This window comes from Lysobacter sp. ISL-50 (assembly GCF_018612875.1).
GTDB lineage: Bacteria > Pseudomonadota > Gammaproteobacteria > Xanthomonadales > Xanthomonadaceae > Lysobacter.
The window spans coordinates 1-54,234 of record NZ_JAGGRI010000059.1; the positions used below are offsets into that span (position 1 = coordinate 1).

Here is a 54,234-nt window from a genome sequence, read left to right on the forward strand (position 1 = left end):
CAGCGCCGCTTCGCGCGCCTGGGCCAGACGCTGCAGCCGCTCCGGCGGCAGGGTCTTGATCCGGCGGTGGACCTGTTCGCGCAGTTGCTGCCAGGCCTGCGGATCGGCGCGGCCGTCGGCGTGCCGCGGCAGCGCGCGCTGCAGGGCCAGCCGGTAGGTCGGCGGGGCCACGCCGAGCACCGCCGCGGCCTCGTTTTCGTTGAGCCCGGCGGCCAGCCGCAGCAGCAGCGCCGCGCGCGGCCCGCTGCCCAGTTCGGCCAGACGGTCGGTGACCTCGACCGGGATCGCGACCGGGGTGCGCTGGCGCAGGCCGGGCTGGGTCAGCAGCAGCGACCAGAACCGGCTGGGCCATTCGCTCAGCGCCGCCTGCGCCGCGAGCGCGCGGAAACCGGTCATCGCCGCGGCCAGCGCGGCATCGCCGGCGGCGGCGTCGCCAGCCTGCAATTCGGCCAGTACCGCGCCGCGCCGTTCGACGCCGCGCAGGAAGGCCGAGAGGGCGGCGGGGGCGTTCGGTCGGGGGGCGGACGAGCCTGGGGCGGGGGCTTCGGAACTCATCGGGACGGCTTCACCATACGGTGCATCATAGCGATGCACGCGGCGTGGAAAACCGCTTGACAAACCGCGCAGACGCGTCAGCGCGAAGCAGGACGCGGCTTGCAGCGAAATCCGGTTGTGCACAGCAGTAACGGAACCGTCATCGGGCCTCGTTTCGCCGTCGCGAAAGCCTTCATTACAACGATGTTTCACGGTCAAAGCCTTGATGCGCAAGGCATTTGGCGTGTTGGCGATTTTTTCACCAACCTAACCCGAGGGCTTATTTCAACGCTCTCGCGCATTGCTGCCGACCCGCCATGCACAGATTTATCCACAGCCCATGTGGATAAGGAGATTTCTCTTTCCGATCCCGTTAGTTACGTGACTTTCGTCAGATAAACGGAAGCAATGACCTGCAACTGCCTCGTCTGCCGCCGGTCCGCGCCGCTCGCTAGACTGAAGCCATGTTCGAGGCCCTCCCCCTGCCGCCGCCGACCGTCTGGCGCGTCGCTTTGCCGCTGCCGCTGCCGCGCCTGTTCGACTATCTGCCGCCGCCCGGCGACGCCGGTTCCGACCCGGTCGGCGCGCGCGTGCAGGTGCCGTTCGGGCGCCGCGAACTGGTCGGCGTGGTGGCCGAGACCGGCGCCCCCGAATACGACACCGACCCGGCCGCTCTGAAGGCCGCGATCGCCCGGCTCGATCCGGACCCGCTGCTGGACGGCGAGCTGCTGGCCTCGCTGCGCTGGCTGGCCCGCTACACCCACGCCCCGCTCGGCGAAGTCCTGGCGACCGCCCTGCCCGGCCCGCTGCGCCACGGCGAGCCGCTGCCCGACACCCACGCCTGGGCCTGGCGCCTGAGCGAGGCCGGGGCGACCGCGCGCGAAGGCCTGCGCGCCGGCAAGCCGCGGCGGCTGGCCGACCTGCTGGCCGAACACGGCGCGCTCGACGAAGACCGCCTCGACGATCTGCTCGAGGACTGGCGCAGCGCCGCCCGCGCCCTGGCCAAGCGCGAACAGGCCGAGCGCATCGCGATCCCGGCCGTCCACCACGCCCCGGCGCCGCGCCCCGGGCCGGCGCTCAACGACGAACAGCAGGCCGCGGTCGATGCGTTGCTGGCCGCGCGCGGCTTCACCGGTTTCCTGCTCGACGGCGTCACCGGCAGCGGCAAGACCGAGGTCTATCTGCACGCCATCGCCGACTGCCTGGCGCGCGGCAAGCAAGCGCTGATCCTGGTGCCGGAGATCGGCCTCACCCCGCAGACCCTGGCGCGCTTCCGCGCCCGCCTGGGCGTGCCGGTGCACGCGCTGCACTCGGGCCTGAGCGACGGCGAGCGCGCCCGCACCTGGGCCGCGTTCGCGCGCGGGCAGGCGCGGGTCGCGGTCGGCACCCGCTCGGCGGTGTTCCTGCCGCTGCGCGAGCCGGGCCTGATCGTCATCGACGAAGAACACGACGGCAGCTTCAAGCAGCTCGACGGTATCCGCTATCACGCCCGCGACTTCGCCCTGGTCCGGGCCAAGGCCCTGGACGTGCCGGTGCTGCTGGGCAGCGCCACGCCGTCGCTGGAATCGCTGCGCAACGCCCAGGCCGGGCGTTACGGCCATCTGCACCTCAAGCGCCGCGCCGGCCAGGCGCAGCCGCCGCGGGTGCGCGTGCTCGACGTGCGCAAGCGGCCGCTGCAGGCCGGGCTGTCGCCGGAACTGATCGAACGCATCCACGCCGAGCTGCGCGCCGGCGGCCAGATGCTGGTGTTCAAGAATCGGCGCGGCTATGCCCCGGTGCTGCTGTGCCACGACTGCGGCTGGACCGCGCACTGCCCGCGCTGCAGCACCCCGCTCAAGGGCACGCCGATGACCGTGCACGCCGGCGGCCGCCGCCTGCAATGCCATCACTGCGGCACGCGCCGGCCGGCGCCCGACGCCTGTCCGGATTGCGGCGGCCTGGCGCTGCAATCGCAAGGCGCCGGCACCGAGCGGATCGAGGAATCGCTGGCGGCGCGCTTCCCGGAGTTTCCGGTGCTGCGCATCGACCGCGGCAGCACGCAAAAGCGCGACGCGCTGGAACATCTGCTGAAGGAATTCGGCACCACGCCGGGCGTGTTGGTCGGCACCCAGATGCTCGCCAAGGGCCACGACCTGCCGAACCTGACCCTGGTCGCGGTGGTCGGCATCGACGAAGGCTTGTTCAGCGCCGACTTCCGCGCCCGCGAAAAACTCGCGCAGTTGCTGATCCAGGTCGCCGGCCGCGCCGGCCGCGCGGACAAACTCGGCGAAGTGATTCTGCAAACGCATCACCCCGAACACGAACTGCTGCACACGCTGCTGTCGGGCGGCTACCCGGCGTTCGCCGAAGTCGAGCTGGCGCAGCGCGAAGCCGCGGGGTTTCCGCCGTTCGCGCACATGGCGCTGATCCGCGCCGAGGCGCAGCAGGTGGAAACGGCCAATGCCTTCCTGGCGCTGGCGCGGCGCGAATTCGAAGCCGTCGCCGCGCAGCGCGCGGGCGCCGCGCGCACCACGCTGGAGGTCAACGGCCCGGTGCCCGCGCCGATGCCGCGACGCGCCGGTTATCTGCGCGCGCAGTTGATCCTGTCGGCGCCGCAGCGGCCGGAATTGCACGCCGCGCTCGATGCGGCCTTGCCGGCGATCTACGCCGCGCCGCAAGCGCGCAAGGTGCGCTGGTCGCTGGATGTGGACCCCGCCGACCTGTACTGAGCCGCGCCATGCGCGGCGCGCCGATGCGGGATAGCGCGGCCTGCTTCGTCTTCAATGAAGCACCCGCGCCCACCTTCAAAGGACTGTATGACGACCCTGCGTATTCGCGCCGCACTGAGCCTGGCCCTCGCCTCGATCGCCGCCCCCGCCGCGCACGCCGCCGATTTCGCCGCCTGCTTCAGCCTCAAGCCGGGCGCGGCTTATGAAATGGACGACAGCAAGATCCGCGTCGTGCGCGAGCGTTTCGGCGACCGCGACGCGATCGCGCTGGTCTCCAGCGGCAGCGGCGTCAAGACTTCGACCTATTACGATCCCAGCGGACGCGCTCTGCTGGGCAGCGTGCAATACGGCATCGCCGCGTTCGGCGGCGACGCCTCGGCGCCGGTCATTACCGAGCGCTACACCCAGACGCCGCAATTCCCGGCCAAGGCCAAGCCCGGCGACAAGTTCAAGCTGCACGGCGCCGGCAAGCGCACGCTGCACAACGACGACGCCATCGAAGACTTGAACTATCCAGGTTTCAGCGACTACACCTTCGTCGGTTTCGAAGACCTGGAACTGCCAGTGGACTTCACCCCGCGCACGTTCTCCGCCACCTGCCATCTGAAGGCCGGCGATGCGCAGAGCTCGGCCGAATTCTGGTACGCGCCGGGCTTGGGCCTGATCAAGTTCGTCCGCTATCAGGGCAAGGAAGCGTTCTTCTCGCAGCAGTTGGAAAGCATCGGCGCCGAGTGAGTTCGCGCGCTTCGATGCGCAAGCGGTCGCGTGGACGCGGCCGCTTGCACACGCGCGGCCGCTAGCCCTTCGGCTTGACCTTGGGCTTGCTCGCGCCGGCCGGCGTCGCCGACGGCGCGGCCGCCGCCGGTTTCGCGCCGCCCTTGGGCTTATCGCGAATCCACACGATCTGATTTTCGCGCCGCGTCTCGAACAAGCCGATCGCCTCGATCAGATCGCTGAGCTTGCGATAGCCGTAGTTGCGCGAATCGAACGAGGCCTGATTGGCGATCTGATGCCCGACCGCGCCCAGGTGCGACCAGCCGTCGTCGCCGCTGACCGCTTCCACCGCGCGCCGCAGCATCAGCACCAGGCGGGTGTCGCTGCGCAGTTCCTTGGCGCTGCGCGGCTGGGTGGTCGCGCTCGCCGCTTCGTCGGCGCCGGCGTCCTCGCTGGGCGGCTGGCCCAGGCCTTCGACGTAGGTGAATTTCGAACAGGCGTTGACGAAGGGCTCGGGCGTTTTCTTCTCGCCGAAGCCGTACACCTTCACCCCTTCGGTCAGCAGCCGCATCACCAGCGGGGTGAAGTCGGCATCGCTGGAGACGATGGCGAAACCGTCGAGGTTGCGCGCGTACATCAGGTCCATCGCATCGATGACCATCGCCATGTCCGATGCGTTCTTGCCCTTGCTGTAGGCGAACTGCTGGATCGGCCGGATCGCGTATTCGTGCAGCAGCGCTTCCCAGCTCTTGAGCCCGGGGCTTTTCCAGTTGCCGTAGGCGCGGCGCACGTTGGCCACGCCGAAGCGCGCGACCTCGGCCAGGATCACATCGATCTTCGCCGCCGGCGCGTTATCGGCGTCGATCAGCAGGGCGATGCGTTTTTCTTCTGCGGCGGCGGCCATGCGATCGCTCCGTGCCGGCCGTCCGGGCTCGGAGCGGCCTTGTCGCGGCCAGCCTAGCGCAACCGCGGGCGCGGCGCGTGGCAGAAGATAGGACGGCTTCATGACGGGCTAACCCCGATGCGGGACAATGGCCGCGAATCCAACGACGACACGACACTCTCCCCCATGAGCCAACTCGAACAACTGCGCGAACTGTCCGCCGTGGTCGCCGATACCGGCGACATCGAAGCCATCGCCCGCTTCCGCCCGCTGGACGCGACCACCAATCCCTCGCTGCTGCTCAAGGCCGCCGGCCTGCCGGCCTATGCGCCGCTGATCGACGCCGCCATCGCCGGCGCCCAGGGCGTTGATGAAGCCGCCCGCGTCGGTGACGCCGGCCTGCGCCTGGCGGTCGCCATCGGCGGCGAAATCCTCAAGCTGATTCCTGGCCGCGTCTCCACCGAAGTCGATGCGCGCCTGAGTTTCGACACCCAGGCCTCGCTGGCCCAGGCCCATCGCATCGTCGAACTCTACGAACGCGCCGGCATCGGCCGCGAGCGCCTGCTGATCAAGGTCGCCTCGACCTGGGAAGGCATCCGCGCCGCCGAGCAACTGGAGCGCGAAGGCATCCACTGCAATCTCACCCTGCTGTTCTCCTTCGCCCAGGCGGTGGCCTGCGCAGAAGCCGGCGTGTACCTGATCTCGCCCTTCGTCGGCCGCATCCTCGACTGGCATCTGGCCAACGGCATGGCCAAGCCGGCGACGCCGCAGGACGATCCTGGCGTGCAGTCGGTCACCCGCATCTGGCAGTACTACAAGCGCCACCGCTACGGCACCGTGGTCATGGGCGCCAGCTTCCGCAACACCGGGCAAGTGCTGGCGCTGGCCGGTTGCGACCGTCTGACGATTTCGCCCGAACTGCTCGGCGAACTCGAAGCCAACTCCGGCGACGTGCCGCGCGCGCTCAACGACGACGGTCAGCGCGGCAAGCCCGACGCGGCGCTGAGCGAAGCCGCGTTCCGCTGGCAGCACAACGAAGACGCGATGGCCACCGACAAGCTCGCCGACGGCATCCGCCGCTTCGCCGCCGATCAACGCAAGCTGGAAGATCAGCTTGCGCAACGCATGCGCGGCTGAGGACACGGCGATGAACGATTCGCGCAAGCACGTCGTCATCGTAGGCGGCGGGTTCGGCGGTTTGTGGGCGACGCGCGCGCTGGCTTCGGCCGATGTGCGCATCACCCTGATCGACCGCCGCAACCACCATCTGTTCCAACCGCTGCTGTATCAGGTCGCCACCGCCGGATTGTCGGCGCCGGACATCGCCGCGCCGCTGCGCCACATCCTGCGCAATCAGGCCAACGTGGAAGTGCGCCTGGGCGAGGTGACCGGCATCGACGCCGGCGCGCGCAACGTGTCGCTCGCCGACGGCGACGTGGTGGGCTACGACTATCTGCTGCTCGCCAGCGGCGCCACCCACGCCTACTTCGGCCATGACGAATGGGCCGACGACGCGCCGGGCCTGAAGACCCTCGACGACGCGCTGCACATCCGTCGCCGCGTGCTGCTCGCCTTCGAACGCGCGGAAGCGGCCGAGAGCGAGGAAGAGCGCGCGGCGTGGCTGCATTTCGCCGTGGTCGGCGGCGGCCCGACCGGGGTCGAACTGGCCGGCACGCTCGCGGAGATTTCGCGCAAGACCTTGCGCCGCGAATTCCGCCGCATCGATCCGGCGCAGGCGCGGGTGCGCCTGATCGAAGCCGGCCCGCGCGTTCTGTCGAGTTTTCCCGAGTCGCTGTCGGACAAAGCGCGCGCGCAGTTGCAGCGGCTCGGCGTGGAAGTCTCCACCGGCACGCCGGTGGCTTCGATCAATGGCGAGGGCTACATGCTCGGGGCCGAATTCGTGCCCGCGCGCACGGTGCTATGGGCCGCCGGCGTGGCCGCATCCAAGCTCGGCGCCCTGCTCGACGCGCCGCGCGACCGCGCCGGCCGCGTGCAGGTCGCGCCCGACCTCAGCGTGCCCGGGCATCCGGAGATTTTCGTCGCCGGCGATCTGGCCGCGATCCAGCAGGCCAACGGCCAACCGGTGCCCGGCGTCGCGCCCGGCGCCAAGCAGATGGGCGCCTACGTCGCCCGCGCGATCCGCGCGCGTCTGGCCGGGCGCACGCTGGAGCCGTTTCGCTACATCGACTACGGCAATCTGGCGACGATCGGCCGGCGCGCGGCGGTGGTGGATCTGCGCGGGCTGAAATTCTCCGGCTTCCTGGCCTGGGCGTTCTGGCTGGCCGCGCACGTGTTCTTCCTGATCGGCTTCCGCAACCGCCTGATCGTGATGCTCAACTGGTCGTGGGCGTATTTCACCTATCAACGCCACGCGCGGATCATTTTCGGCGGCCGCGCCGAGGCCGACGACGCGGCTTCGCACTGAGCGGCGGGATCGATCGGGAAGCGCCGCGGCGTCGCTGAAAACAGCGGGGCGCTACGCGGCGCCCCGACGGTGCGCGGCAACGCCGCGAAGATCGCTCAGGCGCGTGAGATCGCGCACAGGAAGCAGCCGGTGCGCGCGTTGTGCGCATGCACCGTCGCCACGGCCGGATCGGCCATCACCTCGGCCAGCGCGGCATCGGCGTCGGTGCCGTCCAGCGTGCGCGCCGCGAGCATCCAGCCGTCGCGGTCGTAAGCGCGCAGCGACAGATAGCGGGTGCGCAGCATCGGCGGCAGTTCGTCCTCGAAGTGCGTCGCGCGCGCCGCGGCTTCGCGCACATAGATCGGGCCGCTGGCGCGATACGGGCCGTCGGTGTGATGCTCGTAGGTCAGCAGCAGCAGGGTTTCGCCGAGGGCGGCGTTGTCCAGCGACACCCGGCACGGATAACCGGTCGGGCTGTCGGCGACGACCCGACGCATGCCGTGTGCATGCAGGCTGGCGTCGTCGAGCGCGAACAGCGGGGCGAAGGGTTCCGGCGCGAGGCCGTCGATGCGATAGGCGTTCATGGCGACTCCGAAGGGGGATTCGCCTGCACGATAGGCCTGCGCAGGCCCGGGCGATATCCGCGTCTTGCGCTCGATCGCGGGAGTTATTCGCTGCCGTGAAGGCGGGCCGGGCATGGGCCGGGAGCGCGGGTACGGCGCGATGGGCGCGGGGTTCGCGCGGTGCGATCGCGTCGGGCGGATAGATTCGCGCGCGGAAAAACAAACGGCCCGGTTTCCCGGGCCGTTGGGTCGCATCGCGTTTTACGCGGCTTCGTTAGGCCGCGAACAACCCGCGCATCTTCTTCAGCGCGTTGGCCTCGATCTGGCGGATGCGCTCGGCGCTGACGCCGTACTCATCGGCCAATTCCTGCAGCGTGATCTTGCTGTCGGCATCGAGCCAGCGGCGCTTGATGATGTCGCGCGAACGCGCATCCAGGCCGGCCAGACCTTCGCGCAGCAGGCCGAGCTGGTTGTCTTCCTCGTCCTCGCGCTCGTAGCTCTGCGAGGGGTCTTCCTCGGCGGCGCGCAGGTACGCGGCCGGCGACGGCGGCGCGTGGTCGTCGTCCTCGTCGGCCGGGGCATCGAAACCGATGTCGCGGCCGGACAGGCGCGATTCCATTTCCAGCACTTCGCGCTCGGAAACGTTGAGGTCCTTCGCGACCTGGCTGACTTCCTCCGCGTTCATCCAACCCAGGCGCTTCTTGCTCTTGCGCAGGTTGAAGAACAGCTTGCGCTGGGCCTTGGTCGTGGCAACCTTGACGATGCGCCAGTTCTTGAGGATGAACTCATGCATCTCGGCGCGGATCCAGTGGACCGCGAAGGACACCAGGCGCACGCCCTGTTCCGGGTCGAAGCGCTTGACCGCCTTCATCAGGCCGATGTTGCCTTCCTGGATGAGGTCGCCGATCTGCAGGCCGTAGCCGTTGTAGCCGCGGGCCACGTGGACCACGAAGCGCAGATGCGAGTGAACGAGTTCACGGGCCGCGTCGAGGTCTTCCCCGTCGCGGAAACGGCGCGCCAGCGCCTGCTCGTCTTCGGCCGTAAGCACCGGGATCTGGTGCACGGCGCCGATGTACGCGTCCAGCGAACCGAGCGCGCTGGGCACAGGCAGGTTGTTGGCGACTAGAGCAGTGGATTGGGCAGTAGAGGTCATGGCAGCGATCTTAGCAGTCGGCCTATAGGAGTGCTAAAGCGAGGGGAAGTTCACTGTGTTGCGGCATTAGAACGTCGGAGCCGCGGAGCCGTGACGGCGGGTAGAGTCTTTGCGCGTCGGCGCCGCGGGAACCGGATGCTTCAAGGCTTTGCATCCTGCTCCGTCCGGATGAATTTAAAATTATTCCGCGAAAACAATGAGTTATTGCAGCGATGACGGAGCAGCCGAATCACGGCCCGCCTCCGTCCGAGTGGCTACAAACGCGGATTCGCACCGCATCCGGCCGCCGGCTTCATCGCAAGCCCATCTGAGACCGATCTTCGGGGCGCAAAGTTCCGGTCGCGCCCGGGCTTCCGTTCAGGTCGCGCGGCCGGTCGCGGGCCGACCGCGGTGGACGCGGTCGCGGGCTCGCGTTGAACCGATGCCCACGACTTGCGAATCGGCCAGCCCGATCCGTGCGAGTCGTTGGCCCGCAGTCGTCAAAACCGCCTATGCCGTCCGGGCGTTCTCGCAGAATCAGCAAGATAGAGATGTCTATCACACACTTTTAATGTTTCCCGGCACCCAGACCGGTTGCGAGTCGGCCCCGGACTGCGCGTAGTGGACGGGCCGGCCGCCTCGGGCCGGCGTACGACGGGGAACGACATGACCACCACCTCCAACGGGAGGGCGCTGCGGCGCCGTCCCTTACTCATCGCTATCGCCTTCGCCATGGCGGCGCCGGGCTTCGCGGTCGCGGGGCCCCAGGACGCGCAGACGTCCACGGCTCCCGCCGCCGCGCCGGCCGAACGCGCCACCACCGAACTGGAAGGCATCCAGGTCACCGCCTCGCGCATTCCGCGCACCGGCTTCGATTCGCTGGAACCGGCCACGGTGATCAACGGCGACGCCGTGCGCGAGCGCGGCGTGACCAACATCGCCGACGCGCTCAACCAGACGGTCGGCTTCGGCGTCGGCCAGACGCCCGAAGGCGGCCAGGGCAGCTTCGCCGGCGGCGTCAACTTCGTGAACCGGTTCGGCCTGGGCAGCAACCGCACGCTGACCCTGATCAACGGCCGCCGCGTGGTGACCTCGCGCGCGCTGACCAACTTCGGCTTCTCCGCCGGCGCCCAGGTCGATCTCAACGCGATCCCGGTGCAGATGATCGACCGGGTCGAGAACGTCGCCATCGGCGGCGCGCCGACCTACGGCTCCGACGCCATCGCCGGCGTGGTCAACGTCATCCTCAAAGACCGCTTCCAGGGCGCCGAAGTCAATTTCAACTACGGCATCAGCGATCAAAGCGACAACCAGACGATGGGCTACAACTTCGTCGCCGGTTCGGATTTCGCCGACGGTCGCGGCAATGTGATCGTCAGCGGCTCCTACGACGAATCCGAAGGCCTGGTGCGTTCGGACCGCACCGATTTCGCCCGCGCCTACGCCTTCCCGGCCAATCCCAACGCCGCGCAGATGGCGACCAACCAACCCGGCCGCACGCCCGGCAACGACGGCCGCGTCAATCCGGACATTCCCTTCGACACCGGACCGGAAGACGGCATCCCCGGCACCGTGCTGATCCGCAACGCGCGCACCTTCACCACCACCTTCGGCGGCCTGCTGCTGCCGGCCGGCGGCGCGATCACCTCTCCCGGCGGCGCCCTGGTCGGTTTCGGCGCGAACAAGCGCACCTATCTGCAGTTCGCGCCGAACGGCGACATCGTGCCCTACGATCCGGGCATCAACTTCGGCACCAGCACCGCCTCGGGCGGACAGGGGCTCAACACCGCCGACATCACCGCGCTGCTGACCAGCCTGCAGCGGCAGTCGGTCAACGTGATCGCGCACTACGACGTCGCCGACAACGTGCGCCTGTTCGTCGAAGCCATGCACTATCACTCCGAAGCCGATCCGCCGGTGGATATCGCCAGCACCGGCAACACCACCGCCGGTACCCGCCTCAACAGCGCGCTGCTGGTGAAGTCCGATCATCCGCTGCTCAATGCGCAGGCGCGGCAGCAACTGGCCGGACTGGGCGTCAGCTCGTTCCGCCTCGCCCGCACCTCGGCCGACCTCGGGCTGACGCCGGACCATGTGGAAAGCGACATCGACCGCATCGTGGTCGGCGCCCGCGGCGATTTCGATCTGTGGACGCGCCAGTTCGACTGGGAAGTGTCGGCCAACTACGGCCGCATGCAGGCCAGCACCTCGTCGGTGTCGTTGAACCAGCAGAACTTCATCAACGCCATCAACGTGCGCAACGTCGGCGGCAAGCTGGTGTGCGACCCCACGGCGCGCAACGCCGTCTATCTGGCCTCGGCCGGCGCCAATTCCGAACCGATCGCCGATCCCAACTGCGTGCCGCTGGATCTGTTCGGTCAGGGCCGCCCGTCCAAGGAAGCGATCAACTACGTCACCGGCCGCGCCGTCACCGATTTCGAACAGAAGCAGAAGGTGTTCAGCGCCTTCATGCACGGCAACCTCGTCGATCTGTGGAGCGGCCCGCTCAACGTCGCGGTGGGCTATGAGCACCGGATCGAGGAAGGCGGATTCACCCCGAACGATTTCACCCGGCGCGGGCTCGGCCGCTCGGTGGCGATCCCGGCGCTCAACGGCAAGTTCCACACCAACGAGTACTACGCCGAAGCGCTGCTGCCGCTGGTGTCGGAGGACGCGGACATTCCCGGCCTGCATCGCCTGGACATCACCGGCAAGTTCCGCCGCGTCGATAACAGCGTCAACGGCGGCTTCAACGCTTACACCTACGGTTTGCAGTGGGAGCCGATTCCCGGCCTGCTGGTGCGCGGCAACAAGACCCGCTCGCTGCGCGCGCCGGTGATCACCGAGTTGTTCCTGCCGCAGGTGGAGTTGTTCCAGAGCACGTCCGATCCCTGCGATCGCCGCAACGTGACCGGCGGCCCGGCGCCGGCGGTGCGCGCGCGCAACTGCGCGGCGTTCTACCAGCAGTACGGCCTGAACCCGGTGGACTTCCAGCAGAACGCGTCCACCGCGCGCGGCGCGCGCCAGGGCGAGCCGAACCTGGACAACGAATCGGCCGATTCGTGGACCGCCGGCGTGGTCTGGCAGCCCGACTTCATCCGCGGCCTGCGCATGGCCGTGGATTACAACGAGGTCAAGCTGAAGGACCAGATCTTCGCCCAGAGCATCAACGACGTGCTGTCGGCCTGCTACGACAATCCCGACTTCAACGCCGGCAACGTCAACACCGCCAACTACTACTGCCAGCAGGTGCAGCGCCGCGCCGACGGCCAGTTCGACATCGTCGGCGTGCGTTATCGCAACGGCGACTTCATCCACTTCCAGGGCATCACCGGCGAGCTGACTTATCGCTGGGACGCCGGCGATTGGGGCCAGTTCGACTTCAGCGCCAATGCGCTGATCGTCAAGCGCTTCGAAAGCTCGACCACCGGCGTGTCGGTGGACGACGATCGCGGCGAGATCGGCATGGCCGAGCGGCAGTTCCAGTTCGGCGTGGATTACCAGAAGGGGCCGGTCGGGCTGAACCTGCAGGGGCGCTATCTGAGTGCGTCGGTGTTCGACAACGAAAACACCGTGGAAAGCTCCGACATCCTGCGCGCCCCCGCCTACTGGCTGTTCAGCGCCGGCGCCAACTACCGCTTCGGCGACAACGTGGTGTTGCGCTTCAACGTGCAGAACCTGCTGGACAAGGACCCGCCGCTGGGCACCACGCCGGGCGAGTTGGGTATCGGTACGTATGACGTCCTGGGGCGGCGTTATAACTTCAGCGTGACGTATCGTTTCAACTGAGACTCGCAACCTCGTCCCAACCCCTCTCCCGCGCGGGAGAGGGGTTGGCGAGCCGGGCATTCGGGCGAATTCCACGAAACGTTTTTTGTCGATTGTGCGATGTGCGATGAGCGCTAGCGGCTTGGCGCTCGAACCTGTGACGTTTAAGCCAGGCGCTGCTGATGCGTGCTTCGAAGTCGATGCCTTGAATGATCCTGCCCTGGCGATTGCCTGGGCCATGGCTGGTCTGCGGACGGCGCCGATTCCATTTCGACAGCGACCTGTGCGCTCAGGTCGCGTCGATGCGCTCAGCCCTCGTCCATTGCTTTACGTTTGCGGGCAATGGTGGCGTACGCGTCAGCTCGTTATAGCTTCGGTCCTTTCGGCGTCGGATCGTCCTGCGTCTGCGCGGATGGCTGTTGCGCCACGCCCTGCGCTTGCTGTTGGGCCAGCGTGGATTGAATCTGCTGCGAGGCTTGCGCCAAGGTCGTGGCGCTGTCCTGCGCGGCCGGCAGAAGGGCCAGTTTCGCTGTCGGATTGCCCAGTTCGCCCTGACCGGCGATCAGGCTGCTGCGGTCGTTGTTGAAGACGACAAAATCGATTCGGTCCAGCCGCTCGTTCTGACCGCCCTGCGGCCGTTGCGCGGCCGCGAGGCTGGCGTAAGCCAGATTGGCGGCGGTTTGCTGCAGGCGTTCGCCCGAGAATGTGCCGGCGGGGATATTCGGTGAGCGCTCGATCGCGTCTATCGCTTGCTGGAAGCGTTCGTGGCCGGGGTGATTGCGCTCGGCGATGCTGGCCGCACCGGATGAAGGCGAAGAGGCCGGCGCCTGCGGCACAGGCTGAGCCGGTTGCGTAGGCGCGCCCTGCTCGGGCGCGGGCGCGCCGGGTTGCTGTGTCTGCACGCGCGGCGCCGGGCCGATATTGAACTCGGCAAAACTGCCGTCGCGCACCAGCCGATTGAGGTTGACCGTGATCTCCGGGTTGTCCGCGTTCCAGCCCGCGCCGATGTTCTGATTGCCTTCTTTTGCACGGTCGTTAGTCCCGTAGGGGTTGCGCAGCATCACCCGAGCCTCGTTGGTCTGCGGATCGCGCGATACGCCCATCACCATATAGGCATGGCTTTCCTCAAGGCCATCGCGAACGTCCCGGCCCTGCGTCGCCATCGACACCGGCCGATTGGTCGCCAGCGCCTGCTCCACTTCGGCATAGACCGCATCCAGCTCCAACTTGGCGCCGTGTAAAGGCGCCCGGTACGGCGGTGGTTCAGAGGGTTTGACATGGTCGGGGCCGGTGGGCCGCATCGGCGGGGCATCGGGATTCACGATCTGGAGATTGCGGCCTGATTCACCGGTCAAGGCATACATGCCGTCGGCCAGACCGCCGCCCCCCGTCACCGAGCCGATCATCCGATAGCCTCGGTCCAAATCGACTTGCCCCTGCGCATCGCGGCCATAGAGTTCGGCGAACCCGGCTTCAATCACGGTCGGCCACAAGGGGCCATTACCCTCGCCATTGTTGTCGGCCGTGCCGCCACCTCTCTTGCCGATGTTTCGGCGAATATCCTCTTGCGACACGGCGATCGATTCCCGGATCGGGTCGGTCTGTCCCTGACCACGCTCCTGCGTGTTCGGCGGGCGGTATAGCATTACCGTGAACTCGCCGGACTTATCATTGAAGCCGATTGCATCGCGAATGCGATCGGGCTGCTGCTCGCCGAGCGAACCCATCGGCGCAAGGAAATAACAGTTGTAAAGACGGTCCTGACCAATATCCGAAGCGCGTGGCCGGCCGTCCGCACCAAATAAATCCGCCGCTGTGTATTGCCGATCCTTTGCCATACTGCTGCCTTCCTGAGTCGTACGTGTCAATGTTTCGCAGAGGGCACAAGTTCAAAATAGCCGACCAAAGCGCGCTCGCGTGTACCAGGCAAGAAATCATTGGTGATGGCAAACGCGGCATAGCGCGGTGAGCCATCGCCGAACCTCCACAGAAACATCATGTAATTGTCATCGTCAAACCAACCATCAGTCTGCATCGCGCCGCCCAAGGTCTGCGTCACATAGTGGTGCGCCTTGGAGCCCATCCAAGCAAAGTTGGTGTCTCCGGACGCGGCCAATACGAAACGTTGATCGACCACCCGATATTCATGCTTTAGATACCGCTCGACCCATCGCACCATCGCCGCTTTCGCGCGCCGCTGTTCGTGCGGGGGCGACAGGCTGTCCAGCGGTTCCGGCGTCGCTGCTTCTTGCAAGTCTTTCAGCATACTGTTCGCTGGCTCGATAGTTTTGCAACTCATCAATGCGCAGCACACCAGGACGAGCAAAGCAGCGAGAGGGCGGAATTTCATGGCGAATCTCCTTTTGCCAGAGGCGGTCAGTGTAGATCGGGTCTGTTGCTAGCGCGCATGCCTTCTGGCTCTGATGTTCGGCCCACATTCGGGCTGGCAAATATTCGTGTAAAAAAGCGCAACCTTCGGCACAAGAAAGTGGCAATTTCACAGATCATTCTGACGAAGATCCCCGACATAAGGATGGCCATCGGCTCCATATGAGTCTGTGACTATGTACGGCCGTTCTCCCCTGGCCATAACGACTCCCTGTTGTGATGCGCTCGTCAATTTTTCGCCGCGGGCTCAAGTTCTAGATAACCGACCATACGGCGCTCGCGCGTATCGGGCAAAAAATCATTGGCCCACACAAAAGCAACATAGCGCGGCGAACTATCGCCAAATGCCCACAGAAAAATCCGGTAGTTATCATCGTCATACCAGCCCTCAATCTTCATCGTGCCGCCCAAATTCTGCGTAGCGAATTGGTGCGCCTTGGAGCCGATCGACGCCCCTGCGGTGAACCCGGGCTGAGTCAAGACGAAACGTTGACCGATCACTCGATATTCATGCTTCAGATACTGTTCGACCCATTGCACCATCGCCGCTTTGGCGCGCGGTTGTTCGTGTACGGGCGACAAGCGATCCAGCGGCTCAGGCGTCGTCCACTCTTGCATGTCTTTGAGCATGCTGTTAGCTGGCTCGATAGTTTTGCAACCCACCAGCGCGCAGCACACTAGAACGAGCAAGACCGCGAGAGCGCGGAATTTCATGGCGAGTCTCCTTCTGCCGTAGGCGATCAGTGTAGGCCGAGCCTGTTATCGGCACCCATGGCTTCTGGTTATGATGTGCCGAGCTCCGTCTATTCCCCGCCCCAAACTCACACCGCTTACTCAGTGACGCGCCCTCCATCGGCACCGCTGCTAAGCTCACGTTTCGCGCCTCGCCGACGCCTCCAACCTCGCCATGATCCGACGCCAACTCCAGCAAGATCGCAGCGGCTGCGGACTGGCCTGCGTGGCGATGCTGGCCGGCATCGGCTATGCGCAGGCGCGGACTCTGGCGCGCGGGCTCGGCATCGGCCCCAAGCCGTATCGCTATCGCGCCGGCGCCGGTCTGCACACCGCGCGCGAGGGTTATCTCACCGACGCCTCGCAACTGCGGCGCATGCTCAAGCTGCTCGGCGTGACCAGCGGCGCGCAACGCGAGGTCTCGGGCTGGGACGAATGCGACGGCGACGGCATCGCCGCGATCAACTACGACCCGGTCAATCGCAGTTGGCATTGGGTGGTGCGCCTGCACGACGCCGCCGGCGCCTGCGTGCTCGACCCGAACGCGCGCGTGCGTCGCGAACGCCGCACCGACTTCGGCCGGATGAGGCCGGTGCGCTTCATTCCGGTGACGATCGCATCGCGCTGACTCAGCGCGCGTCCAGCTCGGCCAGCGACACCGCGTAACGGCGCAGCGCCAGGCGGATTTCGTCCGCGTCGATCACGCCGTAACCGAAGGTGATCGCCGGCTGCGCGGGCGCGCTCATCGCGTACTCGGCGATCGACTGCGCGCCGGGCGCGTAGCGCGGCAGGCGCGACAGGATCGCCGGCGCCAGCGCGGGGTCGCGGATGCGCGCGGCCAGATGCAGGCCGGCTTCGGACGGAATCGGCTCCAGCCACGGCGCCAGCGGACCGCGCAAACCGTCCAGCAAGGCGTCGCGGCGTTCCTCGTAGATCGCGCGCATGCGCCGCACGTGCCGGGCCAGATGACCGTCGCGGATGAACGCCGCCAGCACCGACTGGGTGATGGTGTCGCAGTGCGAATCGGCGCAGTGCTTGACCGTGATCAACGCGTCGCGCGACCACGCCGGGGCGACGATGAACCCCTTGCGCAAGGATGGAAACAGGCTCTTGGAAAACGTGCCGACGTAGAACACCAGCGCATCGCGATCCAGCGTCTGCAACGCGTCCAGCGGACGGCCGCCGAAACGGAATTCGCCGTCGTAGTCGTCCTCGATCACGATCGCGTTGCGCTGACGGGCGAAATCCAGCAGCGCGCGGCGACGGCGCATCGACAGCGCCACGCCGGTCGGCGACTGATGCGACGGCGTCACGCTGATCACCCGCACGTCCTCGGGCAATTGCTCCACGCACAGGCCTTCTTCATCGACCGGCATCGGCACCAGCCGCGCGCCGGCGGCGGCGAAGGCGGCGCGCACCGGCGGGTAGCCGGGTTCCTCGACCGCGACCCGGGTCTGGCCCGGCGTCACCAGCAGGCGCGCCAACAAGTCGAAGGCCTGCTGCGCGCCGGAAGTGACGATCACATCGTCGGCCACGCACGCCACCGCGCGCGCGAACGCGACGTGCTGGGCGATGGCGTCGCGCAATTCGGCGATGCCTTCCGACGGCGGATAACTGAAACGCGTCTTCGACCACGTGCGCAAGGTCTGCGCCGACAAGCGGCGCCAGACGTCGTGGGGGAAATGCCGGTGATCGGGAATGCCCAGGCGGAAGCAGCGCTCGGGCAGTTGCCGCGGCGGGTCCGGGCGCAGGAACGGCGTGCGCCATAGCGGATTCAGGCGCGGGTCTTCCAGGCCGGCGTCCAGGCGTTGCGGGCCGCGGCGGTCGCGGCGCGCGGCGACGTCGGCGACCACGGCCTTGGCGCCCGGACGCGGGGTCACGTAGCCCTCCGCGATCAACAGGTCGTAGGCGCTGACCACGGTGTTGCGGGCGATGCCCAGGGCGCTGGCGACCTGACGCGTGGCCGGCAGCGCCGAGCCGGCGATAAGGCGTCCGTCGAGAATCGCCGAGCGCAGCTGTTGGTGCAGTTCCTGGCTCAGGTTGCCGTGGCCGCGGTCGGGCAGGGCCAGCGGAAACTGGAAAACTGGTTCCATCGAATCTCTCGGCTCTGGCCCAATCAGGGCGCCAGGGTACTCCTAAGCTGTGCTCATGGAAGCGGCCCGGTGCCGCACGGAGCACACGCATGATCGACCTGTATCTCGCCGCCACTCCCAACGGCCTCAAGCTCAAGCTGTATCTGGCCGAGAGCGGGCTGGAGCACCGCGCGATCCCGGTGCGGCTGTCGGCCGGCGAGCAATTCCAGCCGCAGTTCCTGGCGATTTCGCCCAACAACAAGATCCCGGCGATCGTGGACCACGCGCCCGCCGACGGCGGCGCGCCGCTGAGCGTGTTCGAGTCCGGCGCGATCTTGCTCTATCTCGCGCGCAAGACCGGCCAGCTGTGGCCGCGCGAAGAACGCGCGCAGCTGGAAGCGACGCAGTGGCTGTTCTGGCAGATGGCGGGCCTGGGGCCGATGGCCGGGCAGGCCGGGCATTTCCGCGCGCATGCGCCCGAGCCGGTGCCGTATGCGATCGAGCGTTACACCCGCGAGGTCAAGCGATTGTTCGGCGTGCTCGACCGGCAGTTGCAGGGCCGCGACTTCATCGCCGGCGATGCGTATTCCATCGCCGATATCGCCTGTTATCCGTGGATCGTGCCGCATGCGGGGCTGGGCCAGAACCTGGCCGATACGCCGGACCTGCAACGCTGGTTCGAGAGCATCCGCGCGCGGCCGGCGACGCGGCATGCGTATGAAGGTGTCGATGATCCGTATGCGAAGACGGCGAATTTTACTGAGGAAGAGCGGCGGGTGTTGTTTGGCTCGGGTGCTGAATCCTAGGCGGCGTTCGCCGACATCTGATCGAAAAGCATCGGGCCTGAAGGCCCTCCCACAAAAACCGAAAAGCATCGGGCCTGAAGGCCCTCCCACAAAAGCGAAAAGCTTTGGGGCTGTAGGCCCTCCCACAAAAGCGAAAAGCTTTGGGGCTGTAGGCCCTCCCACAAAAGATTCCGACGCGTTCTTCGCGCACAGCCAACCTCCATGAGGCCCGCCATGCCCTGCCCCATCTGCGAAACCTGCGGCACCCAGTTCGCCGAATCCTCCGCGCCGCCGGCGCAATGCCCGATCTGCGAGGACGAGCGCCAGTACGTCGGCTGGAGCGGCCAGCGCTGGACCACTCACGAGTCGCTGGCGCAGCGCTATACGCTGAAATTCGAAGACGACGCCGGCGTGCTCGGCATCGGCCTGAGCCCGGACTTCGCGATCAACCAGCGCATGGTCTATCTGCAGACCGGCGCCGGCAACATCCTGTGGGAGAGCCTGGCCCTGGTCACCGAGCAAGCCGTGGCCGCATTGCAGGCGCGCGGCGGCGTGGACCTGATCGCGATCTCGCATCCGCACTTCTACGCCTCGATGGTCGAATGGAGCCAGGCGCTCGGCGGCGTGCCGATCTACGTGCACGAAGCCGACCGCGAATGGGTGCAACGCCCTTCGCCGCTGATCCGTTATTGGAGCGGCGACGAACTGGCGCTGTCCGACGACGTCAGCCTGATCCGCTGCGGCGGCCATTTTACCGGCAGCACCGCGCTGCACTGGCGCCGCGGCGGCGAGCGCGGCGACGCGCTGTTCCCGGGCGATGCGCTGCAGGTGGTGTCCGACCGCCGCCACGTGACCTTCATGTACAGCTATCCCAACTACATCCCGATGAAGCCCGCCGACGTGCGCGCGATGCGCGAGCGAGTGGCGCGCTACGCCTTCGAGGACGTGTACGGCTACACCTGGGGCCGCAACATCCTCGGCGGCGGCCGCGACGCGGTCGATGCCTCGTTCGATCGTTACTTCAAGGCGATCGCGGACTGAGCGACCGCGCCGCCCTCCCTCTACAGGAACCGCGACCATGCAAAGCATTCCGGACGCCATGCACGCCTATCTGCCCGCGCGCATCAGCGCCAGCGCCGATCTGCCGTGGATTCCTTCCTCCACGCCGGGCAAATACGCCAAGCCGCTGCGCTTTTTCGCCGACGACCGCGGCTTCGTCGAACTGTTGCGCATGGAGCCGGGCGTGACCATGCCGCTGCATCGCCACACCGGCGAGATCCATGCCTACAACCTCAGCGGCACCCGCCAGTTGTGCACCGGCGAGTTGATCGGCCCGGGCGATTACGTGTTCGAACCGCCGGGCAACGTGGACTGGTGGAAGATCGTCGGCGCCGAACCGATGATCGCGCTGGTGATCGTGATGGGCGCGGTCGAATTCCTCGGCCCCGGCGACACCGTGCGGCTGCGCGCGTCGGCGCAGACCCAGCGCGCGGAGTACGAGCGCTATTGCCGCGACCATCGCCGCCCGATCCTGGACCTCAGCGACCGCTGAGCCGCTTCAGTCTTCGACGAAGGCCTGCAAGCGCAGCAACGCCTGATCCCAGTGCTGGGCGATGCGATCGAGCGACTGCCGCGCCTGATCGAGCTGCGAGGGCTCGAACTCCCACAAGCGCTCGCGTCCGCTTTTCAGATCGCGCACCAGACCGGCCTCGGCCAACACCTGCAGATGCTTGGTCACCGCCTGGCGGCTGATCTGGGTGCCCGCGGTCAGCTGCGCGATCGACAGCGCGCCGCCCGCGCACAAGGCCACCACCAGGCGCAGGCGGGTTTCGTCGCCGAGCGCGCCGAACACCCGCGCCGACTTGCGCAGCGCGGGGGCCTTGAGCGGCGTGGACGCCGGCCTGGATGGGTCGCTCTTATTCGACATAGCGCTGGATGTTCCCGACCTGCTCGTCCCAGCCGCCGGAATTCATCCGGAACGCCTCTTCGCGCCGCGCCGCCGGAACCTTGTCGAACCCCGATTCGATCACCCGCAGCAAGGTGCCGCCTTCGGCCTCGTCGAGGATGAACTCGACCAGGGTCGGTTCTTCCTGCGAATAGTCCTTCTCCTGATCCACCGCGTAGGGATGCCAGTGGAAGGAAAACAGCCGCTGCGGCTGCAGTTGCTGGACCACGACCTGCATCAGCAGGTGTTCGTAGCCCGGATAAGTGATGTAGCCCTGGGTCACTTGCCCAGGCACGAAGCGCTGGCCTTGAAACTTCACGCCGAACCATTGCCCGAAGGACTCGGCGTCGGTCAGCGCGTTCCAGACCTTGGCGCGCGGCGCCTTGAGCAGAATCTCGCGTTCGATACGATCGTTGCTGGATGCGTTCATGATAGGCAACCTCCTGGGTGCATTTCATCCTGACACGGATGAAATGCAACCGTCAAGTTGCCTATTAACGGACCGGTATCGAAGCGGGCTCAGCCGCTCGCCAACAGTTCCCGGCACAGCTTCGTGGTCGCCTCGTCCATCGGGAAACAGCACTCCACGTGCAGCTCGGCCAGGGTGATGTCGCGCGGCGTGCCGAAGGTGGTGATGGTGGAGAAGAAACGCAGTTCGTGTTCGCCGCGGCGCAGGATCGTGGTCAGCAGCGGCGACGGTGCCGAGTCGAACTGACGGCGGCGCCAATGCGCCGGCACGCCGGGATAGGCCAAGGCTTCCGCGAGCAGATCGCGCGCGACCGTATCCGACGGCGCCGCCGCCACGGCGTTGTGCAGATGGCGGATCAGATCGCCGGCGACCTCTTCCCAGTTGGCCACCGCCGGGCGCAGATCGTTCGGATCGAAAATCTGCCGGATCATGTTGCCGTGCAGATTCGGCCGTCCGTCCATGACGAACTGACCGACCCGCGCGGCCGCTTCGTTGGCCATCACCACGTCCCAATGCCGGTTGAGCACGAAGGCCGGGTACGGTTCCTGCTGCTTGAGGATGAATTCGATCGCGCGGCGGATCTGCGCCAGTTCCGGCGTCGCCAATGCGGTCTCGGGATACTTCGGCGCGAAGCCGGCGGCGATCAGCAGCGCGTTGCGCTCGCGCAGCGGCATGTCCAGCGCGTCGGCTAATCGTTCGATCATCTCGCGGCTGGCCTGGGCCTTGCCGGTTTCCAGGCAACTCAGGTGGCGCGCGGAAATGCCCGCGTCCAGGGCCAGATCGAGCTGGCTCAGGCGGCGCGCGCCGCGCCATTCGCGCAGCAGCGCGCCGACGCCGTGGGCGCGCGAGGGTCGGGACGAGGACGCGCGCGGCGCGGTGGCTGGTGCGAAGTGGGAGGCAGGCATGGCACGCATCATAGAAGCCGCGCGCGGCCGAAACCATGACCTGTCAGGTCATGAAGATTCCACCTGCCGCGTCATTGAGCGCATGACCGGATCGGCGAATCATCGCCTCCCATCGAAACGCCCCGCGGGGCACCGGGAGACAGGTCATGAATCGCAGAAGCTTTATCCAACTGGGTCTGGGCGCGATGAGCGCGATGGGCGCGGGCGTGCTCGCCGGCTGCGCCGGCGGCGCGATTGCCGCGGCGGCGGGCGGGACCGCGAACGGCGCCTGGGACGCGGCGGCGTTCCACGCGGCGCGGCGCTACCTGCCGACGTCGTACGGCCAGATCGCCTACGTCGAACGCGGCCGCGGCCCGGTCGCCTTGTTGCTGCACGGCTTTCCGCTCAACGGATTCCAGTGGCGCGGGGTGATGGCCGAACTGGCCGCGCATCGCCGCTGCATCGCCCCGGACTGGCTGGGCCTGGGCTACACCCGCGTCGCGCAGGGCCAGAGCGTCACGCCGGCGGATCAAGTCGGCATGTTGATCGCGTTCCTCGACAAGCTCGGCATCGACGAGGTGGACGTGATCGCCAACGACAGCGGCGGCCAGGTCGCGCAGTTGCTGGTCGCCGCGCATCCGCGGCGCGTGCGCAGCATGCTGCTGACCAATTGCGACACCGAGATCGACAGCCCGCCGGCGGCGGTGGTGCCGGTGATCGAAGCCGCGCGCCGCGGCCGCTTCGCCCTGGACACGTTCCCGCCGCAACTGGCCGACCACGCCTTCTCGCGTTCGGACAAGGGCATCGGCGTGCTGTGCTTCACCTATCCGCAGCATCCCAGCGACGAAGCCATCGACACTTATTTCCGGCCGCTGGTGGAATCGCCCGAGCGCGTGCGCCTGACCGACGCCTACGCGATGGGTCTCGATCCCAATCCGTTGGCGGGGCTGGAAGCCACGCTCAAGCAGCGCACCCAGCCGGTGCGGATCTTGTGGGGCACCGGCGACAGCATCTTCGCTGCGGCCAGCCCGGACTATCTGGATCGTCTGTTTCCGAACTCGCGCGGGGTGCGCCGGATCGAAGGCGCCAAGCTGTTCTTCCCGGAAGAGTTTCCGCACGAAGTCGCGCGCGAAGCGCTGAAGCTGTGGGCTTCGATGTAAAACGCGGAATCGACCGATTCGTCATGCAAGGTGACGGTCGGGCCATACGCAAGCAGCGATGAGCCGTGCATCATCGCCGCTACGCAAATCGCGATCGCGCCGACGCCGCTGCTACAACGCCGGCATGACAAGTGTCAGCCGCCGCGTGCGTATCGCCATATGGAAATGCATGCCGCCGCGCGTCGTCGCCGCGGCATCGCCGCGCATGCGCTCGCTGCATTGCGCTTGTCTTCGCGCCGATCCGGCGCAATCTCCCAGTGGCTGCGCTAATGTGCACGCTCGTCGCCGCGACCGTCGCGGCGGCGCGCGTCCACGTTCGCGTCGCTCCACGGGCCGATGCATTCGCGCGCCACTGCAACCATCGCGCCCCTGCGAGTATCACTGACAACGTTTCGCCATCGCCCCGCATCTCATGCCCCGTCTGCCTGAGTTCCGCCGCGTTCTCAGGACTTGCCCGCTCCGGGCTTCCCCCTCTATCGGACCCGCATGTTCACACACGCCTCGCCGCCTGACGCTAGCCTCAACGCCAGATGTGTTTATTTGTACCCCCCTAACGGGTCGCACCGGCCGGCGCTACCATGCCGGCTCGCATGAGGTGGCCATGAATAAAGTCCTGCTGATAGAGGACGACGCCCGTCTGGCCGGGCTGATCTCCGAATACCTGCAACGCTACGACTTTCAAACCTCGGTGGTGCTGCGCGGCGATCAGGCGCTGGCGGCGATCGAGGACGATCCGCCGGATGTGATCGTGCTCGACCTGATGCTGCCCGGCATGGACGGCTTCGACGTGTGTCGCCAGATCCGCAAGCAATCGAGTCTGCCGATCGTGATGCTCACCGCGCGCGCGGACCTGTTCGATCAGGTCACCGGGCTGGAAGTCGGCGCCGACGACTACGTCCTCAAGCCGGTGGAACCGCGCCTGCTGCTGGCGCGCCTGCGCGCCATCCTGCGCCGCAGCCAGGCCCAGCCGCAGGCGGCGGGCCCGTCGATGCTCAGCTACGGCGGCCTGCAGATCGACCTGGCCGCGCGCCAGGTGCGCTGGAAGGGCGAAGAGGTCGACCTCAAGACCGCCGACTACAATCTGTTCGTGATCCTGGCCCAGGCCGCCGGCCGCGTGCTCAGCCGCGACGAGCTGTTGCGGCGCTGGCGCGGCATCGGTTTCGACGGCGTCGACCGCACGGTCGATGTCAGCATCTCGCGGCTGCGCCGGCATTTCGCCGACGACGCCCACGAGCCGCGCAAGATCAAGACCGTATGGGGGCGAGGCTACCTGTTCAGCCCGATCGCCTGGGAGGACTGAATGCTTTCGATGCTGGTACGGCTGTACCTGACCGTCGCCGGGCTGCTGCTGTGCTCGATCCTGGTGGTGCAGCAGGTGTTTCCGTACCTGTTTCCGGATCAGTACTCCGAATCGGCCCGGCACGAGTTCGTCGGCGAACTGGCCCTGCTGCGCGACCGCCTCGGCGGCGCCAGCGGCCGCGATCTGGCGCTGCGGCTGGCCGCGCTCAATCGCGAAACGCCCGAGCGCTACAGCCTGATGCCGGCGCCACAGGTGGCCGCGCTGCCCCGGCGCGTGCGCGACGATCTGCTCGCCGGCGGCACCGCCAGCGATCACGGCAGCAGCGAGCATCACCACATCTACCTGCGCCTGGCCGGCGGCGAGGTCGTGCAGATCGGCTACAACGAAAACGATTTTCCGATCCGCTACATCGCCTACCTCACCGTGTTCGCGATGGTGCTGCTGGGCCTGATGATGTGGCTGCAGCCGCACTGGCGCGATCTGGAACGCCTGCGCGAAACCGCGGCGCAGTTCGGCGACGGCGATCTGGGCGCGCGCGCGCGCCTGCGCGGCGGCTCCTCGATCCGCCAGTTGTGCGCCTACTTCAACAACATGGCCGATCAGATCGGCCGGCTGATCCAATCGCAGCGCGACATGGTCAACGCCGCTTCGCACGAGCTGCGCACGCCGATCACGCGGCTGGAATTCGGCTTGGCCAACCTGGCCGACACCTTGGACGATCGGGTGGCGCGGGCGCGGGTGCACGCGCTGCGCTGCGATGTCGAGGAACTGGACCTTTTGGTCGGCGAACTGCTGACCCTGGGCATGCTGGAACGCAACGGCCCGGAGCCGACGCTGGAACCGGTGGAGCTGTCCGCGTTCCTGCGCGCCTCCACCGGCGTGTCGGCCGAGGAACTGCGGATTCGTTCGGCCACGATCGAATGGGCGATCTCGCCGGCGCTGGACGAAGTCAACGTCGAGCCGCGCAGCCTGCGCCGCGCCTTCTCCAACCTGATGCGCAACGCCGTGCGCTACGCCGACAACGTCATCCGCGTCGCCGCCGAACTCGACGGCGAGGACTGGCTGCTGATCGTCGAGGACGACGGCGTCGGCATTCCGCCCGAAGACCGGCGCCGGGTGTTCGAACCCTTCTATCGCCTCGACCGCAGCCGCGACCGCTCCACCGGCGGCTTCGGCCTGGGGCTGAGCATCGTGCGCCAGGTGATCGAGCGCCACGGCGGCGCCATTCACGTGGAAAGCTCAGCGCTGGGCGGGGCCCGGCTGGTCGCGCGCCTGCCCCGCCAGCCGGGGCTGTGGCCGAGCCGGCGCCGGGCCGGCAATGAGGATCTGGACGAACTGGATCATTCTTTCCACATCCAGTGACCCTTTTTTCCATCAGACTACGTTAGCTGGTTTGCAGAGCCCCGAGTTGTGGGCGCCTGCACCCCACGGACTCACGCGGTAACCGGCTCCCAGGAAGGAACCATGATGCATACGGATATGACCCCCCTGCTCGACGATGTCGAGTCGCAGGTCCTGGACTTGGCCAATCAGGCGATCGGCCACCAGGTCAACGGCGAACCCCGCCAGGCCGCGCAACATTGGGCGCGGGCGATCGCGCTGGCCGATACCGGCATGGACGAAGACGAAATCCGCTACTGGCTGCGCAGCGGCCTGGCCGAAGCGCTGTACCAGCTCGGCGACGACGATGCCTGCATCGCCGCCGCGCGCGAAGCGCGGGCCTGGTGCCTGCAGCAGCAGACGCCGCTGGCGGCGCTGCTGCTGGGCCAGTCGCTGTTCCGTTGCGGCCACGCCGAGGCGGCGCTGGAAGCGCTGCGCGAGGCGCAGTCGATGATCGGCTCGCGTTTCTTCGAGGCCATCGACATTGAACACCGCGATGGCATCGCGCAGTTGATGGCGCAGCCGCGCGCGGCGTGAGCGCGGCGGCCGCGCGTGTCGCGGCCGCCGCCGCGCTCAGAACCGCGACCACCACTGCACCGAGCGCTCGAAGTAGCCGATCAGCGTCTGCGCCAGGCGGTGCCTGACCTGGACCGGATCGTCCTGCGGCTCGCCGCAGGCGATCACCCGGTCCACCGCGCTGTGCAGGGCGGTGAAGAAGATCAGCGCGGTCATGCGCGGGTCCGGCGCGGCCCACACGCGCGCGGCGATGCCGCCTTCGAGCAGTTCCACCAGTTGATCGACCACGGGGTTTTCCTGCCACGCGTGGCGGTCGTGGGTGCGCAGATCGTGAAACACCACATCGTGCAAAGCGACGTTGTCGAGATACCCATCGACGCCGGTGCGCACCCAGGCGCGCAGGCGGCCGCTCCAGTCGCCGTCGCGGCACGCGTCCATGGCCTGCGCCGCGCGCTGGCAGAAGTCGCGCACGAAGCGCTCCTGCAAGGCCAGCAGCACGTGCTCGCGCGAGGCGTAGCGCGCGCGCAGCGCGCGAGGCTCCAGGCCGGCCGCGGCGGCGATATCGGCCAGACTCACGCGCTCCAGGCCGCGTTCGACGAACAGGCGCGCGGCGGTATCCAGCGCCGCGGCGCGCACGGCCGCCTCGCCTGTCGCAGCGGCCGCGGTGGCCGGCGGGGATGCGGATTCCGGTCCCGCGACCGGTGACAGGAAGGCCGTCATCGGATTCCTACAAATGAGAACCGTTCTCATCATAGCCGATCCCGGGCGGCCGTGCCGCCTCCCGGCCGGACCGATATCGACCTCACCGTTTTGCCGCCGCGCGCAATCGATATTTCCGCTGCGGCGATTTTTTCCGCAACCGCCAAATACTCACGCAAGCTCACCGGCGTATGCGACGCGCATCGATATTGATCTGAGACGAATCCATTTTGCGAAGTTAAAAGTTGCGCGCGCGCAACGGAAACAAATCCGAAATGATCACAACTCACGCGTGAATTCGAACCGGCTTGCGCCAACCTGTAAAAACAGCCGATTTCCAGGGGAAAACGCATTGTCAGACAAATCCGCGCGCGGCCTACTCCATTCATAAAGGGCTGCATTAAAAGGTTCACATATCCGTCTTGTGATCCGCCTCTCAACGCTCGCGCCGTAAATACTCGACTTGTGATCCGGCTCTCATCCGCCTTGATGGACATGACCTGAGCGCTCGGGGATATTGATTCCGAAGGCCGAACACGCCCATTGGCGCGATCGGGTTTTCGTACACCACGGCTTGCGCGAGCGGTCAGCGTTGCTTCTGGCGCGTTCGTCCAGGCCGATTTCATGCACTCCCCCGCCGTACCCAGCAGCACACATAAGAATTCAGGCCCGCCGTCCGCGCGCAAGCGCCGGATGCACACGGAAGAGGCCATGCCCAGGTGCGCAGCACCGCGGCCATGCTTGTACTTAGTTCGCAACACACACGGAGAGGGGGCCACTCGTAAGAACGGGTCGGCCGCAGGCTCGCGCGCGTCGAACACCACGCGCCGACGGACGTTGCGTCCGTTGGCCGTAGGCGGCGTGCGCTCCGGCGGCCGCTCAAAGGAAGCGCCATGAACGACGTCCATCCCCCCGGCCTGCCCCTGACCACCGCACAGCGCGGTCTGTGGGTGGGACAGAAGCTCGCCTCGGTCGAAGCCACACTGAATATCGCCGAAGCGGTTGAAATTCATGGACCGATCGATCCGACGCTGTTCCAACGCGCGCTGCGCCAGTTCGCGCAGGACGCCGAAGCCACGCGCGCATGCATCGTCGAACACGGCGGACTGCCGTACCAGATCGTGCGCGAGCACTATCCGTTCGAATGCCCCTACATCGACTTCAGCGGCGAGGACGATCCGCGCGCGGCCGCCGATGCCTGGATGCAGACCGAGCTCAACCGGCCGGTCGATCTCGCCCACGATCCGCTGTGGGTCGGCGCGATCCTCAAGTACGCCGACGATCTGTACTGCTGGTACCAGCGCGCCCACCACACCGTCTACGACGGTTTCAGCGGCGGCATGGCCGCCAAGCGCCTGAACGAGCTCTACAGCGCCTACATTGAAGGACGCGAGCCGGAACCGGCCGACTTCGGCACGGTGGCTTCGCTGGTGGAGATGGAAACCAGCTACCGCCAATCCGATCGCTATCGCCGCGATCGCGAGTACTGGCTGGAACAACTGTCCGACCTGCCCGAAGCGGTCACCCTCGCGCGCCGCCGTGTGCGCAATGGCGGCGGCCTGCGCCGCGCCAGCGGCCATGTGTCCGAGGCTTCGCGCGAACGCCTGGCGCAGATCGCGCGCGATTGCGGCGTGAGCCTGCCGCAGGTGCTGATCGGCCTGATCGCCGCGTACTACCACCGCGCCAGCGGCGCGCATGATCTGGTGTTCGGCATGCCGGTCACCGGCCGCGTCAATCACGCCATGCGCAGCACTCCGGGCATGGTCGCCAACGTGGTCGCGATCCGGCTGAAGTTCGAGCCGGACATGCACATGTCGGATTTGTTCGCGCAGGTCTCGCGCGTGGTCAAGTCGGCGCTGCGTCATCAGCAGTACCGCTACGAAGACCTGCGCCGCGACCTGGGCCTAGTCAATCCCGACCAGCACATGGCCTGGCTCGGCATCAACATCGAGCCCTACGACTACGGCAGCTTTGGCGGCCACCGCGCCAGCGGCAAGAACCTGCACAACGGCAGTGCGGAAGACCTGATGGTGTTCGTGTTCGACCGTCTCGACGGCAACGGCCTGATCATCGATTTCGACGCCAATCCCACCTTGTACCCGGCCGCGCACCTGGACGAACACCGGCGCCGGCTGATGCGCCTGATCGATTCGGTGCTGGCCGATCCGGCGACCACGCTCGGCGCGATCGACGTGCTCGGCGACGACGAGCGCCAGCAGGTGCTCAACCACTGGAACGACACCGCCGCGCCGCTGCCGGGGACCACCGCGCTGGAGCAGTTCCAGCAGCAGGCCGCGCGCACACCCGATGCGATCGCGGTCGTCGCCGGCGAAACCCGGCTGAGCTATCGCGAACTCGACGAATCCAGCACCCGCCTGGCCCAGCGCCTGATCGCCGGCGGCGTGCGTCCCGACGACATCGTCGCCATCGCCCTGCCGCGCGACGAAGTGCTGATGGCGGCGCTGCTGGCGGTGTGGAAGGCCGGCGCGGCGTATCTGCCGCTGGACCCGGAAGCGCCGATGCAGCGCATCGCCCTGACCCTGGACGATGCCGCCCCGCGCGCGCTGCTGACCACGCCGAACTTCGCCGGCGCCTTCGGCGGCCGCGATCTGCAGGTGTTGTTCGCGCACGAACAGGACGAGCACTACGACAGCGACGCCGCCGCGCCGCTGCCGCTCGCGCGCGGCGAGGCCAACGCGTATCTGATCTACACCTCCGGTTCCACCGGCGTGCCCAAGGGCGTGGAGCTGACCCATCGCAATCTGTGGAACTTCCTGCAGGCGATGCAGCAGCAGCTGCGGCCCGCGGCGGACCAGCGCTATCTGGCCCAGACCACGATCTCCTTCGACATCGCCGGCCTGGAGCTGTTCCTGCCGCTGACGGTGGGCGCGAGCGTGGTGATGGTCACCGGCGAGGTGACGCGCAACCCGCTCGCGCTGGCACGGGTGATCCGCGAACAGCGCATCGACGTGATGCAGGCCACGCCGTCGTTGTGGCGCATCCTCCTGACCGGTTCGGACATCCGCCTGGACGAGGTGCACGCGCTGGTCGGCGGCGAAGCGCTGCCGGTGGAACTGGCGCAGCGGCTGACCCAGATGGCGGCCAAGGTCACCAATCTGTACGGGCCCACCGAAACCACGGTGTGGTCCACGGCGATGGAACTCACCGCGCAGGACCTGGACGCCGGCGCCGGCATGGCGCCGCCGATCGGCCGCCCGATCCTCAACACCCAGGTCTACGTGCTGGACGCGGCGCGCAATCCCATGCCGGTCGGCAGCATCGGCGAGTTGTACATCGGCGGCGAAGGCGTGGCGCGTGGCTACCGCAACCGGCCCGAACTCAACGCCGAGCGCTTCCTGCCCGATCCCTTCAACGCCGCGCCCGGCGCGCGCATGTACCGCACCGGCGATCTGGCGCGCTGGCGCGAGGACGGGGTGATCGAATACCTCGGCCGCGTCGATCAGCAGGTCAAGATCCGCGGCCATCGCGTCGAGCTGGGCGATATCGAAACCCATCTGCGCGCCCTGGACGCGATCGCCGAGGCCGCCGTCGCGCTGCATCGCGATCCGGTCGGTCATCTCACGCTGGCCGCCTACGTGGTGCCGGCCGCCGCCGCCCAGATCGACAGCGAAGCGGTGCGGCGCGTGCTGTCCGCGCGCCTGCCCGACTACATGGTGCCGTCGGTGTATGTGGAACTGGCCGAGCTGCCGCTCACCCCCAGCGGCAAGCTCGACCGCAAGGCGCTGATCCCGCCGGCGCGCAACCGGCAATCGACCTACGTGGCGCCGCGCAGCGAGATCGAACGCAAGCTGGTGACGCTGTGGCAGCAGATCTTCGGCATCGAGCAGATCGGCATCCACGACAATTTCTTCGAGCTCGGCGGCGATTCGCTGAGCGCGGCGGAACTCATCGCCACCTTCCCCAAGCACTTCAATTCCGAACTGTCGCTGGGCGCGTTGTTCGAAGGCTCGACCATCGCCAGCCTGGCCGCGTACCTGGAACGCAGCGGCGGCGAGAACGATCCGCTCGGCGCGGTGCTGTCGCTGCGCCCGACCGAACATGAGCGCCCGCTGTTCTGCATCCATCCGGTGACCGGTTTCAGCTGGGCCTACGCCACGATGCTGCGCCACCTGGATCAGCTGCCGGTGTATGCCTTGCAGTCGCGCGGTCTGCGCGGCGGCGGCGCGCTGCCGGGCAGCATCGAAGAGATCGCCGCGGACTACATCGCGCAGATGCGCAAGATCCAGCCGCACGGGCCGTACCGCCTGCTCGGCTGGTCGCTCGGCGGCCTGATCGGCCACGCCATCGCCGCGCAGTTGCAGCAGACCGGCGAGCGGGTGGAGCTGTTGGCGATGATGGATTCGTATCCCTTCGTCGCCGAACCGGTCGAATCCAGCGAAGCCCAGCAGGCGCTGGCGGTGCTGAAGTTCCTCGGCTTCCATCATCGCGCCAAGGACAACCCGCCGCAGGACATGCGCAGCCTGGCCGATCTGCTGTGCCAGGAGTACGAGGTGTTCGCGATCCCGCTGGTGCAGGAGATCATGAAGGCCGACGCCAAGCTGATCGAGAACGTCGCCGCGGTCACCCGCAACAACCTGACGCTGGCGCGGCGTTACCGGCCCACCTCGATCGACGCCGACGTGGTGTTCTTCAACGCGCGGCTCAAGGATCACGTCGATCTCGACGGCCTGCTGCACTACCACGCCCACGCCTGGCAGCCCTTCGTCGGCGGCAACATCGAAGTGCACGACGTGGATTGCCATCACCAGACCATGCTCGAGCCGCGCTCGGCCGCGCACATCGCGCGGGTGCTGCGCGAACGCCTGCAGGCACCGCACGCGGAGCCGCAGCGCCGCGAAACCCCGCTGCCGGCCCAGGTCGGCGCCGCGCCGCTCGCGATCGCCGCCTATTCGTAAGGAGATGCATGTGTCCGCCACTCCACTTTCCGTTTCCGCCAACACCCAGGCCGCCAACAGCGACACCACGCCCGGCGCGATCGTGATCTTCACCGTCGGCACCCAGGGCGATGCGCGTCCGTGCATCGGCCTGGGCCAGGCGCTGCACCGCGCCGGTTATCCGGTGCGCATCGTCACCAGCGAGAACTTCGCCCCGCTGGTGCGCGAAGCCGGGCTGGAGTTCTGCGGCATCAGCGCCGACTTCAGCGATCTGCTGACGAACAATCCCGAGACCGTCGACAAGGCGCTCAATCCCTGGTTCCTGGTCCAGCACACGCGGGCGAAGTTCGCCGAGTGGGCCGCGACCTGGGCCCAGGAAGCGCGGCCGGTGTGCAAGGGCGCGTCCTTGCTGATCGGCACCGGCATCGTCACCCAGTTGGCGAAAGCCCTGGGCGAAGCCGAAGGCGTTCCGTTCCTGCAGGCGCACCTGCAACCGTTCACGCCTTCGCGCAAACTCTCGCCGCTGTCGTTCTGGTCCAAGCGCGAATTCCCCGGCTGGTTGAACATGGCGCTGTTCTCGGTCATGAAGCTGCTGGCCTGGTACACGCTCAAGCCCGCCGTCAACGGCGCGATCCGGCCGCAGCTCAAGTTGCCGCTGTTCCCGTGGTACGGGCCGTTCTTCGACAAGGACCCCGAGCGCATGCGGGTGTTGTACGGCTACAGCCGCCACATCCTGCCGCGTCCGGACGACTGGCCCGAGCAGGTCTGCGTCACCGGCAGCTGGTTCCTCGATCAGGCCAACGAATGGCAGCCGCCGCAGTCGCTGACCGACTTCCTGGCCGAAGGCGAGAAGCCGATCTACATCGGTTTCGGCAGCATGCTGGCCAACAACGCGGAAGCCTTCACCGACATCGTCGTCGATGCGGTGCGCCTGAGCGGCCGGCGCGCGGTGCTGGCGACCGGCTGGGGCGGGCTGCGCCGCGACGCGGGGCGCATGGACGATCAGATCTACGTGATCGAAGCCGCGCCGCACGACTGGCTGTTCCCGCGCATGGCGATGGCGATGCATCACGGCGGCGCCGGCACCACGGTGGCGGCCGCGCGCGCCGGCATTCCCTCGGTGTTCGTGCCGTTCTTCGGCGATCAGCCGTTCTGGGCGCGGCGCATGAACGAACTGGGCACCGCGCCGCCGGCGCTGGACCGGCGCACGGTCAATGCCGAGCAGATGGCGCAGGCGATCAACGACGCTCTGCAGCCGCAGCGCATCCAGACCGCGCGCGAGCTGGGCGAGAAAATCCACGCTGAGAACGGCACCGCGACCGCGGTACGAATCTTAGGGGAGTGGGGACTGCTACCGCCGTTGCGCGGCAGCGACGTGGCGACGGCGCCGGCCGCCGCACCGGCTGAGCTGGAGCTGGTGCAGGTAGCCTGAGCGACCGCCTCGACCAGGGGCGCGAGCGCTCCGGCCTCTCTCTTACCGAGAGGGGCCGGAGCGCGGAGCCTATCGAACACCGATCCTGAACACCGAGACGCTTTCATCGGACAATGACCGGCTGGCCGCGCGATGCTGTCGTCGCGCCGCAAACCCGGGAGCGTTCGCATGAAGAGCACCGACGTCGAACTCGAACGCCTGCGCATCCGCCGCGAGGCGCGCCGGGCCGAGCTCGCCGCCGCCAGCGGCGGCGCCAAGGACCGCGAAGGCCGCGCCCTGTGCCTGTCCGGCGGCGGCTACCGCGCCGCGCTGTTCCACCTGGGCGGCCTGCTGCGGCTGCACGAGACCGGCGTGCTGGCCGGCCTGGGCATGGTCAGCTCGGTGTCGGGCGGCAGCATCGTCTCGGCCTGGCTCGCCTGCCGGTATCTGGATACGCGTCGCGACGAACACGAAAGCTTCGCCGCCTGGAGCGACCGCATCGATTTTCGCGCGAGCGTGGTCGAGCCGTTCCGCGCCGTGGTCGCGCGCGACCTGCGCACCTGGCCGGTGCTGGCCACCGCCGCGCACAACGGGCTGTGGCCGTCGCACCGCATCGCCCTGCTCGACCGCGGCTATCGGCGCATGTTCGGCGAGCGCCATCTGGACGAACTGCCGGAAACCCCGTCGTTCGTGTTCTGCGCGACCGACCTCACCTTCGGCGTGAACTGGGAATTCTCTCGCCGCCGCGTCGGCGACTACCTCGCCGGTTACCTGCGCGACGGCGCGCAACGGGTGCGGCTGAGCTGCGCGGTGGCGGCGTCCTCGTCGTTTCCGCCGGTGTTCGGCCCGGTGCGCTTCGAAGCCGCGCCCGGCGACTATCAGCGCGGCCATTACCAGGGCGACGACGCCGACGAACTGCGCGCGCGCATCGAGCTCAGCGACGGCGGCGTCTACGACAATCTGGCGACCGAACCGACCCTGCGCCGCTATCGCGAAGTGCTGGTGTCCGACGCCGGCGGCCCGTTCGTGTTCGAAAGCAAACGCTGGTGGCTGCAGCGGCTGATGCGCTACACCCAGGTCATGGGCAATCAGGCCGAAGCGCTGCGCAAGCGCCTGTTCTTCGGCCAGGCGCGCAGCGGCTCGATGATCGGCGTGTACTGGGGCCTGACCAGTCATCGCGACGAAGGCGCCGATGGCTACAGCCCGGCGCTGGTCACGCAGGTGATCGGACAGATCCGCACCGACCTGGACCGTTTCCTCGATGTCGAATTCGAGGTGCTGGTCAACCACGGCTATTTCGCCTGCGCGGACGCGCTGGGGCAGGACAACGGCTGGGTGTCGCGAACGGCGATGCCGCCGGCGTGGCCGTATCCGCAGCGCGCCAACGAGAGTCAGGTGCGGCGCTGGTTGCGTCGCAGCCATGCGCGCGTGCTGCATCGGCGGTGGTGGGGATCGACTTGATTCGCGTGGCTGTGGCTGTGGCTGTGGCTGTGGCTGTGGCTGCGGCTGCGGCTGCGGCTGCGGCTGTGGCGGTGACGGTGGCTGCGGCGGTAGGCGGTAGGCGGTAGGCCACAACCTTACGTCGAACTGCTTTTGCTCGTCATTCCCGCGAACGCGGGAATCCAGGGCCTTTCGTGCGAGAACGCCTGAAGTCACTGGATTCCCGCCTTCGCGGGAATGACGACCTGGAAAGATGGCGCTGAAGTCTCTGGATTCCCGCCTTCGCGGGAATGACGGACTGGAGAGATGGCGCTGAAGTCTCTGGATTCCCGCGTTCGCGGGAATGACGGCCTGGAGAGATGGCGCTTAAGTCTCTGGATTCCCGCGTTCGCGGGAATGACGGTCTGGGGAGATGGTGCTGAAGTCTCTGGATTCCCGCCTTCGCGGGAATAACGGTCTGGAGAGATGCCGCTGAAGTCTTTGGATTCCCGCCTTCGCGGGAATGACGGTCTGGAGAGATGCCGCTGAAGTCTCTGGATTCCCGCCTTCGCGGGAATGACGGCCTGGAGAGATGCCGCTGAAGTCTCTGGATTCCCGCCTTCGCGGGAACGACGAGCAAAAGAGACTTCGAACCGGCTCTTAACCCTTCGCCACCGCCCTGCTATCGCACGGCGCGAACAGATCCAGCCGCTTCTGATACACGCCGGTCTCCACCTGCATCAGCCCCAGCACCGAGTGGAACAGGTTGTCCTGGCTGGCCGGGCGCGCGGCTTCCTTGCGCAGGCACTGCACGTCGAGCCCGCGCGAGGCGCTGAAGCCCGGCGAGAACCACATCACCATCGGTACCCGGGTCTGAGTCTTGGGCGCGATCGAGTACGGCACACCATGCAGGTACAGGCCGTTCTCGCCGAGCGACTCGCCGTGATCGGACAGATAGATCATCGCCGTATCGCGCGAAGTGTCCTGGGCCAGATAGCGGATGGTGCGGGCCAGGAACTCGTCCGTGGCCAACACCGCGTTGTCGTAGGCGTTGACGATCTGCTCGCGGCTGCACTGGCCCAGTTCGCTGGTATCGCAGGTCGGGCTGTAGCGGCGCAGGCGCTGCGGGTAGCGCTGGTAATAGCTCGGGCCGTGGTTGCCCAGCTGATGCAGCACCACCACCGCGTCGCCCGGCTTGGCGCCGATCTTCTCGCGCAGGCCACCCAGCATGACTTCGTCGAAGCAGCCCTCGGCGGTGCAGAACTTCGGATCGGTGCCGTGTTCGAACGACTCGAACGGCAGGCCCTTGCACACGTTCTTGCAACCGGTCTGGTTGTCGCGCCACAAGGTCTGGATGCCGGCGTACTCGAGCACGTTGAGCAACGACTCCGAGCCCTGGATGCGGTCCTTGTCGTAGTTCTCGCGGCCGTAGGGCGAGAACATGCACGGCACCGACACTTCGGTGCTGCTGCCGCAGGCGGTCATGTCGGGGAAGTTCACCGGCGCGATGCGCGCAAGCTCCGGCGTGGTCTGGCGCTCGTAACCGTTCAAGCCCCAGTTCTGCGCGCGCACGGTTTCGCCGACCACGATCACCAGCAGGCGCGGCTTGCTCGCCGCCGGGCGCGCGGCCATGCGCGCGTCGGTGCCGATGGGCGTGCGTCCGCGCGCCTGCGAGGCCGAATCGTCCAGCGCCACCCGGGTCAGCGACACCAGATAGTTCGCCGGCGTCACCAGATGACGGATTTCCTTGTGATTGCGCAGCAGCGCGGAAATGTCCTGGAACGAGCCCATCAAGGCCAGGCCCGCGACCAGCAGCGACGCCGCCAGCAACCCCAGGCGCAGCAGGATCGAGCGGCCCAGCGGCGCCACCACCAGCTTCACCCGCCACAACAGCAGCGCGGGCAGCACGCCGTACAACAGCATCGGCAGGATCAAGCCGGCGGTGACCAGTTCGCGCGATTCCTTGCCGTCGGACTGGAGCACGTTGCGGACCATGCCCGTGTCCAGGTAGATGCCGTACTGGCTCATGAAGTGGGCCGCGCCCGCGGTCACCAGCAGCAGCACCGTCAGCAGCGGCTTCACCGTCCAGCGATTGAGCAACACGCCGAGCAGCAGCATGGTGATCGCCACGATCGCCACGAACATGCACACCGCCACCCAGGCGCCGTGCGCGGTGCTCATCGCCCCGGCCGCCGACGCCGCGCGCCAGAACGCGTTGTTGGCGAAGGTGGCGAAGAACAGGCTGGCCAGCGCGACGATGGTCTCCACGCGCGCTTGCGGCCGATAGGCGAACCAGGCCGGCCAACGCGGTTGAGCGCGGGTCGCGACGTTCATCGGCCGGCGCTCCGCAGCAACGGCACCGCGGCCGGCGCCGTCGCCGGCGCCTCGCGCCGCGCCATCGCCAGATACAGGGCCAGCGCGACGAACCAACTGATTCCCAGCGTCCACACGTCGTGCGAGAGAAAATGCGCGCCGCGCAGTTGCTGCGACACACCGAACAGCAGGCCCAGGCCCAGGCCGATCGCCAGCCCGGCCCAGCGCAGCCGCGGCTGCACGAACAGAAAGAAGAAGTACAACGCGACCCAGGAATAACCCGCGCTGGCATGACCGGCCGGGAAGCAGATGCCGCGCTCCAGTCCCGCCGGACGCGCGTCGAACAGGCCGAAGTAAGCGTTGGCGCCGCCGTAGCGGCTCAGGTCCCAGGGGCAGTCCATGTTGGTCAGCGACTTCAGCCCCGAAGCCAACATCACCGCCAGCAGCGTGGACACGAGCAGAAACGCCAGCGGCCGGCGCCATTCGCGCAGCGCCGGGCGCACCCGCGCGAACAGCCAGAACGCGAACACGCCCAGCCACGCCGCGGTGCTGGCATCGCGGCCGAAGCGATGGATCAGGTGTTCGGTGAGGAACGAGTTCTGCAAGGCCCAGCGCCCGCCTTCCCAGGCGTAGAAACGATCCGCGAGCCAGAAATCGCCGCCCAGGCCCATGCTCAGCAGCGACAGCGCCAGCAGCGCCGCCAACGGCCACAGCGCATGGCCCAGCAGAAAACGGCGCGCCGTCATGCCCGGGGCGAAACCGGGCAAGTGGGAAGACGCGGCCACCGGCGGACGGGGCCAGGAAACAGGAAAATTCATCGGCGCAGCGGGCTCGAAAGGCGGCGGACGGTCCACGCGATGCCTGAGGCAGCGTCAAACCGGGCTGCGGCGATGATCGAAACCTCGCTGTCGGAGAGCGGTCGGAGCCGAGTTGAGGCTTCGTTAAAAGCCGCCCGCGGCGAGGCCGGAGCGCCGGCGCCGTTCAGCCGGCGGCACGGAACCGGCCCGGCCCGGCGCGACCGACCGCCCGATTCCGACAAGGTTCCGACGGCGTGGCCGGCAGGCTCGCGGTCTGGGCTTGGGGAGCCCATCGAACGCCCTGCGCGGCACGCGGATGGGGCACTATCGCTATGCCGCGCCCAGCGGCGGGAGAAACCGGCGCATGCGCCTGCTGGTGGTGGAAGACAATCGCAATCTGGTCGCCAATCTCTTCGATTACTTCGAAGCGCGCGGCTACACCCTCGACGCCGCGCCCGACGGTCCCACCGGCCTGCACCTGGCGGTGACCCAGCGCTACGACGCGATCGTGCTGGACTGGATGCTGCCGCGCCTGGACGGCCGCGAAGTGCTGCGCAGCCTGCGCGAAGAGGCCGGCTCGGACGTGCCGGTGCTGATGCTGACCGCCCGCGACGAACTGCCGGACAAGATCGCCGGCTTCCGCGCCGGCGCCGACGACTACCTGACCAAACCCTTCGCCCTGCCCGAACTGGAAGTGCGCCTGGAAGCGCTGGCCGCCCGCGCCGCCGGCCGCGGCCGCAGCCGGGTGTTGCAGGTCGCCGATCTCAAGCTCGATCTGACCACCCTGGAAGTCAGCCGCGGCGGTCGCGCCCTGCACCTGTACCCGGCCTGCCGCAAGCTGCTGGAAGTGCTGCTGCAGTCCAGTCCCGGCGCGGTCACGCGCGAGCGCCTGGAGCATGCGCTGTGGGGCGACAGCCCGCCCGACGGCGACATGCTGCGCTCGCATATCTACGAACTGCGCCGCGCGGTGGACGGGCCGTACCCGGTCAAGCTGATCCAGACGCTGCCGCGGGTGGGCTACCGTCTGGCCGTGCCGGCCGATGCAGCAGAACGCGGACACGATGGCGACGCCGACTGAGTCCCCGCCCGACAAGTCCAAGCCCGGGCGCACGACGCGCTCAAGCCTGCGTCAGCGCATCCTGCTGGGCTTGTTCGGCTATACCGCGCTGCTGTCGATCGCGGTGGTGGTGCAAGGCTTCATCGTCAACGAACACGCCGAGCATCTGGTGTGGACCTCGCTGATGGACACCGAGCTCGACCACTTCGTCGAGCGCAGCCGCATCGACGCGGATTACCGCTGGACCGACACCGAGGCGCTGAGCCTGTACGACGACGCCACCCGGCCGCCGCCGCCGGAACTGCGCGGCCTGTCGCCGGGCATCCACGACGAAGTCGACTACAACGGCCTGGAGCACGTGGTGCTGGTGCGCGAGGTGGACGGCCGCCGGCTCACCCTGGCGCTGGACATCGACGACATGGAGCATCGCGAGTTCGACCTCGCCCTGACCATCGCCGGCTCGGCCATCACCACCTTGTTGCTGCTGTGCGTGGTGATCGGCTGGGGCGTGCGCCGGCTGGTGCGGCCGCTGAGCAACATGGCCGAACGCATCGGCAACCTGCAGCCCGACCGCGCCGGCCAGCGCGTGGAAGTGCCGGAAGCGGCCAGCTCGGAACTGGTGGTGATCGCCGATGCGGTCAACGACTACGTCGAGCGCAACGACCGTTTCGTCGAGCGCGAGCGCGCCTTCATCGACAGCGCCAGCCATGAATTGCGCACGCCGATCGCGGTGATCGCCGGCGCCACCGAAATCGCCCTGGACGCGAACGACCTGCCGCAGGGCACGCGCCACCAGCTCGACCGCATCCGCCGCACCGCCCGCGATGTCGAGCAATTGATTTCGCTGTTGCTGGTGTTGGCCAAGGACCCCGAGCGCCTGACCCGCAGCAGCGACCGCTTCGCTCTGGATCAACTGCTGCCGGAAATCGTCGAAGACCATCGCCACCTGACCCGCGACAAAGACCTGACCCTGTCGCTGGCGCCGATGCCGCATTGCCAGATCGTCGCGCCGCTGCAGATCGTGCAGGCGGCGATCGGCAACCTGCTGCGCAACGCGATCGAGAACAGCGACCGCGGCGAAATCACCATCCGGCTCGAAGCGGACGCGACCTTGGTGATCGAAGACCCCGGCCACGGCATGACGCCGGAAGAGATCAGCGCGCTCTACACCCGCGTCGCCCGCGGCGGACGCGGCGGCGGCGGCATCGGCCTGGACCTGATCTCGCGCCTGTGCGAGCACCTGGGCTGGAGCCTGCGCTTCGATGCGACCGAACGCGGCACGCGCACGACCCTGGCGCTGCGCAGCTCGGTCTAGGCCGCCGCGCCGCCCTCAAGCGACGCCGGCACGCCGCTCTTGAGCTCGCGATACGCGCGCTCGACCGGTTCGGCGCCGTATTTGCGTTCCAGCCGCTTGACGATGAAATGGCCGCGCGCCATGTCCTGATAGTGATTGGTGAACAGCACATTCATCGTCGCCGCGGTCGCCGCGCCGAGCACCGGCACGATCTGCGCGGCGGTCTTCTCGGTGATGATCACGCCGAAACGCGTGGCCACCGCGTCGATCAGCTTGGCCAGCCACGACGCCGCCTGCTTCTTGGCGTAGGCATGGGTGACCTGTTCGGCGCCGCGATGGCCGACCCTGTGCACCAGTTCCTTGGTCGCGTTCTTGGTCAGCTCCGACAACACGCCGCGCGACGCGTAATAGCCGGGCTCGGATGCGTCGTCGTCCTTGCTGTTGCCGCCGAAGGCGAACACTTCCACGCATGCGGCCTGTACCCACGGGTCGGACACCGAAAAACCTTCGCTGCGGGCGATGTCGGCGACCGAGCGCATCATGATCACCGTGGTCACCGGCAACTCGACCGCCAGCCCGGCCAGGCCGAACAGGCCGCCGGCCGCGCCGGACACCGCCGCGGCCAGTTTGTGGGTCTTGGTCGAAGAGCCCTTGCTGGGCACGTCCTTCACCGTCCACAGCGCCGCCGACGCCGCCTTGTGCAAGGCCGAATGCACGGTCTTCTGGATGCGGCTGTGGGCGAAGTTCGGCAGCTTGGACATGCCGAACTCGATCGGCGCGCCGGCCAGCGCCGCCATGCGCGCGGTGATCGACGGCGTTTCCAGTAACGCGACCGCGCGCTTGAGGTCGGCGCGGTCCTGGGCGTCGTTCAAGATGCGCTGCGCGTCCGCCTGCTCGTTCGATGGATCTTGCCGCATCACGCTCGCCTCGCTCGCTCTCGACGGCCCGCGCCGCGACTGTGTGCAACATAGGGGCGGGCCGGGGCGGCGACAAGTTGCCGCACCGCGATCGCCGCCGTTTCGTTAAGGACGGACGCGCAGGTAAATGGGCCGAAATCCGCGAGGCCGCAAGCGGCTAACTGCGCGGCTTCGCCACCCGCACCATCCGCTCCAGCAGATGCTCGACGATTCCCTCCGGCTGCAGGCAGCGGCCGGTGTGCACCGGCGACATCTGGATGATCGAGCTGCGCTTGGCGGTGAGCCAGTGGAAGCGCGCGCGCTCCGGCAATTGCCCGATCGGGCCGGAGTCGCGGCCGCCCTGGCAGATGCGTTCGATCGCCTGCAGATGCAGGCGCACCGCTTCGATGTCGGTGCTGGGATCGATCGCGTGCAGGCGCTGCGGATCGAGCTCGATGCCGGCGACCAGCAGCTTGGCCTGCGGGCACGACACCAGCACGCCGACGTTGACGAACTCTTCGCGTTCGACCCGCGGCACCACGCGGATCACCGCATAGTCATAGCTGGAGCGAGCGGGCATGGATCGCCTCCTCGACGAAGGCGCGCGGCGAGGCGACGCGGCGATTGAGATAGTCGGCGTAGGCGCGGCGGTGTTCGCCAGCGTCGCTGAAACCGGGTTCGTCGGTCAGCCACGAATCGGGCACCAAGCCCACGATCGACGCCACCAGCTCCGGCGTGACGAGTTCGGCCATCTGCGCATCGACCTGCGCGATCTCGCTGGCCAGCGGCAACAGCACGTGATCCTTGACCGGCACGAAGCGGCTCGCGGCGGCATGCGCGGCGTTGGCCCAGTCGTGATGGAAATACAGGGCGGCGCCGTGATCGATCAGGGTCAGCCGGCGATGCCACAGCAACATGTTGGTGTTGCGCGCGGTGCGATCGACATTGGTCACCAGCGCATCGAACCAGACGATGCGCGAGGCGAGCTGCGCGTCGGGCCGGTCCACCAGCGGGTCGTAGTTGACCGAGCCGGGCAGATAGTCGAGGGCGAGATTGAGCCCGGCGCTGGCGCGGATCAGGTGCTGGATTTCCGGATCGGGCTCGGTCCGCGCCATGTCGGCGTCGAGTTCGATCAGCACGATCTCCGGCACCGGCAGTCGCAGATGCCGCGCCAGTTCGCCGGCGATGATCTCCGCGATCAGCGCCTTGCGGCCCTGGCCGGCGCCGCGGAACTTCATCACGTACAGCCCTTCGTCGTCGGCCTCGACCACGGCCGGCAACGATCCGCCTTCGCGCAGCGGCGTGACATAGCGGGTGGCGGTGACGGTCCTCAACACGATCCGGGCCTGCGACGAAGCGGGAAGCGCGGCGAAAAACCTGCGCTCAGGCCGCACACATTAGGTTGCGGGCGGGCAAAGCGGAAGGGGCGGCGCCGGATCGTGCGCATGCGGTGTTGGCGAAACGATGCGGTTTGCGCGGCCGTCGCGGCGATGGCGGGTATCGGCAGCGATCGCCGGCGTTCGACATCGAACGCCGGCGCTGGCGCGGATGCTCAAGCCGCCGCGCGCACCTCGCCCTCGCCCGCCAGCCGCTCGACCAGCGCATCGACCTGCGCTTCGGCGCGTTCGATCGACGCGCGCAGGCGTTCGTCGGCGAATTCGTCGTACTCGATCGCGACCGAATGCGACTGGGTGATGCCGAGGTAGCGCATCGGCGTCAGCACGCCCGGTTCGACGTGATTCATCGCTTCCAGCCGCTCGCCCGCGCCGTAGCCGTAATCGCCGCGCGAACTGAGCAGCACCAGGCGCTTGCCGGCGTCGGCGAGCAGCGGCCAATACGGCTCGCCTTCGCGCGTGCGATCGAAACCGAAGGTGCGCCCGACCCGCACGACGTTGTCGATCCAGGCCTTGAACTGCGCCGGCATGCCGAAGTTGTACATCGGCACGCCGGCGACGATCACGTCCGCGGCGAGCAGTTCGTCGATCAGGCGGTCGCTTTCGGCCAGGGTCTCGCGCATCCAGGCCTCGCGCTTGGCTTCGGGGGTGAAGGCGGCATGGATCCAGCCGCCGGTGACCGGTGTCGGCGGGTGCAGGCCGACATCGCGCACGACGACTTCGGCATCCGGATCGAGCTCGCGCCAGCGCTGCACGAAGCGGGCGCTGAGGCGGCGGCTGTGGGAGCCGTGGGGCTGGCGGTCGGAGCCGCCGGAGCGGGCGCTGGAATCGATATGGAGCAGGCGGGTCATGGCGGGTCTCGGCAGGTTATGGATGAGCCCTGGTCGGCTTGGATTCGGCCCCGGGGCACGGCAGCCATGTTGAAACCCATCGAATCAAGGCACAAACTCCGATTCCTCAGCCGATAAATGAGTACATCTCACCCATGCCCGGACGCCGACTGCCCCCGCTGGGCGCCCTGCGCGCATTCGAGGCGGCCGCGCGCCTGCAGAGCTTCAAGCGCGCCGCCGAAGAGCTGTCGGTGACGCCGACCGCGATCAGCCATCAGATCCGCGCCCTGGAAGAGCAGATCGGCGTGCGCCTGTTCGAGCGCCAGACCCGGCGGGTGGCGCTGACCGCGGCGGCCGAGCGGCTCTACCCGGTGTTGCGCAAGGGCTTCGACGCCTTCGCCGAGGCGATCGCCGAGTTGGCGGTGCGTTCGCAGCGCCGCGCGCTCACGCTGTCGGCGACTTTGTCGTTCACGGCCAAGTGGCTGGTGCCGCGGGTGGCCTCGTTCCGTCAGGCCTGTCCCGACCTGGACCTGCGCCTGCACGCTTCCGACGATCCGGTCGATCTGCGTGCCGGCGTCGCCGACGCGGCGATCCGCTACGGGCGCGGGCCGTATCCGGGGCTGGTCGCCGAGCGTCTGATCGAAAATCGCTTCGCGCCGGTGTGCAGCCCGCGGCTGGCGCTGGCGCAACCGCAGGATTTACGCGGGCAGGCGCTGCTGCATTCGGAATGGCGCCACCCGACTCTGGACACGCCGAGCTGGCGCGCCTGGTGCGAGCGCGCCGGCCTCGACGGCATCGATGTCGAGGCCGGTTTGCGCTTCACCGACGAAAGCCACGCGATCCAGTCGGCGATCGCCGGCCATGGTGTGGCGTTGTTGAGTCTGGCATTGGTCGCCGACGACCTCGCCGCCGGTACCCTGGTGCAGCCGTTCGGGCCGGTGCTGGAGGGATATCCGCACTGGTTCGTGTATCGCGAAGGCGAGTTGAGCGACGAGGTGGCGGCGTTGCGCGATTGGCTGCGGGCGCAGGCGGAGCTTGCTGGCGCGGGATGAGCGGCCGGCGGGGCGGATCATGAGGTTGGAGCTAGGATCGCGGCGGTGCGATCGTGGATCGCATATGGCCAGCGAATCCAGCCCGATGCGCGCGCAATCGCCGTGGCCCTGGCGCCGTCGCCAGTCAACGCATGCGCGGCTGAAACCAGTGCGCAATGCACATGGCATTCGTCGCGCCCGCAACTCGCGGGCGCGACGATTGGACACGACGCCCGCGGGCTTAGGTCTTGGCGCTCTGCGCCAGTTGATAACGACGCTCCTGGGTCAGCCCGCCATAGCCGTAAGCGGCCGCTCGCGCATCGATGACGTAGATGTACGAGGTTTCGTGCACATTGCCGATCAAGGCCGACAGCCGCGCGTGGACTTGTTCGAGATAGCGCGCCTTCTCGCCCTTGGTATTGGTCTCGTCGGTGATGCTGATGTCGAGGTGGAAAGAGTTGCGGCCCCAGTCCTCCAGCGAGCGCCCGTCGATGAACCAGTGGGCGCGGTCCACGTAATGCACGGCGGTCGCGATCAGCTCGCGCGGCTTGCCCAGCACCTCGACGGTGATATCGGCGATCAGGGCGGCGGCGCGGCGGCTGAGGTCGGCGTCGGGGGTTCCGGAAAGTTGCAGGTTCAGATGCGGCATGGCGGCGGACTCTGGGCGGGCCGGCATGACTCGGCCCCGGGATGCAGGCTTAGATTAAACTTGCCTTGACCATCGGAATAGCGGGAAGATCAGAACCTATCCATCGGCCGAACCGATAGCCGGAGCCCGCATGCGCAGCCTGGATCTCGAACAACTCAAGGCCTTCGTCGCTGTCGCCGAGGCCGGCAGCATCTCCGGCGGCGCCGGGCGCGTGTTCCGCTCGCAGTCGGCGGTCAGCGAACAGATCCAGAAGCTGGAGTCGTCGGCCGGGGCGCCGTTGCTGCTGCGCTCGCGCAACGGCGTCGCGCTGACGCCGGCCGGCGAGCGCCTGATCGGCCACGCCCGGCAGATGCTCGCGCTGGGCGAACTGGCCCTGCACGACGTGCGCAACGAACTGCGGCGCACCGACGTGCGCCTGGCGATCAGCGACTACTTCCGTCCGGACGAAATCGCCGGCCTGCTCGCGCATCTGGCCCGGCATTGCCCGCAACTGCGGCTGCAGGTCAGCATGGGCCAGAGCGCGGCGCTGGCGCACGGCCACGCCGACGGCTTGTACGATCTGACGCTGACGATGGAAGTCGACAGCGCCCAGCGCGGCCGCGCGCCGACGCGCGTGGCGGTGTTGCGCAAGGAGCCCTTGTCCTGGGTCGCGGCGCCGGGGTTGGACCTGCGCGGCGAGACCGACCTGCCGCTGGTGCTGCTGCCGCCCACCTGCAGCCTGCATCAAACCGCGGTGCGGCGGCTGCAGCATCAGCGCGTGAGTTATCGCATCGCCCACACCGGCAGCGGCGTCGCCGGCGTGCAGGCGGCGTTGCGCGCGGGGCTGGGTCTGGGCTGCCTCAACGCCTCGGCGATCGGGCCGGGGCTGGCGGTCGCGCGTTCGAACCGACTGCCGAAACTGCCCGGTTGCAGCTTCGGGCTGTTGTTGCCGCCCGGCGATGCGCCGGTCGGTCTGCATGAGGCGGGGTCGGCTTTGCAGGCGTTCTTTCGTTGATTTTTGTCATTGCGTGGACAAGAAGGCTTGATGAAGACGATGGCGACCACGCGGGTGTTGCTTTATTTTGCTCGTCATTCCCGCGAAGGCGGGAATCCAGGGCCTTTCGCGCGGGAACGCCTGAAGTCTCTGGATTCCCGCGTTCGCGGGAATGACGTCCTGGAAAGATGGCGCTGAAGTCTCTGGATTCCCGCCTTCGCGGGAATGACGTCCTGGAAAGATGGCGCTGAAGTCTCTGGATTCCCGCCTTCGCGGGAAGGACGTACTGGAAAGATGGCGCTGAAGTCTCTGGATTCCCGCCTTCGCGGGAATGACGACCTGGAAAGATGGCGCTGAAGTCTCTGGATTCCCGCCTTCGCGGGAATGACGACCTGGAAAGATGGCGCTGAAGCCTCTGGATTCCTGCCTTCGCGGGAATGACGGACTGGAAAGATGACGCTGAAGTCTCTGGATGTTCGGCTACGCCGAAGTAAAGCGGAGCCCGCCTTCGCGGGAATGACGGCCTGGAAAGATGGCGCTGAAGTGTCGGGATGCTCGGCTACGCCGAGGCAAAGCGAAGTCTGCGTTCGCGGGAACAACGCGCGAAAAGCGCGGATGTTCGACAACCGAAGCAGAGACTCAGGACAGTCCTAAACGACCCGGCCCGCATCGCGGACACGTCGGTCGTCGTAGCGCGTACCGAGCGGCACCCGCGAAGGCGAACGCCTCAACGCGGCGATTGCCGGTAAATTTCATTACACACGCCGCGCTTGGCAACGGCGCTTGACGCACACCTCGCTCAACCGGCCGAGCCGCTGCAAGCGGGCCACGGCGACCTCGCTACCACCCCGCCGCATCTTCCGGAATGCGACGGACCGGAGTTTCGGGTCAGAGCAGCATCAGTTCCGAGCGTTCCTTGGTGCTGTTGTCGACGAAGAACATCTTCTTGCCCTTGTCGGCGCGGTCTTCCACCACTTGATACAGACGCAGCGCCTGACGGATCGCCGCGGTCTTGCTGACGCCTTTGCGCACGCACAGCTCTTCGAGGAACTGCATTTCACTACCGGCCAGGTTAAGGGTCATTCGACGCCGGGTTTCTTTCATTTCACACCTCGTGGGTTGACTTAATTGATCAAAAGGCCTTGCTGCTGTTTCTATCCGGCCAAAGGCTGAAACATGGTTTGTGCGCTTTTGTCTTCCTTCCTTGGCGAAGATTTCGCACTTCGCATCTACTAAATCGCTGTATGCCCACGAAGGCGGACAGCGCCGCGCGCAGATCGGGACGTCCGGCTCGTCTTGTCCACGGCTGCGACGCAACCGTGTCGAATGAACGCGCCAGCCGCATCCGCGCCGCCCACGACGGCAACGCGAAATAGCCAGAACGCGGCCGCCTTCATCAGTAGCTCCCGACCATGTTCAGGAACCAGCCGCGATGGTCGTAATCGAAGTCGGTGAGGTCGTCGCTGAATTCGGTGAAGTTGTAGCCGACGCCGACGCGGAAGTTCTTGCCGATATCGCGATCGATGCCGAGCAGCAGGCCCTGCTTGTCGCCACCCTTCTTCACGCCCAGCCAGCGGTACTCGGCCAGGCCGTGCCAGACCTGGGCGAATTCGTAGCGCGCCTGCGCGGCGCCGAAGGTGGTCGCCGAATCGGCCCACTGACCCTGCAACCGGCCGTAACGCACTTCGCCCTCGCGCCGCGCGAGCTTGCCGGCGAATTCCCAATGATGGTTCGGGTGGTAGATGCCCTCGAACGACAGCACCTGGGTGCGCTGATCGTAGCTGGCGATGTTCGGCCCGACCTGCTCCAGCGCCGAAACGTCGTACAGGAAGGTGTACTTGCCCAGCAGCGCCCAGCGCGTGTCGTTGTAGGGTCGCCAGGAGAAGCCGACGTTGCCCTCGACGAACTTGGCCCCTGCCTGGGCGTCGATGAGGTCGCGGGTCTGCGAATAGTTCAAACGGCCGGCGATGCGGAAACTGTCGTTCAACTTGTGCAGGAAACGGTTGGAGCTGGTCCACTGCTCGCGCCGTTCCGCACCGCTGTCGCGCCGCCATTCCAGCTTGCTCGACCACTGCGTATCGACCGAGTTGCGGCCGCCGCTGACGCTGACCGCGCGGCGGTTGACCTGCCCTAGCTCGGCGGCGCGGTCCAGCGTCGCCTCCTGCAAGGTGAAGCCCAGGCTCCAGCCCTCGCTCGGATAGAAATCCATGCCGTAGGTGTGGGCCAGGCCGGATTCGTTCGGCGCCTTGAGGAACTGGCTTTCGTTGAACAGGCTGACCTGATTCGACAGGCGCCAGCGCTGGCCCAGGGTCCAGCCGGAATTCAGGCGGTCGTTGAACAGCGGGTCCTGCTCGCTGGTGTTCGCCGAATAGGTGTAGCTGCCGTAGAGCGTGTGATCGGGCGCGAGGCGGTACTCGGCATCGACCTTGGCCGCGTCGCCGCGGTCGCCGCTGGTGACTTCGGCGCCGACGCTGGAACGATCGCCGAACAGGTACTTGGCGCCGAGGCTGAAGGCGTCGTTGTCGGCGTACTTGCCGTGATCGTCATCGACGGTGACCTGGGCGGTGCCGAACAGTTCGAGCTGGCTGCCCACGCGCTGGCGATATTCCAACGCGGCCAGGGTGCCGGTGGCGTCGCCGCTCAGGCGATTTTCCTGCACCGTGCGCACTTCGCCGCTGAGCGTGATGTCGTCGTTCAAGCGCCATTCGCCGGTCAGCTGCGACTGGGTGAACGACTCCTTGCCGCGCTCGGCGACGCTGTGGCGGCCGAACAGGCGCACCGCCGGGGTGAGTTCGCCGAAGAACTCGAAGCCGCGTTCCTCGACGGCCTGATCGGTGTCGTAGCGTGAGATCGAATACCCCGCGCCCACGTGCCGGCGCCATACGGCGACGGTCCACTCGTTTTGTGTCCAGCCCAGTTCCTTGAAGTTGGCCCGCGCTTCGGCCGAGCGCGCTTCGCCCTCGCGCGCCAGCAGGCCGGAGTTGAGTTCGCGGAAGCTCAGGCCGCCGTTGTCGGAGAAGAAGATCGGCGCGCTGGTGGCCTGACTGCGGCTGCCTTCCAGCTTGAGGTAGGTGCCGCGCCCCGCCTGCAGGGTGAGGTCGGCGCCCTTGAGCGTGTAGTCCTCGCCGTCGCGGTTTTCATCGACATAGGTGCCGCCGACCGCGAGGTGATCGCCGAACCAGTGCTTGCCGCGGAAACCGGCCGAGACGTTGTCCACGTCCAGGCCGTCGGGCACGTATTCGTAATCGACCAGCAGGACCTGCAGATAGCCGTCCAGCGGCGTGTCGTGGGTCAGGGTGCGCAGGCCTTCTCGCGAAACCTGCGACAAGGGCTTGTCGAGCAGGATGCGCCCTTGCAGCTCGTCGATTTCGTAATCGGCGCCGCGCATCAGATCGACGCGGTTCTGGACCCGGCCGGTGGTTGGGTCGCGGACTTCGACGGTCAGCTTCTCCGAGCCCGGCAGGATGTCGCCGTGCTTGAGGTAATACAGGCGTCCGCCGGTGCCGATCAGCTCGGTATGGCCGGGCGCGGTCTGCGCCTGCGAACCGAACAGGCGCAACTGCGTGCCGGCGTCGCCGAGCGCGGTGGTGCGCCGGCTGCGCCAGTCGAGCGCGCCACCGTACAACGAACGGTTGTATTGCGCGTACTCGGTGCCGGTGAAGCCGGTATTGAAGTTGCCCCACAGCGCCTGGTTCTTGTCCCAGTCCATGCGCAGGTACAGCCGGCCCATGGTGTCGACGTCGCGATAGGTCGTCGAGTCGTCGCCGTAGACCGGGTAATACAAGTCCGGGTCCAGGCGGCGGAACACATCCTGCGGGTCGGCTTTCCAGAAGCCGTTGAACAGTTGCCCGACTTCGCGTTCCTGGGTGTCGGCCTGGGCGGTGATCAGGTACTTGCCCCGCACTTTCCCCTTCAGATAGAAGGCCAGACGGCCGTCGATCAGGAAGCCGTCGTCGAAACGCTCGTTGTCGCTCACCGGCTCGATCGAGCCGGTGGCATGGGTCTTGGACGCGGTGACATCGGCCAGCGCCACCGCGAACATGTAGCGGCCGGTGACATCCACATCGAGCGAACGATGCAACGGCGGGCTGCCCTGGGCGCCACCAATTTCGATATCGAAGCGATGCTGGCCGACCGGCACCAGGTACTCGGCGACCAGCTTGCGTTCGATGTCGACCGGATGCGGGCGGCCGTTGATCTTGATCGACGCGCGATCGGCGATGTTGCGTCCCTGGATGCGGATGCGCGAGCCGTAGATCGGGATGTTCTGCTGACGCAGGTTGTCGCGGCCGAAGATGCTGTCGATCTGGTTGTTCTGTTCGGCCTCCTCCACGCTCAGCGAAGCGCCCAGTTGCTTCTGGGTGGCATCGCGCAGCACCTGCGCGCCGCGCTCGGCTTCCTCCGGCCGCACCAGTTGCAGCCGGCTCGGGAAGGTTTCGTCGAAGCTGTCGCCTTCGCCGTAGGCGCGGACGATGTAGATCAACTCATCGCCCGCGCGCAGGTTGCGATCGCCCGACATCGCGCCATCCCACTGCACGTCGCTGACGCCGGCCAGCGGCAGGTCGATCCTGGCGATCGGCTCGACCAGATCGGCGTCGGTGGCGCGATAGATCAGCACTTCAGCGCGTTTGATGAACGCCGCGTAGTTGTTGTACGCATAGAAGCGCACCGGCTTGCTGATCTTGGTGCCGTCGAAAGCGACCAGCGTCGGCGCCGAGACGGTCATCTGCGGACGGCCGAGGTTGGGGTCCTCGGTCGCCCAGATCGCGCCGCCGCCGGGCAGTTGCAGCGACCACTTTCCGACCACCACCGCCTTGCCCGGCAGCGGCTTGTTCTGCCAGGCCGAGTTGACGTCCTCGGCCTCGACCGTCACGCGACGGTCGGGCTGCAACACCTCGGAGGACGATTTCTCGCTGGTGCCGTGGGTGAGCGGCTTGCGCTCGCCGCGCGTGCGCAGTTCGAACAACACGCCCTGGTCGCTGGCGCAACCGCCGTCGTCGCAGTTCACCGTGTTGCCGCCGTCGCCGGGCGCGGACTCCGCTGTTTTCGACGGGGGGGAGGTCGGTGCCGTCGGCGGCGGAGTCTGCGCGCCGGCGACGCGAACGACGCCGGTCAGGATGCAGATCAAGGTGTAATCGAGCAGTTTCATCTTCATGGCAGGCCCCCTCACTTGCCCGGCTTATCGGCAGGGGCTGCCGGGTCGTTGCTGATGTCCACGCGCAAGTGCTGGCGCAGGTCCGGACTGGCGTGGGCGACGATCGCGTCGAACACGGCCTTCGCGCGGCGCAGGCCGAGGTCGACGTTGTAGGCATCGGACGCGCGCAGATCGGTGTGGCCGGTGATGATCACGCGGGTTCCGCGCAGTTGCTCCATCGCCGCGGCGATCTTCGCGATCACCGGCTCGAACTTCGGCTTGATCGTCGCCTTGTCGGTGTCGAACAACACCGTGCCCAGCAACGGCCATTCGGCGAAGCCGATCACCATCGAGGTGGGATCGGTGACGTCGGTGCGCACGCTGACCTGCACGCTCCTGAGCAGCTTCGGATCGAGCATGCCTTCCAGCGACTTGCGCACCGCGAGCGCGCGATCCATCGCCAGCGCTTCGCTCTCGCCGTTGGCGGTGATGACGATTTCGCCGCCGCCGTACTCCTTCACCTTGGTCGCCATGTTCTCGACCGCGGGCAGGTAAGCCGGGGTGACTTCGGCGCTGTCCGGAGTGAACAGTACTTCGCCGATGCGCATTTCGACCTGTTCGGTCTGGGTGCTCTGGCCCGGCGGCATCTTGACGCCGAAGTCGAAACGCACCGGGACGCCCGGGGTCAAGCGGCGCACCAACGGGTTGTCGGTGGTGAGCTTGGCGCCCGGCGGCAGCGTGGCCGGATCGACCTTGAGGATGAAGTTGCGGCCGCGTTCCCACGCACCGCCCGCCACGCCTTCCAGGTGATAGCGGCCGAACTGGTCGGTCTCGATCAACAGGCCTTCGACCGACGCGACGCGCACGCCGGGGATGCCGTGTTCGTCGATGCCGTGATTGCTCACGACATAGTCCACGCGGTAACCGTCCTGGGTCTGAGCGATGCGACGCTCGACCTTCGGCTCGGCGCCGGTGAGCCCCTTGGCGGCATCGCCGTCGCGTTCGACGCGGGTGTTGCCGGCGGCGTCCATGCGCAGCGTGACGCCCTGGGCCGTGGTCAGCACGAAGTCGTCGCTGAACTTGGCCTCGCGCAGCAACTGGCTGATCACCACGGCGTGCTTGGCGACCGGGTCGGCCTCGGACTGACGGCCGGCGATCTTGCCCAACACGATGCCGTGCAGCATCGGCGAGCTGGCATCGGGCTCGGGCTTGGCGCCGTCGCCGTGATCGACCGTGGTCGAGTTGGCGACATACGCATCCGCCGCGAAACCGCCCTGCACGCGGACCTGGGTCAGGTCGGCCGGATCCTGCCAGCCGTCCTCATCGCGGTCGTCGAACACGGTACCGAGCAGCAACGATTCGTCGAGCAGCGGATCGGCGACCAGCCGCACTTCGGCCGTGGCCTCGTTGGAGCGCTTGCCGCCGTCCTCGGCGTAGGCGTGATTGATGTGGGTGCCCGGACGCACCCCGGCGCCGACACGCAGCAGATACACCACGGTCGCGCTGTCGCCGGCCTTGATGTCGATCTGATCGACCTTGATCGGATAGCTGCCCACCTGACGGCCGGCACCATCGCGATCGGCGACCTGCAGGCTGCCTTCGACCAGGGTGAAACCGGCCGGTGGCGTATCGGTCAGCGTCGCGTCGATGGCGTCGGTGATGCCGATGTTCTTGATCGTCACCGTGTAGCGGACCAGGTCGCCGATCTTCACGTCGCGCGGATTGACCTGCTTGCTCACGAACAAGTCGCTGCTTTGCTCGGGTTCGACCGGCATCAACGCCAGGCCCTGGGCCGTCGCGGTGCCGCTGGTCGAGCCGCCACCACCGCCATAACGCGCGGTGACCGTGACGACGTTGTCCAAGGTGCCGCCGGCATTGGCTTCATCGCGGGTGATGGTGTGCGTGTACGGATTGCAGTCCGTGCTCGCACCCGGTGCCAGCGTGGTCGCGCCGCAGTTCAGCGAGGTCGCCGGATACGTCTCCAGCACGTCGCTGGTGCCCATGTCGTTCAAGGTGATGTTGCCGGTATTGGTGATGCGCACCGTGTAGGTGATCACGTCGCCGACATTGCCCACGCCCTTGGTGCCTTGGTCCAGAGTCAGCGTCGCGACCTTGACGATGGCCACGCCAGGACGCGCTTCGATCGGCGTCTTGACGCTCGGGTTGCACAGCGGATCGGTCGAACCCGGCGGGCAGACTCCCGGCGTGTCGGTCTTCACCGTGGCCGTGTTGACCACGCCGCCGGCATCCGCGTCGGCCTGCTGGACCTTGTAGGTACCGGTCAGCACGCAGGTCGCCTTCGGCGCCAGTGTCGCGCAGGTGATCGTGTTCGGCGTCAGCTTGACGTCGCTCACCACCACGTTGGCCAGATCGACATTGCCGGTGTTGGTGGCCGTCACGGTGTAAGTCAGCGTGTCGCCCACGCTCACCGTGCCGCTGCCGTCTTCGTCGGCATTGCCGGTCACCGCTTTCGTCGAGCTCAGGCCCGGCTTCTGCAGCACCGGTTCTTCATGCTTCGGGTTGCACTCCGGAGCGGTCGAACCTGCCGGGCAGACGCCCGGCGTGCCGGTTTGCACCGTCGCTGTGTTCACCACCGTGCCGGCGTTGCCGTCGGCTTGCTGGACCTTGTAGGTGCCGGTCAGCACGCAGGTCGCCTTCGGCGCCAGTGTCGCGCAGGTGATCGTGGTCGGCGTCAGCTTGACGTCGCTCACCACCACATCGACCAGATCGATATTGCCGGTGTTGGTGGCCGTCACCGTGTAGGTCAAGGTGTCGCCCACGCTCACCGTGCCGCTGCCGTCCTCATCGGCATTGCCGGTCACCGACTTGACCGAGGTCAGGGCGGGCTTCTGCGGCACCGGTTCTTCGTGCTTCGGGTTGCACTCCGGAGCGGTCGAACCCACCGGGCAGACGCCCGGCGTGCCGGTCTGCACCGTCGCCGTGTTCACCACCGTGCCGGCGTTGCCGTCGGCTTGCTGGACCTTGTAGGTGCCGGTCAACACGCAGGTCGCCTTCGGCGCCAGCGTTGCGCAGGTGCCGGCGGTGTAACCGGCCACGTTGGCTTCGCTCAGGGTGTAGGTGCCGGCCGAGACCGCTGCATCGGTC

Annotated in this window: 42 protein-coding genes and 1 pseudogene; 20 read left to right on the forward strand and 23 right to left on the reverse strand. The window is 67.4% G+C overall.

Features of this window, described 5'->3' with window-relative positions; genetic code table 11:
- Nucleotides 1-555, reverse strand: a pseudogene (locus tag J7J50_RS23505) (hypothetical protein); the annotation flags it as partial.
- Between the two features lie 443 nt (nt 556-998).
- On the opposite strand from J7J50_RS23505, the gene J7J50_RS23510 reads away from it, so the two are divergent.
- Nucleotides 999-3,242 carry a primosomal protein N' gene (locus tag J7J50_RS23510; RefSeq protein ID WP_215056100.1) on the forward strand — a complete coding sequence of 748 codons (2,244 nt, stop codon included), beginning with the start codon at nt 999-1,001 and terminating at the stop codon, nt 3,240-3,242.
- An 87-nt stretch (nt 3,243-3,329) separates the two neighbouring features.
- A complete protein-coding gene (locus tag J7J50_RS23515; protein ID WP_215056099.1) occupies nt 3,330-3,977 on the forward strand; it encodes a hypothetical protein in 648 nt (215 codons plus the stop codon).
- Between the two features lie 61 nt (nt 3,978-4,038).
- Here the strand turns inward: J7J50_RS23515 and J7J50_RS23520 are convergent, their stop codons facing one another.
- Nucleotides 4,039-4,860, reverse strand: coding sequence for an NYN domain-containing protein (locus tag J7J50_RS23520; RefSeq protein WP_215056098.1), 822 nt, complete (start codon nt 4,858-4,860; stop codon nt 4,039-4,041).
- 165 nt (nt 4,861-5,025) lie between these two features.
- On the opposite strand from J7J50_RS23520, the gene tal reads away from it, so the two are divergent.
- Together tal and J7J50_RS23530 are read left to right on the forward strand one after the other, a co-directional pair.
- Nucleotides 5,026-5,976: a transaldolase gene (tal, locus tag J7J50_RS23525; RefSeq protein ID WP_215056097.1), complete on the forward strand. Its 951-nt coding sequence runs from the start codon at nt 5,026-5,028 to the stop codon at nt 5,974-5,976.
- A gap of 10 nt (nt 5,977-5,986) precedes the next feature.
- Nucleotides 5,987-7,264 (forward strand): NAD(P)/FAD-dependent oxidoreductase, encoded by a 1,278-nt coding sequence (locus J7J50_RS23530; RefSeq protein WP_215056096.1) that lies wholly within the window; start codon nt 5,987-5,989, stop codon nt 7,262-7,264.
- A gap of 95 nt (nt 7,265-7,359) precedes the next feature.
- Here J7J50_RS23530 and J7J50_RS23535 read toward each other — a convergent pair whose 3' ends face one another.
- Both J7J50_RS23535 and rpoH read right to left on the reverse strand, forming a co-directional pair.
- Nucleotides 7,360-7,827 (reverse strand): DUF1203 domain-containing protein, encoded by a 468-nt coding sequence (locus tag J7J50_RS23535; RefSeq protein WP_215056095.1) that lies wholly within the window; start codon nt 7,825-7,827, stop codon nt 7,360-7,362.
- A 253-nt stretch (nt 7,828-8,080) separates the two neighbouring features.
- Nucleotides 8,081-8,959, reverse strand: coding sequence for an RNA polymerase sigma factor RpoH (gene rpoH / locus J7J50_RS23540; protein WP_215056094.1), 879 nt, complete (start codon nt 8,957-8,959; stop codon nt 8,081-8,083).
- A gap of 645 nt (nt 8,960-9,604) precedes the next feature.
- Between rpoH and J7J50_RS23545 the strand changes: the two genes are divergently transcribed.
- On the forward strand, nt 9,605-12,727 hold the full coding sequence (locus J7J50_RS23545; RefSeq protein WP_215056093.1) for a TonB-dependent receptor: 3,123 nt from the start codon (nt 9,605-9,607) through the stop codon (nt 12,725-12,727).
- A 344-nt stretch (nt 12,728-13,071) separates the two neighbouring features.
- Here the strand turns inward: J7J50_RS23545 and J7J50_RS23550 are convergent, their stop codons facing one another.
- The 3 genes from J7J50_RS23550 to J7J50_RS23560 all read right to left on the reverse strand — a co-directional run bounded on the left by J7J50_RS23550 (nt 13,072) and on the right by J7J50_RS23560 (nt 15,808).
- On the reverse strand, nt 13,072-14,544 hold the full coding sequence (locus J7J50_RS23550) for an XVIPCD domain-containing protein (RefSeq protein ID WP_215056092.1): 1,473 nt from the start codon (nt 14,542-14,544) through the stop codon (nt 13,072-13,074).
- 26 nt (nt 14,545-14,570) lie between these two features.
- Nucleotides 14,571-15,056, reverse strand: coding sequence for a hypothetical protein (locus J7J50_RS23555; protein WP_215056091.1), 486 nt, complete (start codon nt 15,054-15,056; stop codon nt 14,571-14,573).
- A gap of 266 nt (nt 15,057-15,322) precedes the next feature.
- A complete protein-coding gene (locus J7J50_RS23560; protein ID WP_215056090.1) occupies nt 15,323-15,808 on the reverse strand; it encodes a hypothetical protein in 486 nt (161 codons plus the stop codon).
- Between the two features lie 193 nt (nt 15,809-16,001).
- Between J7J50_RS23560 and J7J50_RS23565 the strand changes: the two genes are divergently transcribed.
- Entirely contained in the window at nt 16,002-16,454 is a 453-nt protein-coding gene (locus tag J7J50_RS23565; RefSeq protein ID WP_215056089.1) for a hypothetical protein, read from the forward strand.
- A 1-nt stretch (nt 16,455) separates the two neighbouring features.
- On the opposite strand, the gene J7J50_RS23570 is transcribed toward J7J50_RS23565, so the two are convergent.
- On the reverse strand, nt 16,456-17,919 hold the full coding sequence (locus J7J50_RS23570; protein ID WP_215056088.1) for a PLP-dependent aminotransferase family protein: 1,464 nt from the start codon (nt 17,917-17,919) through the stop codon (nt 16,456-16,458).
- Between the two features lie 89 nt (nt 17,920-18,008).
- Between J7J50_RS23570 and J7J50_RS23575 the strand changes: the two genes are divergently transcribed.
- The 3 genes from J7J50_RS23575 to J7J50_RS23585 all read left to right on the forward strand — a co-directional run bounded on the left by J7J50_RS23575 (nt 18,009) and on the right by J7J50_RS23585 (nt 20,235).
- Nucleotides 18,009-18,704, forward strand: coding sequence for a glutathione binding-like protein (locus tag J7J50_RS23575; RefSeq protein ID WP_215056087.1), 696 nt, complete (start codon nt 18,009-18,011; stop codon nt 18,702-18,704).
- A 213-nt stretch (nt 18,705-18,917) separates the two neighbouring features.
- Nucleotides 18,918-19,724, forward strand: coding sequence for an MBL fold metallo-hydrolase (locus J7J50_RS23580; RefSeq protein ID WP_215056086.1), 807 nt, complete (start codon nt 18,918-18,920; stop codon nt 19,722-19,724).
- A 37-nt stretch (nt 19,725-19,761) separates the two neighbouring features.
- Nucleotides 19,762-20,235 (forward strand): cupin domain-containing protein, encoded by a 474-nt coding sequence (locus J7J50_RS23585; protein ID WP_215056085.1) that lies wholly within the window; start codon nt 19,762-19,764, stop codon nt 20,233-20,235.
- Between the two features lie 6 nt (nt 20,236-20,241).
- On the opposite strand, the gene J7J50_RS23590 is transcribed toward J7J50_RS23585, so the two are convergent.
- The 3 genes from J7J50_RS23590 to J7J50_RS23600 form a co-directional block, all read right to left on the reverse strand.
- A complete protein-coding gene (locus J7J50_RS23590; protein WP_215056084.1) occupies nt 20,242-20,610 on the reverse strand; it encodes a metalloregulator ArsR/SmtB family transcription factor in 369 nt (122 codons plus the stop codon).
- Nucleotides 20,600-21,058, reverse strand: a complete 459-nt coding sequence (locus J7J50_RS23595; RefSeq protein ID WP_215056083.1) for an SRPBCC family protein — start codon at nt 21,056-21,058, stop codon at nt 20,600-20,602. Before J7J50_RS23595 ends, J7J50_RS23590 begins: the two co-directional genes overlap by 11 nt.
- Before the next feature lie 89 nt (nt 21,059-21,147).
- The gene (locus tag J7J50_RS23600) at nt 21,148-22,002 is read right to left on the reverse strand and encodes a helix-turn-helix transcriptional regulator (RefSeq protein ID WP_215056082.1); all 855 of its coding nucleotides are present in this window, start codon (nt 22,000-22,002) and stop codon (nt 21,148-21,150) included.
- A gap of 146 nt (nt 22,003-22,148) precedes the next feature.
- Here J7J50_RS23600 and J7J50_RS23605 point away from each other — a divergent pair, with 146 nt between their 5' ends.
- The 4 genes from J7J50_RS23605 to J7J50_RS23620 all read left to right on the forward strand — a co-directional run bounded on the left by J7J50_RS23605 (nt 22,149) and on the right by J7J50_RS23620 (nt 26,358).
- Nucleotides 22,149-23,141 (forward strand): alpha/beta hydrolase, encoded by a 993-nt coding sequence (locus J7J50_RS23605; RefSeq protein ID WP_215056081.1) that lies wholly within the window; start codon nt 22,149-22,151, stop codon nt 23,139-23,141.
- A gap of 601 nt (nt 23,142-23,742) precedes the next feature.
- Nucleotides 23,743-24,441: a response regulator gene (locus J7J50_RS23610; protein ID WP_215056080.1), complete on the forward strand. Its 699-nt coding sequence runs from the start codon at nt 23,743-23,745 to the stop codon at nt 24,439-24,441.
- Nucleotides 24,442-25,803, forward strand: a complete 1,362-nt coding sequence (locus J7J50_RS23615) for an ATP-binding protein (protein ID WP_215056079.1) — start codon at nt 24,442-24,444, stop codon at nt 25,801-25,803.
- 102 nt (nt 25,804-25,905) lie between these two features.
- On the forward strand, nt 25,906-26,358 hold the full coding sequence (locus J7J50_RS23620) for a CDC27 family protein (protein WP_215056078.1): 453 nt from the start codon (nt 25,906-25,908) through the stop codon (nt 26,356-26,358).
- A 36-nt stretch (nt 26,359-26,394) separates the two neighbouring features.
- Here the strand turns inward: J7J50_RS23620 and J7J50_RS23625 are convergent, their stop codons facing one another.
- Complete coding sequence (locus tag J7J50_RS23625; RefSeq protein WP_215056077.1) at nt 26,395-27,057, reverse strand: TetR/AcrR family transcriptional regulator; 663 nt, start codon at nt 27,055-27,057, stop codon at nt 26,395-26,397.
- A 29-nt stretch (nt 27,058-27,086) separates the two neighbouring features.
- Nucleotides 27,087-27,533, reverse strand: coding sequence for a hypothetical protein (locus tag J7J50_RS23630; protein WP_215056076.1), 447 nt, complete (start codon nt 27,531-27,533; stop codon nt 27,087-27,089).
- Between the two features lie 396 nt (nt 27,534-27,929).
- On the opposite strand from J7J50_RS23630, the gene J7J50_RS23635 reads away from it, so the two are divergent.
- The 3 genes from J7J50_RS23635 (at nt 27,930) to J7J50_RS23645 (ending at nt 34,803) form a co-directional block, all read left to right on the forward strand.
- Nucleotides 27,930-31,952 carry a non-ribosomal peptide synthetase gene (locus tag J7J50_RS23635; protein ID WP_215056075.1) on the forward strand — a complete coding sequence of 1,341 codons (4,023 nt, stop codon included), beginning with the start codon at nt 27,930-27,932 and terminating at the stop codon, nt 31,950-31,952.
- Nucleotides 31,953-31,962: 10 nt separating this feature from the next.
- Nucleotides 31,963-33,363: a glycosyltransferase gene (locus J7J50_RS23640; RefSeq protein ID WP_215056074.1), complete on the forward strand. Its 1,401-nt coding sequence runs from the start codon at nt 31,963-31,965 to the stop codon at nt 33,361-33,363.
- 168 nt (nt 33,364-33,531) lie between these two features.
- Nucleotides 33,532-34,803 carry a patatin-like phospholipase family protein gene (locus tag J7J50_RS23645; protein WP_215056073.1) on the forward strand — a complete coding sequence of 424 codons (1,272 nt, stop codon included), beginning with the start codon at nt 33,532-33,534 and terminating at the stop codon, nt 34,801-34,803.
- Between the two features lie 618 nt (nt 34,804-35,421).
- Here J7J50_RS23645 and J7J50_RS23650 read toward each other — a convergent pair.
- Together J7J50_RS23650 and J7J50_RS23655 are read right to left on the reverse strand one after the other, a co-directional pair.
- Nucleotides 35,422-37,095 (reverse strand): phosphoethanolamine--lipid A transferase, encoded by a 1,674-nt coding sequence (locus J7J50_RS23650; RefSeq protein ID WP_215056072.1) that lies wholly within the window; start codon nt 37,093-37,095, stop codon nt 35,422-35,424.
- A complete protein-coding gene (locus tag J7J50_RS23655; protein ID WP_215056071.1) occupies nt 37,092-37,820 on the reverse strand; it encodes a phosphatase PAP2 family protein in 729 nt (242 codons plus the stop codon). The genes J7J50_RS23650 and J7J50_RS23655 overlap by 4 nt, the downstream gene beginning before the upstream one ends.
- A 415-nt stretch (nt 37,821-38,235) precedes the next feature.
- Here J7J50_RS23655 and J7J50_RS23660 point away from each other — a divergent pair, with 415 nt between their 5' ends.
- Both J7J50_RS23660 and J7J50_RS23665 read left to right on the forward strand, forming a co-directional pair.
- Entirely contained in the window at nt 38,236-38,949 is a 714-nt protein-coding gene (locus J7J50_RS23660; RefSeq protein WP_215056070.1) for a response regulator transcription factor, read from the forward strand.
- Nucleotides 38,933-40,243 (forward strand): HAMP domain-containing sensor histidine kinase, encoded by a 1,311-nt coding sequence (locus tag J7J50_RS23665; RefSeq protein ID WP_215056069.1) that lies wholly within the window; start codon nt 38,933-38,935, stop codon nt 40,241-40,243. Before J7J50_RS23660 ends, J7J50_RS23665 begins: the two co-directional genes overlap by 17 nt.
- Here the strand turns inward: J7J50_RS23665 and J7J50_RS23670 are convergent.
- The 4 genes from J7J50_RS23670 to J7J50_RS23685 all read right to left on the reverse strand — a co-directional run bounded on the left by J7J50_RS23670 (nt 40,240) and on the right by J7J50_RS23685 (nt 43,363).
- Entirely contained in the window at nt 40,240-41,139 is a 900-nt protein-coding gene (locus J7J50_RS23670; protein WP_215056068.1) for an EcsC family protein, read from the reverse strand. The two genes, J7J50_RS23665 and J7J50_RS23670, sit on opposite strands and share 4 nt — an antisense overlap.
- 157 nt (nt 41,140-41,296) lie before the next feature.
- Nucleotides 41,297-41,698, reverse strand: coding sequence for a DUF3037 domain-containing protein (locus tag J7J50_RS23675; protein WP_215056067.1), 402 nt, complete (start codon nt 41,696-41,698; stop codon nt 41,297-41,299).
- Entirely contained in the window at nt 41,676-42,452 is a 777-nt protein-coding gene (locus tag J7J50_RS23680; RefSeq protein WP_215056066.1) for a HipA family kinase, read from the reverse strand. Before J7J50_RS23680 ends, J7J50_RS23675 begins: the two co-directional genes overlap by 23 nt.
- Before the next feature lie 218 nt (nt 42,453-42,670).
- Complete coding sequence (locus J7J50_RS23685) at nt 42,671-43,363, reverse strand: NAD(P)H-dependent oxidoreductase (RefSeq protein WP_215056065.1); 693 nt, start codon at nt 43,361-43,363, stop codon at nt 42,671-42,673.
- Nucleotides 43,364-43,497: 134 nt separating this feature from the next.
- Between J7J50_RS23685 and gcvA the strand changes: the two genes are divergently transcribed.
- Entirely contained in the window at nt 43,498-44,394 is an 897-nt protein-coding gene (gcvA, locus tag J7J50_RS23690; protein ID WP_251044634.1) for a transcriptional regulator GcvA, read from the forward strand.
- Nucleotides 44,395-44,614: 220 nt separating this feature from the next.
- Here the strand turns inward: gcvA and J7J50_RS23695 are convergent, their stop codons facing one another.
- Nucleotides 44,615-45,022: a 4-oxalocrotonate tautomerase family protein gene (locus J7J50_RS23695; RefSeq protein ID WP_215056064.1), complete on the reverse strand. Its 408-nt coding sequence runs from the start codon at nt 45,020-45,022 to the stop codon at nt 44,615-44,617.
- Nucleotides 45,023-45,152: 130 nt separating this feature from the next.
- Between J7J50_RS23695 and J7J50_RS23700 the strand changes: the two genes are divergently transcribed.
- The gene (locus tag J7J50_RS23700) at nt 45,153-46,016 is read left to right on the forward strand and encodes a LysR family transcriptional regulator (protein WP_215056063.1); all 864 of its coding nucleotides are present in this window, start codon (nt 45,153-45,155) and stop codon (nt 46,014-46,016) included.
- An 867-nt stretch (nt 46,017-46,883) separates the two neighbouring features.
- Here the strand turns inward: J7J50_RS23700 and J7J50_RS23705 are convergent.
- From J7J50_RS23705 to J7J50_RS23715, 3 genes are all read right to left on the reverse strand, one after another.
- On the reverse strand, nt 46,884-47,078 hold the full coding sequence (locus J7J50_RS23705) for a hypothetical protein (RefSeq protein WP_197414784.1): 195 nt from the start codon (nt 47,076-47,078) through the stop codon (nt 46,884-46,886).
- A 313-nt stretch (nt 47,079-47,391) separates the two neighbouring features.
- Nucleotides 47,392-51,150, reverse strand: coding sequence for a hypothetical protein (locus J7J50_RS23710; RefSeq protein WP_215056062.1), 3,759 nt, complete (start codon nt 51,148-51,150; stop codon nt 47,392-47,394).
- Nucleotides 51,151-51,161: 11 nt separating this feature from the next.
- The coding region (locus tag J7J50_RS23715; RefSeq protein WP_215097574.1) for an OmpA family protein at nt 51,162-54,234 on the reverse strand (3,073 nt) is incomplete at its 5' end.

Excerpts from the sequence above, each read along its gene's own strand:
- J7J50_RS23710 (WP_215056062.1), bottom strand. The coding sequence starts at position 51,150 with ATGAAGATGAAACTGCTCGATTACACCTTGATCTGCATCCTGACCGGC.
- J7J50_RS23600 (WP_215056082.1), bottom strand. The coding sequence starts at position 22,002 with ATGCCTGCCTCCCACTTCGCACCAGCCACCGCGCCGCGCGCGTCCTCG.
- J7J50_RS23565 (WP_215056089.1), top strand. The coding sequence starts at position 16,002 with ATGATCCGACGCCAACTCCAGCAAGATCGCAGCGGCTGCGGACTGGCC.
- J7J50_RS23515 (WP_215056099.1), top strand. The coding sequence starts at position 3,330 with ATGACGACCCTGCGTATTCGCGCCGCACTGAGCCTGGCCCTCGCCTCG.
- J7J50_RS23550 (WP_215056092.1), bottom strand. The coding sequence starts at position 14,544 with ATGGCAAAGGATCGGCAATACACAGCGGCGGATTTATTTGGTGCGGAC.
- J7J50_RS23545 (WP_215056093.1), top strand. The coding sequence starts at position 9,605 with ATGACCACCACCTCCAACGGGAGGGCGCTGCGGCGCCGTCCCTTACTC.
- J7J50_RS23675 (WP_215056067.1), bottom strand. The coding sequence starts at position 41,698 with ATGCCCGCTCGCTCCAGCTATGACTATGCGGTGATCCGCGTGGTGCCG.
- J7J50_RS23695 (WP_215056064.1), bottom strand. The coding sequence starts at position 45,022 with ATGCCGCATCTGAACCTGCAACTTTCCGGAACCCCCGACGCCGACCTC.
- J7J50_RS23670 (WP_215056068.1), bottom strand. The coding sequence starts at position 41,139 with ATGCGGCAAGATCCATCGAACGAGCAGGCGGACGCGCAGCGCATCTTG.
- J7J50_RS23605 (WP_215056081.1), top strand. The coding sequence starts at position 22,149 with ATGAATCGCAGAAGCTTTATCCAACTGGGTCTGGGCGCGATGAGCGCG.
- J7J50_RS23585 (WP_215056085.1), top strand. The coding sequence starts at position 19,762 with ATGCAAAGCATTCCGGACGCCATGCACGCCTATCTGCCCGCGCGCATC.
- J7J50_RS23530 (WP_215056096.1), top strand. The coding sequence starts at position 5,987 with ATGAACGATTCGCGCAAGCACGTCGTCATCGTAGGCGGCGGGTTCGGC.
- J7J50_RS23665 (WP_215056069.1), top strand. The coding sequence starts at position 38,933 with ATGGCGACGCCGACTGAGTCCCCGCCCGACAAGTCCAAGCCCGGGCGC.
- J7J50_RS23620 (WP_215056078.1), top strand. The coding sequence starts at position 25,906 with ATGATGCATACGGATATGACCCCCCTGCTCGACGATGTCGAGTCGCAG.
- J7J50_RS23660 (WP_215056070.1), top strand. The coding sequence starts at position 38,236 with ATGCGCCTGCTGGTGGTGGAAGACAATCGCAATCTGGTCGCCAATCTC.
- J7J50_RS23645 (WP_215056073.1), top strand. The coding sequence starts at position 33,532 with ATGAAGAGCACCGACGTCGAACTCGAACGCCTGCGCATCCGCCGCGAG.
- J7J50_RS23570 (WP_215056088.1), bottom strand. The coding sequence starts at position 17,919 with ATGGAACCAGTTTTCCAGTTTCCGCTGGCCCTGCCCGACCGCGGCCAC.
- J7J50_RS23615 (WP_215056079.1), top strand. The coding sequence starts at position 24,442 with ATGCTTTCGATGCTGGTACGGCTGTACCTGACCGTCGCCGGGCTGCTG.
- rpoH (WP_215056094.1), bottom strand. The coding sequence starts at position 8,959 with ATGACCTCTACTGCCCAATCCACTGCTCTAGTCGCCAACAACCTGCCT.
- J7J50_RS23580 (WP_215056086.1), top strand. The coding sequence starts at position 18,918 with ATGCCCTGCCCCATCTGCGAAACCTGCGGCACCCAGTTCGCCGAATCC.
- J7J50_RS23595 (WP_215056083.1), bottom strand. The coding sequence starts at position 21,058 with ATGAACGCATCCAGCAACGATCGTATCGAACGCGAGATTCTGCTCAAG.
- J7J50_RS23685 (WP_215056065.1), bottom strand. The coding sequence starts at position 43,363 with ATGACCCGCCTGCTCCATATCGATTCCAGCGCCCGCTCCGGCGGCTCC.
- J7J50_RS23555 (WP_215056091.1), bottom strand. The coding sequence starts at position 15,056 with ATGAAATTCCGCCCTCTCGCTGCTTTGCTCGTCCTGGTGTGCTGCGCA.
- J7J50_RS23590 (WP_215056084.1), bottom strand. The coding sequence starts at position 20,610 with ATGTCGAATAAGAGCGACCCATCCAGGCCGGCGTCCACGCCGCTCAAG.
- J7J50_RS23650 (WP_215056072.1), bottom strand. The coding sequence starts at position 37,095 with ATGAACGTCGCGACCCGCGCTCAACCGCGTTGGCCGGCCTGGTTCGCC.
- J7J50_RS23610 (WP_215056080.1), top strand. The coding sequence starts at position 23,743 with ATGAATAAAGTCCTGCTGATAGAGGACGACGCCCGTCTGGCCGGGCTG.
- J7J50_RS23535 (WP_215056095.1), bottom strand. The coding sequence starts at position 7,827 with ATGAACGCCTATCGCATCGACGGCCTCGCGCCGGAACCCTTCGCCCCG.
- J7J50_RS23575 (WP_215056087.1), top strand. The coding sequence starts at position 18,009 with ATGATCGACCTGTATCTCGCCGCCACTCCCAACGGCCTCAAGCTCAAG.
- J7J50_RS23635 (WP_215056075.1), top strand. The coding sequence starts at position 27,930 with ATGAACGACGTCCATCCCCCCGGCCTGCCCCTGACCACCGCACAGCGC.
- J7J50_RS23655 (WP_215056071.1), bottom strand. The coding sequence starts at position 37,820 with ATGACGGCGCGCCGTTTTCTGCTGGGCCATGCGCTGTGGCCGTTGGCG.
- J7J50_RS23625 (WP_215056077.1), bottom strand. The coding sequence starts at position 27,057 with ATGACGGCCTTCCTGTCACCGGTCGCGGGACCGGAATCCGCATCCCCG.
- J7J50_RS23520 (WP_215056098.1), bottom strand. The coding sequence starts at position 4,860 with ATGGCCGCCGCCGCAGAAGAAAAACGCATCGCCCTGCTGATCGACGCC.
- J7J50_RS23705 (WP_197414784.1), bottom strand. The coding sequence starts at position 47,078 with ATGACCCTTAACCTGGCCGGTAGTGAAATGCAGTTCCTCGAAGAGCTG.
- J7J50_RS23700 (WP_215056063.1), top strand. The coding sequence starts at position 45,153 with ATGCGCAGCCTGGATCTCGAACAACTCAAGGCCTTCGTCGCTGTCGCC.
- J7J50_RS23630 (WP_215056076.1), bottom strand. The coding sequence starts at position 27,533 with ATGTCCATCAAGGCGGATGAGAGCCGGATCACAAGTCGAGTATTTACG.
- tal (WP_215056097.1), top strand. The coding sequence starts at position 5,026 with ATGAGCCAACTCGAACAACTGCGCGAACTGTCCGCCGTGGTCGCCGAT.
- gcvA (WP_251044634.1), top strand. The coding sequence starts at position 43,498 with ATGCCCGGACGCCGACTGCCCCCGCTGGGCGCCCTGCGCGCATTCGAG.
- J7J50_RS23560 (WP_215056090.1), bottom strand. The coding sequence starts at position 15,808 with ATGAAATTCCGCGCTCTCGCGGTCTTGCTCGTTCTAGTGTGCTGCGCG.
- J7J50_RS23510 (WP_215056100.1), top strand. The coding sequence starts at position 999 with ATGTTCGAGGCCCTCCCCCTGCCGCCGCCGACCGTCTGGCGCGTCGCT.